Origin of the sequence: Paenibacillus wenxiniae, from assembly GCF_039822605.1 — a bacterium.
In the GTDB taxonomy this organism is placed as follows: Bacteria; Bacillota; Bacilli; order Paenibacillales; family Paenibacillaceae; genus Saccharibacillus; species Saccharibacillus wenxiniae.
In genome coordinates, this window is the sequence record NZ_JBCGUH010000001.1 from 631,881 (window position 1) to 686,523 (window position 54,643).

The 54,643-nt window shown below is 46.1% G+C and carries 43 protein-coding genes and 1 pseudogene (1 of these 44 running past the window's edge); 10 read left to right on the forward strand and 34 right to left on the reverse strand.

Annotated elements, in window-relative coordinates; all coding sequences use genetic code 11:
• From AAHF22_RS02640 to AAHF22_RS02665, 6 genes are all read right to left on the reverse strand, one after another.
• A protein-coding gene (locus AAHF22_RS02640) for a DRTGG domain-containing protein (RefSeq protein ID WP_347323409.1) crosses the window boundary here: on the reverse strand, nt 1-1,232 show its 5' portion. 109 nt of this gene lie to the left of the window's left edge; 1,232 of the gene's 1,341 nt are visible here — the first part of the coding sequence; it begins with the start codon at nt 1,230-1,232; its stop codon lies off the left edge, out of view.
• A 240-nt stretch (nt 1,233-1,472) separates the two neighbouring features.
• The gene (locus AAHF22_RS02645; protein WP_347323410.1) at nt 1,473-1,823 is read right to left on the reverse strand and encodes a YlbF/YmcA family competence regulator; all 351 of its coding nucleotides are present in this window, start codon (nt 1,821-1,823) and stop codon (nt 1,473-1,475) included.
• A gap of 155 nt (nt 1,824-1,978) precedes the next feature.
• Nucleotides 1,979-2,665 (reverse strand): HAD family hydrolase, encoded by a 687-nt coding sequence (locus AAHF22_RS02650; RefSeq protein ID WP_347323411.1) that lies wholly within the window; start codon nt 2,663-2,665, stop codon nt 1,979-1,981.
• A 315-nt stretch (nt 2,666-2,980) separates the two neighbouring features.
• Complete coding sequence (locus AAHF22_RS02655) at nt 2,981-4,342, reverse strand: hemolysin family protein (protein ID WP_347323412.1); 1,362 nt, start codon at nt 4,340-4,342, stop codon at nt 2,981-2,983.
• Nucleotides 4,343-4,437: 95 nt separating this feature from the next.
• Nucleotides 4,438-5,571 carry a radical SAM/CxCxxxxC motif protein YfkAB gene (gene yfkAB / locus AAHF22_RS02660; protein ID WP_347323413.1) on the reverse strand — a complete coding sequence of 378 codons (1,134 nt, stop codon included), beginning with the start codon at nt 5,569-5,571 and terminating at the stop codon, nt 4,438-4,440.
• A 100-nt stretch (nt 5,572-5,671) separates the two neighbouring features.
• On the reverse strand, nt 5,672-7,126 hold the full coding sequence (locus AAHF22_RS02665) for a bifunctional metallophosphatase/5'-nucleotidase (protein ID WP_347323414.1): 1,455 nt from the start codon (nt 7,124-7,126) through the stop codon (nt 5,672-5,674).
• 102 nt (nt 7,127-7,228) lie between these two features.
• Here AAHF22_RS02665 and AAHF22_RS02670 point away from each other — a divergent pair, with 102 nt between their 5' ends.
• Together AAHF22_RS02670 and AAHF22_RS02675 are read left to right on the forward strand one after the other, a co-directional pair.
• Nucleotides 7,229-7,972: a molybdenum cofactor biosynthesis protein gene (locus AAHF22_RS02670; RefSeq protein WP_347323415.1), complete on the forward strand. Its 744-nt coding sequence runs from the start codon at nt 7,229-7,231 to the stop codon at nt 7,970-7,972.
• Nucleotides 7,973-8,053: 81 nt separating this feature from the next.
• Entirely contained in the window at nt 8,054-9,091 is a 1,038-nt protein-coding gene (locus AAHF22_RS02675; RefSeq protein WP_347323416.1) for an HD-GYP domain-containing protein, read from the forward strand.
• A 327-nt stretch (nt 9,092-9,418) separates the two neighbouring features.
• On the opposite strand, the gene AAHF22_RS02680 is transcribed toward AAHF22_RS02675, so the two are convergent.
• The 11 genes from AAHF22_RS02680 to sufC all read right to left on the reverse strand — a co-directional run bounded on the left by AAHF22_RS02680 (nt 9,419) and on the right by sufC (nt 25,882).
• Entirely contained in the window at nt 9,419-10,996 is a 1,578-nt protein-coding gene (locus AAHF22_RS02680) for an FAD-dependent oxidoreductase (RefSeq protein WP_347323417.1), read from the reverse strand.
• A gap of 531 nt (nt 10,997-11,527) precedes the next feature.
• Nucleotides 11,528-15,103, reverse strand: coding sequence for an S-layer homology domain-containing protein (locus AAHF22_RS02685; RefSeq protein WP_347323418.1), 3,576 nt, complete (start codon nt 15,101-15,103; stop codon nt 11,528-11,530).
• A gap of 447 nt (nt 15,104-15,550) precedes the next feature.
• Nucleotides 15,551-16,066 (reverse strand): spermidine/spermine N(1)-acetyltransferase, encoded by a 516-nt coding sequence (gene paiA, locus AAHF22_RS02690; protein ID WP_347323419.1) that lies wholly within the window; start codon nt 16,064-16,066, stop codon nt 15,551-15,553.
• Between the two features lie 579 nt (nt 16,067-16,645).
• Complete coding sequence (locus AAHF22_RS02695; protein WP_347323420.1) at nt 16,646-17,098, reverse strand: MarR family winged helix-turn-helix transcriptional regulator; 453 nt, start codon at nt 17,096-17,098, stop codon at nt 16,646-16,648.
• 573 nt (nt 17,099-17,671) lie between these two features.
• Nucleotides 17,672-18,976 carry an MFS transporter gene (locus AAHF22_RS02700; protein WP_347323421.1) on the reverse strand — a complete coding sequence of 435 codons (1,305 nt, stop codon included), beginning with the start codon at nt 18,974-18,976 and terminating at the stop codon, nt 17,672-17,674.
• A 166-nt stretch (nt 18,977-19,142) separates the two neighbouring features.
• Nucleotides 19,143-20,552 carry an aminotransferase-like domain-containing protein gene (locus AAHF22_RS02705; RefSeq protein WP_347323422.1) on the reverse strand — a complete coding sequence of 470 codons (1,410 nt, stop codon included), beginning with the start codon at nt 20,550-20,552 and terminating at the stop codon, nt 19,143-19,145.
• A gap of 157 nt (nt 20,553-20,709) precedes the next feature.
• The gene (sufB, locus tag AAHF22_RS02710) at nt 20,710-22,107 is read right to left on the reverse strand and encodes a Fe-S cluster assembly protein SufB (protein WP_347323423.1); all 1,398 of its coding nucleotides are present in this window, start codon (nt 22,105-22,107) and stop codon (nt 20,710-20,712) included.
• Nucleotides 22,108-22,125: 18 nt separating this feature from the next.
• The gene (gene sufU / locus AAHF22_RS02715) at nt 22,126-22,557 is read right to left on the reverse strand and encodes a Fe-S cluster assembly sulfur transfer protein SufU (RefSeq protein ID WP_347323424.1); all 432 of its coding nucleotides are present in this window, start codon (nt 22,555-22,557) and stop codon (nt 22,126-22,128) included.
• A complete protein-coding gene (locus AAHF22_RS02720) occupies nt 22,544-23,767 on the reverse strand; it encodes a cysteine desulfurase (protein ID WP_347323425.1) in 1,224 nt (407 codons plus the stop codon). The genes sufU and AAHF22_RS02720 overlap by 14 nt, the downstream gene beginning before the upstream one ends.
• A complete protein-coding gene (sufD, locus tag AAHF22_RS02725; protein ID WP_347323426.1) occupies nt 23,764-25,065 on the reverse strand; it encodes a Fe-S cluster assembly protein SufD in 1,302 nt (433 codons plus the stop codon). Before sufD ends, AAHF22_RS02720 begins: the two co-directional genes overlap by 4 nt.
• Before the next feature lie 28 nt (nt 25,066-25,093).
• A complete protein-coding gene (sufC, locus tag AAHF22_RS02730; protein ID WP_347323427.1) occupies nt 25,094-25,882 on the reverse strand; it encodes a Fe-S cluster assembly ATPase SufC in 789 nt (262 codons plus the stop codon).
• 470 nt (nt 25,883-26,352) lie between these two features.
• On the opposite strand from sufC, the gene AAHF22_RS02735 reads away from it, so the two are divergent.
• Entirely contained in the window at nt 26,353-26,859 is a 507-nt protein-coding gene (locus AAHF22_RS02735; protein ID WP_347323428.1) for a hypothetical protein, read from the forward strand.
• A 123-nt stretch (nt 26,860-26,982) separates the two neighbouring features.
• On the opposite strand, the gene AAHF22_RS02740 is transcribed toward AAHF22_RS02735, so the two are convergent.
• The 4 genes from AAHF22_RS02740 to AAHF22_RS02755 all read right to left on the reverse strand — a co-directional run bounded on the left by AAHF22_RS02740 (nt 26,983) and on the right by AAHF22_RS02755 (nt 29,107).
• A complete protein-coding gene (locus AAHF22_RS02740; protein WP_347323429.1) occupies nt 26,983-27,588 on the reverse strand; it encodes a DUF1802 family protein in 606 nt (201 codons plus the stop codon).
• Nucleotides 27,585-27,911, reverse strand: coding sequence for a hypothetical protein (locus AAHF22_RS02745; RefSeq protein ID WP_347323430.1), 327 nt, complete (start codon nt 27,909-27,911; stop codon nt 27,585-27,587). The genes AAHF22_RS02740 and AAHF22_RS02745 overlap by 4 nt, the downstream gene beginning before the upstream one ends.
• A gap of 85 nt (nt 27,912-27,996) precedes the next feature.
• A complete protein-coding gene (locus AAHF22_RS02750; RefSeq protein ID WP_347323431.1) occupies nt 27,997-28,308 on the reverse strand; it encodes a hypothetical protein in 312 nt (103 codons plus the stop codon).
• Nucleotides 28,309-28,639: 331 nt separating this feature from the next.
• The gene (locus tag AAHF22_RS02755; protein WP_250342696.1) at nt 28,640-29,107 is read right to left on the reverse strand and encodes a Dps family protein; all 468 of its coding nucleotides are present in this window, start codon (nt 29,105-29,107) and stop codon (nt 28,640-28,642) included.
• A gap of 361 nt (nt 29,108-29,468) precedes the next feature.
• On the opposite strand from AAHF22_RS02755, the gene AAHF22_RS02760 reads away from it, so the two are divergent.
• The 3 genes from AAHF22_RS02760 to AAHF22_RS02770 all read left to right on the forward strand — a co-directional run bounded on the left by AAHF22_RS02760 (nt 29,469) and on the right by AAHF22_RS02770 (nt 33,025).
• A complete protein-coding gene (locus tag AAHF22_RS02760; RefSeq protein WP_347323432.1) occupies nt 29,469-30,299 on the forward strand; it encodes a hypothetical protein in 831 nt (276 codons plus the stop codon).
• 672 nt (nt 30,300-30,971) lie between these two features.
• Complete coding sequence (gene mtnA, locus AAHF22_RS02765) at nt 30,972-32,063, forward strand: S-methyl-5-thioribose-1-phosphate isomerase (RefSeq protein ID WP_347323433.1); 1,092 nt, start codon at nt 30,972-30,974, stop codon at nt 32,061-32,063.
• 431 nt (nt 32,064-32,494) lie between these two features.
• On the forward strand, nt 32,495-33,025 hold the full coding sequence (locus AAHF22_RS02770; protein ID WP_347323434.1) for a hypothetical protein: 531 nt from the start codon (nt 32,495-32,497) through the stop codon (nt 33,023-33,025).
• Nucleotides 33,026-33,192: 167 nt separating this feature from the next.
• Here the strand turns inward: AAHF22_RS02770 and AAHF22_RS02775 are convergent, their stop codons facing one another.
• Nucleotides 33,193-33,573 (reverse strand): DUF423 domain-containing protein, encoded by a 381-nt coding sequence (locus AAHF22_RS02775; RefSeq protein ID WP_347323435.1) that lies wholly within the window; start codon nt 33,571-33,573, stop codon nt 33,193-33,195.
• Nucleotides 33,574-33,777: 204 nt separating this feature from the next.
• Here AAHF22_RS02775 and AAHF22_RS02780 point away from each other — a divergent pair, with 204 nt between their 5' ends.
• The gene (locus tag AAHF22_RS02780; RefSeq protein ID WP_347323436.1) at nt 33,778-34,629 is read left to right on the forward strand and encodes a DegV family protein; all 852 of its coding nucleotides are present in this window, start codon (nt 33,778-33,780) and stop codon (nt 34,627-34,629) included.
• A 381-nt stretch (nt 34,630-35,010) separates the two neighbouring features.
• Here AAHF22_RS02780 and AAHF22_RS02785 read toward each other — a convergent pair whose 3' ends face one another.
• Nucleotides 35,011-37,680, reverse strand: coding sequence for a PAS domain-containing protein (locus tag AAHF22_RS02785; protein WP_347323437.1), 2,670 nt, complete (start codon nt 37,678-37,680; stop codon nt 35,011-35,013).
• Between the two features lie 151 nt (nt 37,681-37,831).
• Nucleotides 37,832-38,692, reverse strand: a complete 861-nt coding sequence (locus AAHF22_RS02790; RefSeq protein WP_347323438.1) for an alpha/beta hydrolase fold domain-containing protein — start codon at nt 38,690-38,692, stop codon at nt 37,832-37,834.
• 412 nt (nt 38,693-39,104) lie between these two features.
• On the opposite strand from AAHF22_RS02790, the gene AAHF22_RS02795 reads away from it, so the two are divergent.
• Nucleotides 39,105-39,833 carry a 4'-phosphopantetheinyl transferase family protein gene (locus tag AAHF22_RS02795; RefSeq protein ID WP_347323439.1) on the forward strand — a complete coding sequence of 243 codons (729 nt, stop codon included), beginning with the start codon at nt 39,105-39,107 and terminating at the stop codon, nt 39,831-39,833.
• A gap of 417 nt (nt 39,834-40,250) precedes the next feature.
• Here AAHF22_RS02795 and AAHF22_RS02800 read toward each other — a convergent pair whose 3' ends face one another.
• The 8 genes from AAHF22_RS02800 to AAHF22_RS02835 all read right to left on the reverse strand — a co-directional run bounded on the left by AAHF22_RS02800 (nt 40,251) and on the right by AAHF22_RS02835 (nt 51,189).
• Nucleotides 40,251-41,360, reverse strand: coding sequence for a Gfo/Idh/MocA family protein (locus tag AAHF22_RS02800; RefSeq protein ID WP_347323440.1), 1,110 nt, complete (start codon nt 41,358-41,360; stop codon nt 40,251-40,253).
• Nucleotides 41,357-42,493: a UDP-glucuronosyltransferase gene (locus AAHF22_RS02805; RefSeq protein ID WP_347323441.1), complete on the reverse strand. Its 1,137-nt coding sequence runs from the start codon at nt 42,491-42,493 to the stop codon at nt 41,357-41,359. The genes AAHF22_RS02800 and AAHF22_RS02805 overlap by 4 nt, the downstream gene beginning before the upstream one ends.
• 141 nt (nt 42,494-42,634) lie before the next feature.
• A complete protein-coding gene (locus AAHF22_RS02810) occupies nt 42,635-44,062 on the reverse strand; it encodes an ATP-grasp domain-containing protein (protein ID WP_347323442.1) in 1,428 nt (475 codons plus the stop codon).
• Between the two features lie 134 nt (nt 44,063-44,196).
• Nucleotides 44,197-45,342, reverse strand: coding sequence for a BtrH N-terminal domain-containing protein (locus AAHF22_RS02815; protein WP_347323443.1), 1,146 nt, complete (start codon nt 45,340-45,342; stop codon nt 44,197-44,199).
• 20 nt (nt 45,343-45,362) lie between these two features.
• A complete protein-coding gene (locus AAHF22_RS02820; RefSeq protein ID WP_347323444.1) occupies nt 45,363-46,565 on the reverse strand; it encodes a radical SAM/SPASM domain-containing protein in 1,203 nt (400 codons plus the stop codon).
• Between the two features lie 283 nt (nt 46,566-46,848).
• Nucleotides 46,849-47,133, reverse strand: a complete 285-nt coding sequence (locus tag AAHF22_RS02825; protein WP_347323445.1) for an acyl carrier protein — start codon at nt 47,131-47,133, stop codon at nt 46,849-46,851.
• Between the two features lie 950 nt (nt 47,134-48,083).
• Nucleotides 48,084-49,517: an amidase family protein gene (locus AAHF22_RS02830; protein ID WP_347323446.1), complete on the reverse strand. Its 1,434-nt coding sequence runs from the start codon at nt 49,515-49,517 to the stop codon at nt 48,084-48,086.
• Between the two features lie 322 nt (nt 49,518-49,839).
• Nucleotides 49,840-51,189, reverse strand: a complete 1,350-nt coding sequence (locus tag AAHF22_RS02835) for an MFS transporter (protein WP_347323447.1) — start codon at nt 51,187-51,189, stop codon at nt 49,840-49,842.
• Nucleotides 51,190-51,507: 318 nt separating this feature from the next.
• On the opposite strand from AAHF22_RS02835, the pseudogene mntA reads away from it, so the two are divergent.
• Together mntA and hepT are read left to right on the forward strand one after the other, a co-directional pair.
• A pseudogene (gene mntA, locus AAHF22_RS02840) lies at nt 51,508-51,825 on the forward strand (type VII toxin-antitoxin system MntA family adenylyltransferase antitoxin); the annotation flags it as partial.
• Nucleotides 51,826-51,888: 63 nt separating this feature from the next.
• Nucleotides 51,889-52,296 (forward strand): type VII toxin-antitoxin system HepT family RNase toxin, encoded by a 408-nt coding sequence (hepT, locus tag AAHF22_RS02845; protein WP_347323550.1) that lies wholly within the window; start codon nt 51,889-51,891, stop codon nt 52,294-52,296.
• A 13-nt stretch (nt 52,297-52,309) separates the two neighbouring features.
• Here hepT and levB read toward each other — a convergent pair whose 3' ends face one another.
• On the reverse strand, nt 52,310-54,037 hold the full coding sequence (levB, locus tag AAHF22_RS02850; protein WP_347323448.1) for a 2,6-beta-fructan 6-levanbiohydrolase: 1,728 nt from the start codon (nt 54,035-54,037) through the stop codon (nt 52,310-52,312).
• 266 nt (nt 54,038-54,303) lie between these two features.
• Nucleotides 54,304-54,643 (reverse strand): glycoside hydrolase family 68 protein (locus AAHF22_RS02855; protein WP_347323449.1); only part of this gene is annotated, 340 nt, incomplete at its 5' end.

Consider the following 54,643-nt stretch of genomic DNA (forward strand, 5'->3'; position numbering starts at 1 on the left):
GTTGGGCGAACAGTAATCGCATCCTCAATTTGTACAGGACGCAGGAAGTACGTGGACATATTATCGAGCACATAATCATTGCCGGTGAGCAGACGTGCTGTACGCACTGCTGCCTGGATCATAACCGAAATGAGAATACCTTCGGAAATGTTACCGAGCTGAGTCGCCATCTGCGGCGTAATAAATCCGTGGAAAAAGATCGTTCCTTCCTCATCCCGCTCTTCCGCAAAACCGTTCCAGATCAAGTAATCAAACGTCTCCATCGTACCTGCACTTGGCTCCTGCTGTGCATCTCGCATCGCCTGCAATACTTCGCGCCTTGTAATGGTGCCGATCAGTTTACGATTACGATCAACAATCGGCAAAAAGTCGATTCCTTCCCACATCATCGTCTGTGCGGCAGAAGCGAGCGACGTTTGTAAGGTCGCCGTAATCGGACGCCGGACGAGTACCTTTTCAATCGGTTGACCCGGTGGAAGCTGCTCCATTTCCTTCCGCCCGATAATGCCGATGATCCGGTTCCATTCATCAACGACGGCAAGACGTTGATACCCGGTTCGCTCTGCCATATCGTAAAAGTCGTCTGCGGTACTGGATGCTTTGAGTACACCTGGCTTCGGCTTACCGGCGATAATGTCTTCCACGAGCATAATTTTCTTTTTAATCATCCGATCGAATAAGGCGCGGTTAATCATAGACGCAACCGTGAATGTATCATGCCTTGATAAAATGATCGGCAGTCCGCGTACATCGGCCTGCGCTTTCACCTCAGGACTGGTGCTAAATCCACCCGTGATGAGTACAGCCGCGCCATGTTCCAGTGCTAGTTGATGCGCATCTTCACGGTTACCGACAATAAGCAGACTGCCTGCTTCAACATAACGCATCATCGCATCCAACTTCATCGCACCGATCGCATATTTCACGAGTGTTTTATCCAGACCACTGCTACCACCAAGCACCTTACCATCGATAATATCGACCACATCGGCAAACGTAAGCTGATCTGAAGCGCCACGCGGTCGCTTTTCGATCCGAACGGTACCGATGCGTTCGCGAGTAACGACAATTCCCATATTTTCGGCTTCCTTCACGGCGCGATAGGCTGTACCTTCACTCACGCCCATCTGGCGTGCCAGTTTACGGACAGAAATTTTAGAACCAATTTTCAACTTCTCAATATGCTGCAAAAGCTGCTCATGCTTTGTAATGGATTCATCATGTTCCTGCAACTGTAGCACCACCTTTCCGTAGCTGTATTACTATTTTTTCATTATAGCATAAAAAAGGAACGCAATCTCACCTTATGCAAGGGTGAAATGCGTTCCTTTGATTGTAGTTACTATGGAATGGAGCGATTGATGAGCGAAGCAGAAAGGGCGATATCGATCCAATAAAGCCACTGTTCTCTTCCCTATAGCCGCTCGGCAAGCCACTGTTATACTTTCATGTACGTTCAGGAGTGCAACAGATTATTGCTCAGGACCACCATACAGATGGCTCAGGCTATCTGTGATAATTTTGTTAATATCTTCAATAATGGTGCTCAGGCGCTGCTCAGCATCAAACAGACGACGGATGTTGAGGTTCAGGTTCAGCACTTCAAACAGCTTCTCCATTTGCTCCATCTCTTCTGGATTAGGCATATCACCAGACATCATGCGTTGTTGCACTTCGATCTGACGCGCACGGAAATCATCCAGCATCCGCTTGCTTTCTGGATCTGCTTCGATCAGTTGCATCGCCGCCGTGATATCCGTAACCTCCTTGCTATTACGAATCGCGCTGGACAGCTCATTTGCTTTGTCATAAATGTTTGTCATTATAAGCCCCACTTTCCGATACAACCATATCATCACATGGATACAGATGTTCGTTATTTTATGCTTAAAGCCTGTCTTCATGCATCAGACAGCACAGGCTCAAACACATCCTATACAGGTTAACTGATTTACGTTTAGAAGTAAAACAGGTGCACCTACTTCGCTTTATTAAACACATCCAGCAACTGCTCAAACGATTGGATCACAACATCCGCTCCAGCCAGCTCGCCCGCATCACCGAAATCCGCGTAGCGGCACCCGATCACCGTTTGTCCGTTCCCTTTGCCTGCTTCGACATCGGAGGAACGATCGCCTACCATCCAGGCGCTTTGCAGCCCATGTTGCTGCATTAATAAACGGACAAGTTCGGTTTTCGTTTCCGTCTCATATTCACCTGCGCTGTACACGCCTTCGAGCAGTCGATCCAGATGATGTACACGAGTCACACCTTTAACATAACCTTCTAAACCATTACTTGCGATAAACAAGCGCACCCCTTGTGCGTGCAGCGATTCCAGCGTCTCTTCCACATGTGGGTACAAACGCGAAATGCCTTCCTCCATTAACTGGAGCTGAAGCTGGAGCAATAGCTCATTCGCCCGATCGATCGTTTGACGGCTCGCACCGGGCATGACGCGTGCCCAGATGTCCTCTAACAGCATACCGAGCGAGCTTAAAATGATTTCTTCTGGCGGTGTCTCCCCTTCATACAATCCTTCGCTGCGCAGCTGTTGAAATGTGCGGTGGTAGGCTGGCAGTAAGACCGTCTCCGTCTCAAATAACGTTCCGTCCATATCAAACATCATCGCTTGCGGCTTGTGCAGGAATGGTTGTTGTTGCATAGGATCGACTCCTTTTCGCTAGTAAAAGTTCAGTACATCGTTTATGGGTTTATGCGTTCGTGGGTTTAAGCGCCTAATCATTTATAGATTTGATCGCTTATATGTAGTGTAAAATCGATTCATACAGCTTGTCAGTGAAATAGGAATTTTGCACATAATTCAGCAATGTATCCAGATTATCTTCGATCTGCTCATTGGAAAATAAGACAGGTGCGGCAACAGCACCGCACCTGCATATCGTTTTATTCCAGCATGAACACATTTTCATGTTCAGAATCAATCACGTAGCTTTGTTATGAGCGACGCGTAGTTTATTTATGAAGGATTCGCTTCATCCTTCTCTTCGCCTTCTACCTCTTCTTTAGGTTCAGGCACTGGGTGAATATTGACACGCATAATGCGAAGTCGTTCCGACTCAGCGACCTCGAATATGACACCTTCCACCTCAACGGTTTTGCCGTTTTCCGGTACGCCTTCTAGCTCTTTAAACATCCAGCCACCGATCGAATCGACTTCATCATCGTCGATCTCAACGCCGGAAAGCTCATTCACATCCTCAATCAGCATCCGGCCGTCGACTGAGATCATATCCCCAATTCGCTCTACGTCTGGACGCTCATCTTCGAACTCATCATACAGCTCACCGACAATCTCCTCCAAAATTTCCTCCGCTGTCAGCAAACCGGCTGTACCGCCGTACTCATCGACAACGAGTGTCATCTGGGCATGATTTTTCTGCATCAGCTGTAACACATGACTGATCTCCATCGATTCCGGTACATTCAAAATCGGTCTTGCCAGTGCAGCCAGATCATATGGCTGATTCACCTGCGAGAGCAGCACATCGGTAATATGTATGAAGCCGATAATACGATCCTTATCCTCTACCGCAACCGGATAACGCGAATGTTTCGTTTCCTGAATGATCGCTAGATTTTCCTCTTTGGATAGATTCGTATACAGACAGTTCATATCTGTCCGTGGCAACATCACCTCACGGGCAAGCAGATCGGAAAATTCAAAAATATTGTTAACTAGCTCGATCTCGCCTTCATCCATAATGCCGCTCTTGGCACTCTGATTCATCAGAATGCGAATTTCTTCCTCAGAGTGCGCACCATCTGCTTCACTCGCTGGCTCAATACCAACGACACGCAGCACCGCATTGGCAGCCGCATTGAGTAACCAGATGAATGGGAAGAAGACACGGTAAAAGAATAATAGTGGCCCGGACAGCGCAAGCGATACGCCATCTGTCCGCTGGATCGCTAACGACTTCGGCGCCAGCTCACCAAGCACAATATGCAAAAACGTAATGACTGCAAATCCGATAATGACCGAGATGGTAGCAATTACCGTGCTGTCGGTAAAGCCCATCTTATACATCAACGGCTCGACCAGCAGTTCGGATATGGCTGGCTCACCGACCCAACCGAGTCCAAGCGAGGCCAGCGTAATGCCGAACTGGGTTGCCGATAAATACGCATCCAGCTTGCTGTTCACTTTAAGCGCATAACCAGCCAGTCGATTACCTTCACTTTGCAGTTCGGTGAGCCGGGAATGACGCACTTTCACCAGTGAAAACTCCGCCGCCACAAAAAATCCATTTAAAAATACAAGTATAAATACAAGAGCCAAATTGAGTATTAAATGACCTAGCTCAAACTCATGCTCCAACCAGAACGCCCCATTTCTCGGATATATGGTACAGCAGCCGCAAATCACCGCCGGAGCCATACATGGCGTACCGACGCCCGCTAGATGTGCGGCTTTTACAGTATCGCTCTGCGTGATTTGAAGTCGGTTCCTTTGTAGTACATATCCGCAACGAGCAAATTCGGACCGCAGCAAGCTGCTGCATCACAATGGCAGTTCACCTGCTGATTCAGCGGATGATTGTTGCTCCATTCCCCAAAAATATCGTCCAGCTTATGCTCATGAATGTTACCAAACGCAGGAATGGCGGCAAAGTCGGTTACAAATACATCGCCGGTAAACATGTTCACATTGACCCGATTACGACCGTCTGGATCATTCCGTACCGTTACATTCGGTTCATTCCGCAGACGTGCTACTAGATCGCGATCCGCTTTGTCCGGATTACAGCTAAAAAATGGCAATGTGCCAAACAGCATCCATAATTGCGGATCACGATGATCCAGCAAATCATGAATCGCTGCGCGGAAATCATCCAGACTCAATACAGGCAAACTTGCCGCAAAATCAGCTGCATACATCGGATGCACTTCATGACGCTGACAGCCCATTTCACGAATAAGACGATGAATCTCTGGCAATTTGCGATGGGTACGGTAGTTAATCATCGACTCTGCCGAAATGAACATGCCGGCATCGCTCAACTTGCGTGCGTTCTCCATCATGGTGTCGTACATCCGTACAGCTGCTTCGCGTGGGACAGGATGTCCACTATTCGCAAAGCCAACCTCATGGAAGTCATCAGGCGATGTATAGTTAAAAGAGATATGCATCACATCGAGATAGGGCAGCATCGGTTCATAACGACCTATATCCAGCGTTAGATTAGAATTAATCTGCGAACGTACCCCGCGCTCACGCGCATAACGAAGCAATGGAATAATCGTTTCTTCCACCGTCTTTTTACGAAAAGTCGGTTCACCACCGGTAATACTGATCGTCTTCAGATTTTCTACCTCATCCAAACGTTTCAGCATCAGCGGCAATGGGATCATATCCGGCTCACGCATCACGAGCGAATCGCCAACTGCACAATGCTCACAACGCATATTGCACAGATTAGTTACCGTCATCTCAACACTTGTGAGTGTATGCTTTCCATACTGGCGAAGGGATTGCAACGGGTCCCACGGATCATTAGTCGGGGAAAGCTCCTTGAGTGGCAACCCACTTCTGTGTATTACTGTCATTTGTTTTTCACCTTATTTCATGTATTAACCCCAAACCGGTCCGTTCATAACGAGTGTCAGGCACATCAATTATGCAATTGTTGGTACAAGGTCCTATTTATCATAACATAAACCAGCGAGGTTCGGCAGAGACATCGGTCGCACCCGGCGTTTGCAGCTCTGTCCGCAGCAAATCACGGATAAACTCGGACAGCATATACGAGACGCTGGTGCTTTCACTAAGCGACTCATAGCCGATACGAAACGTAAACATATCAAGCGTTCCTACATTGTATTCACGCTCATCCTCCAGCGGCTCGCCAGCACTCGTCGTTATCGATACAATACGTTCATACGGTGGACGATTCGGATCATACTGGATCGTTAAACCGTCCACACACAGACAACCAAGCACCTTACCACGAAAGCCAAAGCCCATAATGGCGCGGCTGGTAAATTCAGGTAGCAGCGACTGCTCTAACGCCAGACGAATGCTGCGTCCCTTCAGTAACGTCTGACTTGGATTGATCGGCGATGGACAGAGGCGATGAAGTAGCGCTTCACTAATCTCTCCTTTGGGTAGCGGTCCAAGCCATTGTCCAGCATTGACGATCGATAGTTCGGTTCCAGTATAACGACGAACTGCCTGCGCAAGCAGATTACCCAGTGGTGATTCATGCTCATAATCAATCGTCAGCGGTTGTTTCAGAATTGCAACGGTGCGACTCATTCGCTCAGCAGCGCGTTCACGATGGAGAGCAATGGCAGACTCGATCACTGCATCACGCGGCATGTTCTCATCACCTGTCGGAATCAACCCTGCATCCAGTAGCTTCGGTCGCCCGCCATCCGCTGATTTTTGCCAGCACATCTGTCCCATATAATGTCCGAATTTGCCAGCTGCTCCGATGACCGTTTCACCGATCCATAATGGACGTTCCAGCACATGATGGCTATGTCCGCCTAAGATTACATCCAGCTCTGGCAACTCTTCTGCGAGCCGCTGATCGGTAGCCAATCCTAGATGCGAGAGCAGCACTAATAGATCGACCTGACCGCGTAGCTCTTGCACGAGCGGTGCCAGACAGCGTCCAGGCTCGTCCACATCCCAGCCAAGCAATTCGTAAAAATCACCATAAGGCGCTGTTGCACCGACAAGACCAATCCGCCAGCCGCCTTTTTCAATGATTTGATGAGTTTGCATCCATACCGGAGGCTGACCGGTCGCATGTTCCGTCACATTAGAGCATACGATCGGACACAAAATACTAGCATACGTTTGATTCAAAATAGCAGACGTATACGTAAGTCCTTCATTATTACCGATAGTAATCGCATCATATTCGTTCAAGTTTAAAATATCGACATTGGCTGCTCCTTCTGAGCCTTCAGTTTCCGGTGCCATACGATCCATATGATCGCCAATATCAAGCAGAACGACATGTTCACGTCCATAGCGTTTCCGGTAATCCCCTGCAATCGCCGCCAGGATGCCCATATTTTCAAAATGGCTATGAATATCATTCGTATGAAGTAGGGTAATAGTATCATTAGATGTTGTTTGATCTGTGCTCATCGGGCTACTCCTTCCGGTTATTGTATTTCTTTTCACATCACTAACGCGGGAATGTGATAATATAACATGTGATAAATCTATCGTTTGGAGGTCGTTACTTTTATGCAGTATACCATTAAATTGTTCGCCGGGCTTGCCGAACGGATCGGGCAACCGGAGGTCACGCTGAGCATCACTGCTGCTACAGATGGAGACGACGGACAGTGCACAGTGGCGGATCTCAAAGCTACGCTCGCAGCGCAATACCCGGATGCAGCTCAGGCGATTGCACAATCGTTCGCCGCTGTTAATCAACAATATGCTTCTGTCGATATTAATATTAACCCAGAAGATGAGATTGCTCTTATTCCTCCGGTATCCGGTGGCTCTGGAGCAGATGAAACAGGTACGCAGACCGAGGACGGACTCTTTGTCATTACTACGTCACCGCTATCTGCCGAAGAAGTTATTGCTAAAGTTAGCGATAACAATCATGGGGCAACGATCGCCTTTATCGGTACAACCCGAGAAATGACCGGAGATATGCAAACGACCTATCTGGAATATGAAGCGTATGTGCCGATGGCATTGTCAGAGCTGCAAAAGATCGGGCAACGCATAGCTGAACAATGGCCAGGAAGTCGCTGCGCCATCAGCCATCGTATCGGTGCTGTTGGCATTGCCGAAACGAGCGTCATCATTGCCGTCTCCTCTGCTCATCGCAATGATGCGTATGAAGCGAGTCGTTTTGCCATTGAGCGGTTAAAAGAAACTGTTCCGATCTGGAAAAAAGAAATGTGGGCGGACGGATCAGAGTGGAAAGGTGTACAGACCGGTCCCTGGAATCCGGTAGCACCCAAGTCTTAATAGGATGACTATCTTTTGATTGTGATCGATTTTTTTTCTTGATATGATAAACGTATTATTCATTTACGGAGGTGCCCCGCATTGAGAGTACATGTGACCGATTTAAAGCCGGGAGATACATTATCAAGCGACACATTTAACTCATTCGGCATTCACATTATGCAAAAGGGCCATACTCTCCATTCCAGTGACATCAGTAAATTGCTTCAGCTTGGTGTGGACTATGTGACCATCGAAAATGCACCTGTAGTTGCTACTGTCACTGTCACTCCTCATACGCTTGAGCAGGCTAAGGTTCAATTTGATACTGCTCTGGAGGGGTTTGAGACTCTTTTTCTGAGTGCAGCAGCACGCGGAGAATTTGATGGAAGCCAGGTTGATGATATGCTGGAGCCGCTCATGGAAGAGCTTCATACCCAAAAAGATGTTGTTTCCGTGCTATTCGTGCTTAACGATACGAACAATTATACGTATACCCATTCCCTACAGGTTGGTATGCTATCTTACTATCTAGCAGTATGGCTAGGCTATACAGAACAGGAAGCGTATTTGGCTGGACGAGCAGGCTATCTGCATGATGTGGGCAAAGCACAGGTGCCATCCGATATTTTGAATAAGCCTGGCAAACTGACAGCCGATGAATTTGAATGGATGAAAAAACATACGATTTTCGGACATGATCTGATTATGAAATCGACCGGAGACGAATTAAGCGCACTCGTTGCTTTACAGCATCATGAACGTGCTGATGGTAAAGGGTACCCCAATCAACTCAAACTGGATGATATTCATCCGTACTCACGTATTGTGGCTGTTGCGGATATTTATAGCGCCATGACGACTAATCGTGTGTATCAATCGAAGCAAGAACTACTTAAAGTATTAAAGGAACTACACCGTATGAGTTTTGGACAACTGCATCCTGAATCAACACAGACGTTCATCCGCCATATGTTACCGAATATGATTGGCAAACATGTAAAACTGAACTCCGGGGAAACCGGGAAAATTATTATGACCAATCCGTCCGATTATTTCCGTCCGTTGATCGAGACCAACCAGGGCTTTAAAGACCTAGCCATAGAGACGGAATTGGAGATTGAAGATATTTTCCTGTAAGCTCGCTAAGCGATCAGAACACTTCCACTTTATCGGTTGTATGTGCATCGATCAACGATGCTGCATACGTGCCAATAAACGATGCTGAATGACATCATTATAGGAGAACAGAAGTAGCCATATGCTGAAGGGTCTAATTGTATAAAGGATACACATTAGCTTGTACCAACAACAGAACACCCGCTCTCCTTTTATAGGACAGCGGGTGTTTTCATTTTACAGCCTCATAAGTCAAAAAATCATGTATAAGCATGATCGAGCAAAGGCTCACACAGATAGGTACAACTCTTCTTTATACGAGCGCATCAATTGTATCGTACAATCGTGCTACTTCAAGGAGATGCGATACTCCTGACGTAAATAATTATGAATATGCACAAAATCCTCTTTTGTCAAATCGCGCAGCTTTTTCTCTTTGCCCTCTCGCCCGAGAATAATCCCGATCGTCTGTGCTGCCAGCGCCGTTGTTGGTGTAATGCGTGCGCTACCATAAGCCTTAATCGAAGCACCGATATTTTTACCAGCGACAAGCACATTATCATAGTCTTTCAACTCAAAGGAACGCAGTGGAATGCCGTATGCGTCAGGCTTACCATAGCCTTTGCCAGTCGGTACTTCACGTGTACCCTGCACATCCAGTGGATAACCACCGATGCTCACATTGTCCCAGAACATTTTGCTGCTCATCAAGTCGTCTGCTTGCAGTACATAATCTGTTTCATAACGATTGTAATCGCGAATGTATAAATAATCAGGGAAGCCATTCAGCTCCGCATGCTTGTAGCCAGGAATATGTTCACGCAAAAATTCCAGCACATGCGGTGCTTCCGCCTTCCCTTTAGCAATCGCCTTACGAACCGATTCAGGATTGGATGGGTCTACATCATAGATTAGAAGCGCATTGATGATAACCTCACCATCCTTTTGATACGTTGAATTGATGCCGCGTAGCTTGAGCTGCGGATCGGCAATATGAAAGTTATCCGTAATTTTATTAAAACCGGTGCCAAAGTCATAATCAACATACGTATTGGTGCCGTACTTGGCTTCGAGACGGGTTAAGGGATAATCGAGCAATGTCGCACTGTGTAAAGCGAGCCAGTCCACATGCTTAAAGCGAAGCATGTACGTAGCCGCCATGTATTCAGGCTTGCTGGCGTTGCCGCTAAAGATCGATTCGACGCCGGGAATTCTTTGGGCATCGAGCTTTGATGTTAAAGCTGCATAATCGGTATTTTCTACAAAATAACGTGCTGCTACCGTATGCGTTGTTCCATCTTGCTCAGTGTAGGTTATGCTATCGATCTTGTGCATACTGCCCTGCTCATCCTGCTGGATATGCGTAAGCTTGATGCCACTTTTCAATGGAATGCCTTCCACCAGTCCGTTATAGTATCGAACGAAATCTTGTTCCTTGCGGATTTCGCCGCCATTGTAGGCGTTATATAACTTTTTCATTTCACCCTGAACGAGGCTAATCTTCTTGTTATTATTCGGCTCGTCCAGCACCAGCATCTGCCCCTGAAGCAGTTGACCGCCTGGCTTCTCACGTGGATCAATGATGAGTACCTTCTGTCCTTCATCATGTGCAGCTTTTGCCATCAATACGCCTTCAATCTCACTGCCGATCAGAACGAGATCATAATGTTCATCAATGACCGGAGCAGGCTTCGTTGCAGCCGTTTCATCGGCTATAGCACTGCCTTTGTTGCTGGCTGTACCAGCCGCTTGTTCGTTCACTGCACGGGACGGAGCAGCGGTTATGCTCATATAGCCGATATAACTGCCTGCCAGTACAACGACAAGCAACACTGCCCATAATGCAATTATGTATCGTCGCTTCTTTTTTGGACTTGAGTTCTGTTTTCGGTTACCTGATCTCAGTCGTTCACTTCTTGTTTTCAATGAATGCCGTACCACCTTGCTACAATAAATTTAGAATGGGGAGAATAAGCAACTTTGCATTTGAATGTATAGCTATATACATGGACGTAGGTGTAGGTATACCTGTATCTGTATCTGTATCTGTATCTGTATCTGTATCTAAACCAGTATACGTCGATCATCAACTGAAACGAGCGGATAATATGCCCTTTATACAGGTTAACGTTGATCGCTTCTACTCGTCAACCGTAAGTGACTTTTCTATTACCAACCGTAAATGACTTCTCCATTCCATCCATGATCGTTCTTTTTTTAAAAGTTGCAAGATAGTTTATAGTACACACTCCGTCTATACATGATCTTAACAAAAAGACTGCCCCTATGCGAGTGTCGAGAACACTTTTACATGGGGGCAGCCATACCAAGCAATGATGTACAACTTCTATTCATTCGCGCGAACGCTATCGTGCAGTCTCCTGTACGAGACAATGAATCATGATCCACCTACATCGCCATTCATGATTATCGCCATTGCTTATCGTGTAGCTAAGCTCAAATCAGACCGGATTGACGCAATAAACGTTCTACCAACGTTGCCACTTCAGCACGTGTGACTGACTTCTGCGGCGCCAGCTGCTTACCGTTTTGTCCATTAAACAATCCAGCATCAATCGTTGCCACGGCTGCACTACGTGCCCATACTGGCACTGTGCCTGCATCGGTAAATGATTGCAGGGTGGACGCTGAGCTGCTGCTATTTTGCTTTTGCAGTCCGGTTAGCTGCATAGCGCGTGACAGCATCACCATCGCTTCAGCACGTGTAATTTGCTGCTGTGGACGGAATGAACCATCCGCAAAGCCCGTAATCAATTGATACTGTGCTGCCGTTGATACCGCACCTTCATACCATGCCGATGAAGCGACATCACGGAATGACGAGCTAGCTTCAACCGGCTTCAATCCAAGACCTTTTGTCAAAATGGAAGCAAATTCAGCGCGTGTGATCGAACGCGACGGCTCAAATTGACCATTGCCTGTGCCTTCAATCACAAAGCGATCAGCCATATGTTGAATGGACGTTGCTGCCCAGTTGCCATTCAAGTCCTGTAACGATGTAGTATGCTTCACCAGCGCATACGTACTGTTCGTCAAACTGGAAATGACCGCATATGTTTGATTATTTGCGTCTGTCATACGAGTAGGAACTTGAATGAGTTCATTCTCGCTCCATACGACACCTGTAATAATTCCACTGCTATCCGTACCGGATTGCAAAGGAATCAGGCGCTCTACATACTGGCTAAAACGATTCACAGCTGTACGATTGCCATTAGTCACTTTGGCGACTTCAAAGCTGACTGGAGGTTGTAGCACGGTGAGATTGTTTTGTGCAGCTATAGTACGAATTGTGGCAATCTCTGCTGCCGTTGCCTTCACAATCGAAATCTCAAACTGTGTATTCGCAAGCTCTGTCGCTGACAAATTCGCTCCAGCTCCAGTTAACGGAAGCTGTGCTGCTGGCAATGTGTACATACCGAGCGGTGTATCGAGCACAAGCTTGGCTTCCTGCTCTTTCATCTCCTGGATCAGCTCACCACTCCATTGACTGAGCAGCATATCAGCATCGCCTATAGTCGTAAACGGAACCGTCACGGTCGCACCTTTACTAGCAGCAGCAAGCACGTTGCGAACGAGTTGCGGATTCACAACAATCGTCTGTACTTTACGCTCTCCTTGCCTGCTTTGCGTTAGCGTTCCTGCTTTTTGCACCTGTCCATTCACCAGTACATCCACACTGATCGGCGCTGTATCTGAACCGGGTGGCATCGGAGGTGTAGGCTGGATTGGCGTAGTCCCACTACTGTTACGATTGCCAGATGAGTTGTCTTTATCCTTATCTTTTACAGTGACAGCAACGGTATTCGAGCGAGGACTGGCTACATCGTTCACATATTGAACGATATAATAGTTGCCTTTGGACGAAATGCCGTTAAAGCGATATTGTCCATCACCGATGCTGGTTGGCTCCAGCGCTAATGGCTGTGTGTCCCCACTGCGGAACAACTTTAATGTCGCCCCAGGATACACATTGCCCACATTCAGCAATTCACGTCCACCTACAGCCGTTGGTGTACGCAAAATCGGATTAACGAAAACGGAGTTCACACTTTCCGTGCCGTACACCGACTGGGTAACATAATAAAATCCAGTACGCGGTACAACATTGTTAAAACGATACGTTCCATTGTCCAGCATCGTGTACGTGGCCGAAGTCACTGTGTTGCTGGCGGCATCGTACAGCTTTAACTGTGCCTGAGATGATACATTACTTACGTCAATGAATTCAACACCTGCCACTACAATCGGCGTGCGCAGAATAGAATTGACGAAGACGGAGTTTAAACTTTCATTACCATTGACCGTCTGAGTGATATAATAATACGCTTGATCTGGCAATACATTTTCCAATGTATAAACCGAACCTGTTACATTCGGAAAAGTCTGGATTACTTTGCCGTCCGAACGATACAGCGTCAACGTAGCTCCCGAAATGTATTGGCTAACCTGAATGGATTCACCCATACCTGCCACAATAGGCGCAGGCGGCACTTGCTTTTGTACCCGTGCGATATTGGAAGCCGGACTCAGCACCCCATTGATCGATAGCACGGCATAATAAGGTGTGCCTGTATCCAGATTATTAAAGCGATACAGTCCATTACCGAGCGATTCTGGCGTTGTAGAAATTGGAGTCCCTCCGTTATATAACGTGATGGTTGCCCCTGCATACGTATTGCTTACTTCTACATAACCGACACCGCCAGCCAGCACAGGCGTAGGCAGCATGCTGTTAATAAACGGCGTATTCAGGCTTTCTCGTCCTCCCAGTGATTGCGTCACATAGTAATAGCCACTGCGAGGCACCACATTGTCAAACCGATACGTGCCATTGCCACGATTCACCGCTGTGACAGCTAGAGGTTGACCGTTAGAAGCATCGTACAAATTCAACGTCGCTCCAGTTGTTACATTCGTCACATCAATATAACCAATGCCTGCGGTAGCTGTTGGAATATGCAAGGTAGGATTGGCAAAGTTAGAGTTAATGCTTTCTTTACTATTGACCGTCTGAGTTACATAATAGCCAATCGTATTGGGTAGTACATTTTCCATCGTGTAGGTCGTACTGGATACCGTCGGATACGTTTGCACCAGTGTACCTGTTGTTGTGTACAACTTGAGTGTAGCGCCTACCACAATCTGACTTACATTCAATGATTCGTTCGCAGCTACGATGATCGGAGCAACGGGCTGATCCAGCGTAACATTGATTGAATTGGAGCTTGCCTGTACACCATTTAACGTCTGCGTAACATAGTAGCCAGATCCAGCCGCAACGTTTAAAAAACGATACGTTCCGTTTCCTTGATTGGTAGAGGAATTGGAGGCGAGTGTACCATCGCTCTTGTACAATGCCAGTGTAGCACCAATATCAGTATCTACATGGGTCACATCGACATATTCTACTCCACCTGTCGCAGTCGGTATGTTCAGCTTTGAAGTTAAAAATGGCGTGTTAGTACTCGTCTGACCGTTATAACTCTGGACTACATAATACAAGCTGCTGTCAGGAACTACGTTCTCAAAACGATAGACGCCGCCACCTTGATTGGACACCGTCGTAGAAACTAGCGATCCATTGGAAACGCGATGTAACTCTAGTGTGGTATTGCCCGATATATTGGTAACATCAATAGAACGAATACCGGCAGTCGCGACCGGTGTGCGGAGGCTTGTATTGAAAAAAGGCGTATTCGTACTTTCTTCACCACCGACTGTTTGCGTCACATAGTACGAATTAGCGTATGGCAACAAACTGACCGTTTTCGTAGCCGTTGTCACATTTGCTTCCTGCCATACCGGACTACCTCCCTCTGCTTTATACACCTTCAATGTAGCTCCAGACACGTAGTTGCTAATCGTAATCGTTTCCGCACCTGTCGTTACAGTAGGTACAGCAGGTGGTGCTGCATACGTTGGATGTACCCATCCGAAAGTAAGCAGGATACAGAGCATGCTCAGACAACAGCGCTCAAACATTTTGTTTCTCTGCGAAAATGGTTTCATTATATTCCCCCAGCTTGACAATGTACCGGATCATGATGTTTGTAAGTATAGAAGACGGATCATTCTGAAACCAGTCCTATTCATCATACTACATATTTTGTATAAATAAGGTTATTATTTATAGGTGTCAGTTGTTATAGGCATTGAGGGGAGGAAGTATACGTCAGTTAACGATAGATGATGTATTTGATCATACGATGCGTTCTCTTCCATCTACGGATGTATAGGGTGATCACATGTCTGTTAAGCTCTCCATATATGCCTTCGTATACAAAAAAACCGATGCAGAACATCGGCTTCAGTTTATGGAGCAGCGATTAACAACGGGTAAAGTGATCGATGTGAATACGGCATTAAACACAGCCGATAGCTTTACTCCGCTATTAGCTATTCGGCATAAACGGCATGCACAGTTTCGTAGCACTTTGCATGGTTCATGCTACAGTGCTACAACGTTTTGCTCATTATCCAATCAAACTGTTCCTCATCGCCCATATAGAAAGAATGGACGGCAGTTTGCACAAAGCCCATTTTCTCATAAAAAGCGATCGCCTTGCGATTATGTTCCCATACACCGAGCCATATAGGATTACGTTGCTCTGTCGCGGCAAGATGCAATGCATGCTCTAGCAAATACGTGCCGATCTTCTGTCCTTGATAAGCATGTCGTACATAGATGCGTTCTACTTCCAATGCATCTGCGCCCATCTGCTCCGTCTGCGCAGCTCCAGTATTCACCTTTACATAGCCAGCAAGCTCGCCGTCCACATAAGCGAAAAAGAAGCGCGATTCTGGATGACTTAGCTCTGTGCTTAATTGCTCCAGCCGAAATGCCTTTTCCATATAAGCAGCCATATTTTCTGGCGTATTTTGATTACCAAATGTATGCTGGAATGTCTCGCGACTTATGTCCTGTAAAGCATGCACATGCTCTAATGTGCAGCTTATAAGCTCAATTTTCATCTCTGTGTTCACTCCCGTTACTATTCCTGTTTTATCAAATACAGTAGATTGAGGAACATGGCAAACCTGTACAGCGGTCTATACGACTCACCTCTATACAAGTGGGCATACACATACATACTCGGACTCCTTTAGCCAGTGCAATATATGCGTCACTACAATACATATGCCACTGCAATACATATGCCACCGCAATACACGTGTCACCGCAATACACGTGCCACTGCAATACACGTGCCACCGCCATACATATGCCACTGCAATACATGTGCCACCGCAATACACGTGTCACCGCAATACATGTGCCACCGGAATACACGTGCCACCGCAATACATGTGCCACTGCAATACATGTGCCACCGCAATACATGTGCCACCGCAATACATGTGCCACCGCAATACATGTGCCACTGCAATACACGTGCCACCGCAATACACGTGTCACCGCAATACATGTGCCACCGCAATACATGTGCCACCGCAATACATGTGCCACCGCAATACATGTGCCACCGCAATACATGTGCCACCGCCATACGTAAGCTCACGTAATACATAAGCTACTGGCTATTATGAGCATCAGTAATCACGCTGGTTGCCCTTCTTCACCCATTCCCAATCTTTCTCCACATTGCCACGTACACGCTGTAACAATTGCAGCAATTGTGCTGCTTCTGTATTCGATAGACCTTCCAGTGCTACATGGTTCGAATGATCATTCTCGCGCTTGATCACAGGATACGTAGCCTGCCCCTGTGCTGTCGCAAATAATCGCTTAATTTTCTTATTGTGGGGATCATCTCTTTTTTCAATAAATCCCTGTAACTCCAGCTTCTGAATCGCCCGCGCTGCCGTTGTACGATCTACTTTCAGCAGCTCGGCTACCTTTTCCTGAATGATACCCGGTTGTTCGCATATGCGTACAAGGTACAAATACTGGCCTTTGGTTAAATCGTATTCTTTGAACTCAATATTGCTGATCGAATCAAGCGCTCTGGCAATCGTACCGATTTCACGTAAAATTTCCGTCATATAGAAGATTCTCCTTTTTGTTGCATTTACACTAAAATGGAATATCACTATTGTATTTAAATTATGTTGTATTTGCAACAAAATTTTATTTCTAGCAAGCTGTATCGTTATTATTTTTATAAGAATATACGGATGAGCACGCATACACGGCACCGTTCGTAAACATACATAGTTACGTATGAGTACGTCATCCTATAATTAAGCATGATGACATAGTCATATCGTTAAGTATAAGTACGTACTTATATAATATGTACACGTCTGTGATGAGATCTCTTTATACATGATGTACAACCCCTGATAAAAGAGCGATTGCTCCGTAGTAAACTGTACCCTACAAGATGTCTTTTTTCAAAGTGTCTTTTACAAAGGGGACAGTTTATAGAACAATCGCTCTTTATTTTCCATTAAAAAGATACTACCTCATTATTTTATACTGTCACATATCATTTTGTACGGTTATACCTCGTTCAGCTACCGCCATACAGCGTTGTATTGTCTAACTAATGAGTATGTATTCATACTACATACATGGATACTACTCGCTTTAGCACAATACATATCGATATATTATCAAACAGACTGCCCTTTACGACGTGACCAGATCACGAACGGAATAAGCAGCAACGATACACCACCACCTGCCAGCGATAAAATCGGATAGCTTGCACCTGCCACTACCATGCCGGATAATGCGCCTCCAGCAGCACCGGACAGTGCAATTAGCACATCGACTGAGCCTTGAACTTTTGCCCGTGTCGATGCTTCCGTTGAATCGACGATCAATGCAGTACCGCTGATCAATCCCAGATTCCACCCTAACCCAAGCAAACAAAGTGCCACAATCAGCAGTATCATCGAATCCGCAGGTGCCAGCGCAGCGATCATTCCGGCAAGCAGCAATGTGATGCCAGATGCAATAGCCATTGCCGCTCTTCCCAATCGATCCACCAGCATTCCTGTCACTAGAGAAGGCAAATACATCGCTCCAATATGAAATCCAATCACCAGTCCAATCGCACCCAGATCATGACCGTGGTGGCGCATATGTACAGGCGTCATCGTCATAATCGCTACCATCACGACCTGTGTAAGTACCATAACTACTGCTCCTGCGATAATTCCTTTTTTATCACCAGACTGCTCAGATACAGATTGCGCCGAATCCACGTTTGTTACTGCTTGTTGAAGCATTCTCAATCGTTCTGCTACAACAAGTGGATCAGGACGCAGCAACACGAACAATACGATGCCTGCCATGAAATAAGCTACCGCTGCCAGCATAAATGGACCCGTCAGCGCCGGCATATGGAAGAAGAGCGCAACATTGCCCATAACATTAACCAGATTCGGCCCTGCGACTGCACCGAATGTTGTGAATACCATTGCCGTGCTAACCGCTGTAGCACGTTGCTTACTACTCGCTAGATCGGTTCCTGCATAACGAGCCTGCAAATTGGTTGCTGTTCCCGATCCATACAATAGCAGTGCGGCAAATAATAACCACACATTGCTCCATACAGCTGCCAGAATAACTCCAACTGCTCCCAACCCACCAAGCAAGAACCCTACTGTGAGTCCGATCCGGCGACCATATCGTTGCGAAAATCTACCTACTAATAATGCTGCTCCTGCTGATCCAAGTGTTAACAATGCCGAAGGAACACCGGCATAAGCATCTGTACCTAGCATTTGCTGCGCCAGCAATGCCCCAACTGTTACACCTGCCGCCAGACCCGCGCCGCCAAAAATCTGCGAAATGCTTACTATGGTCAATGTACGTTTATACAAAGCTTTTTGCTCGGCTGGTGAATGACGATAACGTTCCAGCCATGCAGAAGACACCTCTGATAAATCATTATGTTTTGTATGCTGCATACTTTCCTTAACCCACTTTCACGAAGAATCCAGTATCAAACTTTCATCCAGAATGGGATTATCATAGCATGGTTAGAAAAAGCCATACAATACGATAATTGTATGGCATACAATTTATTAAATAGACAATGATTCTGTTTCCTGTCTGTTTTTGATCCAATTGCTCCTATAAAACAGGTATCGTTCCATCCTTGATTTCATCTAACAATCGTTTTAAAATAACAAGCCCCTGCTCCAGTTGCTCCAACGTCTCAGGTGCACATACAGCGAGACGAACTGCTCGCTCCGGTGTGCTATTGCCTACTACGAACCGTTCTGCCGCATAGATCTGCACCCCTTGTGCGGCAGCAAAACGTTCAAAATCCGCTCCGGTAATTCCTTCCGGTAACAATAACCAGCGAAAAATGCCCGTGGGCGCTCCAGCACAATGATAATCAGCTAGATAACGGTCTACCACTTCATTACGCAATATCGTCTGTTGCCGATGTCCATCAATTAATGTCTCAAGCTGGTGCGAAACGACAATACGGGCAGCCAACTCTGCCAGCAGCGGCGATACGGTCACATTCAAGTTGTACAATGCTTTGGATAAAGCTTCGCGAAACCGTGTCGGCACCGACACATAAGCAAGTCGCAGTCCGGGAGCCAGTGCTTTGGACAGTCCAGCGATATGAATGACCTGCTCAGGAGCAAAAGAAGCGAGTGCAGGCAACGGATGTGTATCTAGCAAATGATACGACGCGTCCTCAATCACAAACAAATGATGTTGTATCGCGATATCAGCAATATGACGGCGAAGCGCAATCGGCATAAATGAAGCTGTCGGATTATGATAATCCGGAATGACATAAATGCCGTTAATATTTTCATTTTTGCATGCATATTCTAGTGCCTCCGGACTCATCACACCATCTTCTGACCGGATCGGCACTGTCTGTATACTTAGCAGTGAAGCAACAGTCTTCACGCCTGGATACGTATGCTGATCTACACCGATGCGATCACCTGGTTTGCATAATGCAGCTAATGTGGCGGCAATCGCATTTTGTGCACCATTGGCGAATACAATATGCTCTACCGTCGTTTCAAAGCCTCCACGCCGCATAAGCTGCACCGCCGCATCCTTTTGCCACAATGTCTCACCTGAACGACCGTATCCAAACCAGCGCGCATAATCGCTGTCATGTAGCATACTTTTCAATTGCTGCATAAGCGGTTCATAGGAAGCGTGATCTGGTAAAGTCGCACCCATTTCGATCACATGCCGTGGCTTTTGATCATCTAGTAAATAGGCATTCGATAACGCATCATATGATACAAATGTACCGCTCCCTACAGCCGCACTGAGCAGTCCTTTCAATTCACAGACTTTGAACGCTTTGGAAATCGTACTAAGATTCAAATCCAAATAATCAGCAAGCTCGCGCTGCGGCGGTAATTTAGTACCCGGCAACAGTTGGCCGTTCATAATGTCCTGTTCCAACTGTGTCGCCAGCGCTTTGTAGATCGGCTTGCTTGCTCGGTCGATCCTTGGTTTCCAGCTCATAGGGTAATTATCAAATGAATTAATAGGCATCGTATATATCCTTTTCATTAGTGATGATCAAGCTTAACTGTATTAGAATTACATACTTCATTCATATAAGCACAGTTACTTTATATAAAAAAGACTCCTGCTTTATATAAAAAAGACCAACCAGAATATCTGGTTGGTCTTGATCTCGATTCATCAATTAACCGATCGAACCTTCCATCTCAAATTTAATGAGACGGTTCATTTCTACCGCATATTCCATCGGCAGTTCTTTTGTAAATGGCTCGATAAAGCCCATAACGATCATTTGTGTGGCTTCGTCTTCGCTCAGACCACGGCTCATCAGGTAGAACAGTTGGTCTTCGGATACTTTCGATACCGTTGCTTCGTGCTCAAGTGTGATGTTATCGTTCTTGATCTCGTTGTACGGGATTGTATCAGAAGTAGACTCGTTATCCAGAATGAGCGTATCGCACTTAATGTTCGATTTCGCACCATCGGAATTGCGTCCGAAGGAAGCGAGACCACGATACGTTACTTTACCGCCGTGTTTACTGATCGATTTGGATACGATCGTAGACGTCGTGTCTGGTGCAAGGTGAATCATTTTCGCACCTGCATCTTGCAGCTGGCCTTTACCTGCTACAGCGATCGACAGTACCGAACCTTTCGCGCCGCGACCTTTCAGTACAACCGCTGGATATTTCATTGTAATTTTGGAACCGATGTTACCATCGACCCATTCCATATTGGCATTTTCTTCTGCAACCGCACGTTTAGTAACGAGGTTGTAGATGTTTGGTGCCCAGTTCTGGATCGTTGTGTAACGTACACGTGCATCCTTTTTACAAAGAATTTCAACAACCGCACTATGCAAGGAGTTCGTGCTGTAGATCGGCGCTGTACAGCCTTCTACATAGTGTACGAAACTACCTTCGTCCGCGATGATCAGTGTACGTTCAAACTGACCCATGTTCTCGGAGTTAATACGGAAGTATGCTTGCAGCGGAATTTCACACTGTACGCCTGGTGGTACATAGATAAAGCTACCGCCTGACCATACTGCACTGTTCAGTGCTGCGAATTTGTTATCTGCTGGTGGGATGATCGTAGAAAAATACTCTTTGAAAATCTCTGGATGTTCACGCAGTGCAGTATCGGTATCTGTGAAAATAACGCCTTGATCTTCCAGATCTTTCTGCATGTTGTGATAAACAACCTCGGATTCATACTGAGCCGATACACCAGCAAGGAACTTTTGCTCTGCTTCAGGAATACCGAGTTTGTCAAATGTTTCCTTGATTTCCGTTGGTACTTCTTCCCATGTTTTACCCTGTCCTTCGGACGGTTTTACATAGTACTGGATATCGTTGAAATCCAGTTCGCTCAGATCGCCGCCCCATTCAGGCATTGGCATTTTCTCAAACTGCTCCAGTGATTTCAAACGGAAATCGAGCATCCATTGTGGCTCTTCTTTCATTTTGGAGATGGCCATAACGATTTCTTTGTTCAGACCTTTACCGGACTGAAAAATCGACTTGTGCTCATCACGGAAACCATATTTATAATCTTCCATTTCAGGTGCTTTTTTAGCCATGGTTGTAGCCTCCCTATCTTAATTGGTCGAACTGTCTTCGCCGATGCCTTTGCGCAGTGCATTCCATGCCAGAGTCGCGCATTTGATGCGGGCTGGGAATTTGTTTACTCCGGATAGGGCTTCGATCTCTTCATATTCATCAAATTGCACATCCTCACCCTTCATCAGGGCGGAGAAACGAGTCGCAATATCAAGGGCTTCTTCGTAAGTTCTGCCTTTAACCGCTTCGGTCATCATAGACGCGGAGGACATGCTGATCGAGCAGCCTTCGCCAGTGTATTTAGCATCGATGATTTTGTCGTCTTCGATCAGAAGTTGCAGTGAAATCCGGTCTCCACAGGTAGGATTGTTCAGATTCACCGTGACAGCCTCATCACCAAATGTTCCGCGGTTACGCGGATTTTTGTAATGATCCATAATGACACGACGGTATAAATCATCCAATTGCATCGCCAAAATACTCCTTTGTCTGAACTAACGCTTCAATAAAGCGATCCACGTCTTGTTCATTATTATACAGGTAAAAGCTGGCGCGTGCAGTAGAACTTGCTTCCAGCCATCTCATAAGCGGCTGACAGCAATGGTGTCCGGCACGGATCGCAATACCGAACGTATCCAGCACCGTCGCCAGATCGTGCGGATGCACGCCGTCCAGATTGAATGTCACAATCCCTACTTTACGTTTTGCTGGTCCATAAATCTGAATACCTTCGATCTCGGACATGCGCTCCATTGCATAATTCGCAAGATGTGCTTCATGTTCCTCAATCTTGTCCATCCCAATCTCCGTCAGGAAATCAATCGCTGCGGCGAGTCCAACTGCACCGGAGATAATCGGCGTACCGCCTTCAAACCGCCACGGTGCATCTTTCCAGTCAGATTCGTACAAACCCACATCGTTGATCATCTCACCGCCGAATTCGATCGGTTCCATCTGTGCCAGTAACTGACGCTTGCCATACAGAGCACCAAAGCCGGTCGGGCCACACATTTTGTGACTGGACAGCGCATAGAAATCGCAATCCAAATCCTGCACATCCACCTTCATATGCGGTGTGCTCTGTGCGCCGTCCACGACCATGATCGCGCCGTGACGATGGGCAATCTCAGCGATTTGTTTCACTGGATTAACAACGCCAAGTACGTTAGATACGTACACGACCGAAACGATTTTCGTATTCGGGGTGATCGTTTTCTCCACATCCGCCAGATCGATATTACCGTCTGGCTGGAGCGGAATGTATTTCAGCGTAGCACCAGTGCGCAGAGCGAGCTGTTGCCACGGAATGAGATTACTATGATGTTCCATCGGCGTGATTACAATCTCATCACCTGCTTGCAGGCGTGGACCGCCATAAGCAGAAGCGACCAGATTGAGTGCCGTTGTTGTGCCACGGGTAAATACAATTTCTTCGCTACGCGCCGCATTAATGAAACGGGCTACCTTTTCACGTGCACCTTCATACGCATCCGTTGCACGTGTACCGAGCGTATGCACGCCACGGTGTACGTTAGAGTTATCCCATTCATAATAGTGGCTTAGCGCGTCCAGAACGGCACGCGGCTTTTGCGAAGTCGCTGCATTATCCAAATATACAAGCGGATGTCCGTTTACTTCCTGGTGTAAAATCGGAAACTGCTCGCGGATTTGCGCGTTCACTGTCCGACTTTCCTTTCAACCAGTTCCTGCAAACGAGTCTGGAGCTGTTCCAGCGGAATGTCAGAAACGACCGGAGCCAGGAAACCGTAAATGATCAGTCGCTCTGCCTGTGCACGGGTGATACCACGGGACATCAGGTAATGCACCTGTTCAGGATTGACCTGTCCAACCGAAGCGGCGTGACCTGCCATAACATCGTCTTCATCGATCAGCAGGATCGGGTTCGCATCGCCACGAGCTTTCGGGCTTAGCATCAGCACTTTCTCTGCTTGCTCACCGTTAGAACGAGTCGCGCCATGCTCGATTTTGGTAATACCGTTAATGATCGCATTCGCTTCTTCGCGCATAACCGCACGTGTTGTCATCTGGCTGGTGGAATCTTTACCAAAGTGAATCGCACGTGTGGTGTAGTTCAGACGCTGAGAACCGGAACCGACCGCGATAATTTTCGCATCGGAAGTCGAGCCATTGCCTTTCAGCACAGTCGATGTATCTGTTACCGTATTGCCATCGTTCATCTCACCGATGATCCATTCGATGGACGCATCATTTTCAGTCACAGCACGGCGATAGCTCATATCCGTCGTGTTCAGACCGAGTTGGTGAACGGTAGCATAGCGAACTTTAGCACCTGGTTTTGCAATAACTTCTACGATACCGTTATGCAGACGCTCTGCATCGCCTGTAGAAATGTAGTTATCCACATACGTTACCGAGCTGTTCACGTCCGCAATGACGAGTACACGTGGTGCAAACGTTGCGTCAGCGTTCTCTGTCAGGAATACCGCTTGTAAAGGTATAGCTACTTCTACATTTTTCGGAACGTACAGGAATGCGCCGCCTGTCCATAGTGCTGCATTTAATGCGCTGAGCTGGTGCTCATCGTTTTTGACTACACTGGACAAATGTGCTTGTACCAGATCACTATGCTCACGAGCTGCTGTTTCCAGATCCGTGAAAATAACGCCCTGTGCTTTCAGCTCGTCAGACAGGTTACTGTATACAACACCGGAATCTTTTTGCACGAGCAGATTCGCGGTCTCTTCTTCTTTCAGGAGCACACGAACAGCTTCCGGCAGTTCTTGTAGCGAAGTTACACGTGTCGCTGGCTGATACGTACCATAATCGGACAGATACCATTTATCAATTTTCGTTTTTTCCGGTTTAGGCAGTTCAAGGCGGGAAGCCAGTTCAAGTGCATTCAAACGGCTTTCAGCCAGCCATGCCGGTTCGTTTTTTTGTTGGGATAGTGATTTCAGTGCTTCCGCGCTGAGCGGAAGTATCGTCTGCAATGTCATTATGCTTTTGCTCCTTCCGTACCGTTATTTACGCTTCTTGTTCCTGGCCTACTGTCTCGTCTGTAATACCGAGTTCTTCTTTTACCCAGTCATAGCCTTCTGCTTCCAGACGGGCAGCCAGTTCCGGACCGCCGGATTTCACGATGCGGCCTTGCATCATAACGTGTACGTAGTCAGGCGTAATGTAGTTCAGAAGACGTTGATAGTGAGTGATGATCAGGAAACCGCGATCTTCGCTACGCATTTTGTTCACGCCATCTGCAACGATGCGCAGTGCATCAATATCCAGACCGGAGTCAATTTCATCAAGGATGACAATTTTCGGATCCAGCATGAGCATTTGCAGGATTTCGTTACGTTTCTTCTCACCACCGGAGAAGCCTTCGTTCAGGTAACGGTGTGCAAATTCAGGGTTCATGTCCAGTTCTTTCATGCTGCCTTCCATTTGGCGAATGAACTTGATCAGGGAAATTTCTTTACCTTCTTCACGACGTGCATTGATCGCACTACGCAGGAAGTCGGAGTTTGTTACGCCGCTAATTTCGCTCGGATATTGCATCGCCAGGAACAGGCCTGCGCGTGCGCGCTCATCTACTTCCATTTCCAGCACGTCTTCGCCGTCAAGTGTAACGACACCTTCACTTACTTCATATTTCGGGTGACCCATCAGTGCGGAAGCCAGTGTACTTTTACCCGTACCGTTTGGTCCCATGATTGCGTGGATTTCTCCACCTTTCATAGACAGGTTAACACCTTTGAGGATTTCCTTGTTGTCGATTGTTGCTTTCAGACCTTCGATGACGAAATTTGTTGCCATAATAGACGTCCCTCCAAAATAAGTAAGTAAGCTGCTAAATAGAACAATTTTGATCTATTGTTTATCTAGTAGCTTCAGAATTAATCGCATAATCATTTTGCTGCTTAAATCATACCAGTAAAGCAGGTACCTCTGCAAAAAAATAACTGCTTTTTTTCGCAGATATTTTCCAAACTTTTCCTAGTTGTGAAGTTGCATTAGGTACGATCGCCATTCCCGGTCTGATGATAAGTAGCTGCACAGACCGACTTTTCCCACGTAGTAGCTACTTTAAAACTACTGAATACATCCCATATGGAAAGAGAAAACTCTATTGTTCAGCGATTTAGATAAAGTCTAAGAATAAATCCTTCTTAGAACCATTCTAAACTGATTCTCAACGATTCTCAAGCTATTTTATAATAATTTGAAATATGCTGCAATGAAATGGAGGAAGGCTTCATATGATCTTAATCTGATGTGGGCTGGGGATGCGGTATGGTACACCACTCCGGGAAGGAATAAGGGAACGGACTCCGGTGGAGCCGCGGGAATCTTTCGGATTAGGAGTAGATGAAGATTCCCGCCCCTCTAAAGCTGTAAGATATTTTGCTCTGCAAAAATCATTTTTTATTGAACCCCGTGTTAGCAATGCACTAACACTAGAAGCTGTAACATATTTTGCTCTGCAAAAATCATTTTTTATTGAACCCCGTGTTAGCAATGCACTAACACTAGAAGCTGTAACATATTTTGCTCTGCAAAAATCATTTTTTATTGAACCCCGTGTTAGCAATGCACTAACACTAGAAGCTGTAACATATTTTGCTCTGCAAAAATCATTTTTTATTGAACCCCGTGTTAGCAATGCACTAACACTAGAAGCTGTAACATATTTTGCTCTGCAAAAATCACTTTTTATTGAACCCCGTGTTAGAAGATCACTAACACTGTACGTCGTCCTTTTCCCTTATTTCCTTCCCTGCGTTCCGTGCTGACGCATCTGTAACTGCATCTAACTAAGCGCAGTAAAAAAGTTAAGATCGTATGAGTAGCCTGGGAGGGAGAAGAGCCGGAATAACGAAGGTACAAAAAATAAAAGGCCAGACCGATGTGATCAGTCAAGCCTTATGGTTAGGTATGTTCTGTTCTTGCAGCGATAGCAATAGAGCAGATCTCATAACCTCAAACTCCGCAGCGTCCAGCACCGGCGTCATTTCGCTCGTCACCGAACCACTTGGTATGGATATCCACGATTTGCAGCCGATATACTGCTCCTCCACTGGGATATCCACCGGCCGTTCAATACTATATACCCGTAGGATGAGCACGTGAAGCGGGTTTTTCTTTTTCCAGCGTAGACGTTCTTCGGCAAACATGTCGGTCCAGATATGATGGTCACGCAAGCGATCTAGCTCTTCCTGACTGCTGATCTCCAGATCGTCGGTGACTTCGGCGTAGAGGCGGATGCTAGCCGTCTGTTGTGCAGGTGACCACTGCTGTAGTGATTCCTCTACGAAATGGCGATGCTCTGGCTTGAGAAGCTCGCTGCGCTGATGCTCGTAGGTTGGGTACAGATAAAAGGCTCGCTCCTTTAGCTCGAAGCTACGCGTCTCCTCTATAATGCCGCCTTTACGCATCAATAGGATTTGTTTGCCTTCTGCTAGCGCTTGAATAGCGGATGCCCATTCTTTAAGTGCAATCGTGCGTGGTTCGTGATCTGTCATTTCTTATCCTCCTCTATATAACCGATTGCATCATACAGACCGTTCAGAAACTCTCGTTTCCACTTTTCATTGCTGACACGAGCGCTTTCCTTCATTTCTTCATCTGCATCATCATCTGCATATTGGACTCTCATATCTGGCAATTGTATCCTCTGTATACTACCTGGAAACAGAACGATCTCTTGTGACCTCATCAAAGACAAAAATACGTCTTCAAAAGGAGGACATTCCATTTGAAACCACATATCCTTGCAATAACAACAGAAGAGCAACTCAAAGTCACTATACTCAACAACAAAAGTACCATCATCTTCCAGTCTCATTCTATCGCCTCCATAGATGAATTGATATAGTTTGGATAACAGGCTTCATTGTGATCATATGCTGTATACTTCTATTGTTTATTTATTAAGAAGACGTTTCCTCTACATAGCCGATCGCGTTATAGATTGCCTGCCGAATCTCTTGTTCCCACTGTTCATTTTGAGTGCGAATCTCCTGTCTGGTTTCTTCATCTGTGTCTTCATCTTCATCCTGTAGCAATAGGTCTTCGGGGAATTGAACTATATGTATGCTACCAGGGAAAAATACCATTTCCTGCAACTCCATCTCAAAGCGAAATCCGTCCTCAAATGGCACCCCATCCTTGGCAAAATAACAAAGGATTCCGGAAATATCCTCATCCTCTACAATAAAGATACCATCATCTTCTAGCCTCATCTCATCGCCTCCGTTTCCTTCGATCCGTTCAAGCAACTGAAATGTTTACAGCATTGCATATACCAGCAGGGAATAAATGAATGATCGGTAAAATTGTAATGATCCAACCGTTTGAAATGATACCTGCTCGTCTGCGAATCAGGCTTACTCTGCTTATGTACATTGATCTACTCTTGCTCCTACTCCATATATAGGTCTACTTTTTATGTATCTATTATAACCGATTTCAATGTAAAAAACCGCCATCTGCACAAGGCAGACAGCGGTTAATATCCTGATATCAACATTGTTCAGCGTATGAACATCTGTTGTCGCGTATAACTCTTCTGGCTTAGCCCAGGAACGAACGCAGCATCCACATATGTTTCTCCAGATCGGCTTTGAACGCGATCAGCATATCTGCTGTTGGTTGGTCACCAGACTCGTCAGCCAGCTCGATTGTTTCTTGGAATTGCTCAGTTACCGTTGCGAAGTCTTCGATGATTGTTTGTACCATTGTGCGTGCATCTTCGCTACCGTTAGCTTCCTGTACGGTTGCCAGTTCCAGATATTCTTTCAATGTTGCTGCTGGGGAACCTTTCAGTGTCAGCAGACGCTCAGCGATTTCGTCCATTTTCAATGTTACTTCGTTGTACAGCTCTTCGAATTTGATATGCAGTGTATAGAAGTTTTCACCTTTTACATACCAGTGAAAATTGTGGATTTTAACATACAATACGTTCAGATTCGCTACTTGCAGATTCAGCAGCTCTTCGATGCGTTTGGTTTGAGTTGAGTTTTGGTTGGTAACGTTAGACATAATGATAATCCCTCACTTTAATAGTTTTTGGTGAATGCCTTTGACATTGGATCAATGCCTTTAACAAGTGAAGCTGTTCTGTCTTTCATTTACCCGTAGCCCTGTCGCACGAAACAACCGACCTTCCTCTCTCCATCAAATGGAGTAGGATGCGAATGGAGTGTATTGAAACAAAACGACTGTTTTGATTGTTACATAAATAGACGATATATGGATCACCAAAATGGCGATATTTTCTAGCTCTACTCCTTGATTTGCTTGATTGCATAACTGGTAGTCATCTTACTGATATAACTAATATATCTATTGAAATATGTACGATGCGTCAATAATTAAGTAAGAAAATAAAGGAGGAACAACTATGTTAAAAGTTTCGTTATTTTCATTAATGACCATATTGCTGATGTTCATTTCTCCACTATCCATTCTTGCTGCTTCAGTGCCAGATGAAGTTAGAGCAGCAGTTGAACGTGATCTGCAAAATCAGCAGCAATCGATTTCCATATTATTGAATCAGGAGCAGTCCGGACAAACGATACATACGAACCGTAATACCAAAAATAGATTAGGCGATGGTTATGCTACATATAGCTTAAAAAATCTAGCCACCGTTCAACATGATGCCTATGCTGACGATGTATTGCAATTTAGCGGCTATGTATTCATCGTTGAAGACCAGACTGGGAGCCGAGCGCTTGCATATGCAGGTCAGGCTCCCGATTATAGTACGATTACGCAAGTAGCTTCCGATCCCAACTTCTCGGATCAAAGCTTCAAGATCCCGCTGGAAAAAGCCAAGCAATGGATCGGCTACACCTCGGAAAGTAAGCTTATTCATGATGAACCACACCATATTGTCGCATTGGTCACACCAAAAGATGGTTTGGAACAAGTAATATTCGTTGAGAACAGTATGCTGCTCAATATGCAGCAGTTCGATATTATTCCATTCAAACAATTTATAATTAAAATTCGACAGGCAGAAGCCGAGCAAGCCAAGTTTACTACTAGCAGTGATGAACCGCTATCTGGTGGCAGCGTATCTTATATTGAAGCATATACACAACAATCCTCTTCTTCAGCAAAGCAGAGTATGTTCCCCTACTTTCTTTTTGCGACGCTGAGCGTGATTGTGATTGTTGTAGCAGTTATTTGTTATCTCATTTATCACAAACGTAAGCAGCAACGATGAGCATCATCATTTAACAGCATAAGGCTGCACCATCACATAACCCAAATCACGATTAGCTTCTGGATTGTGGGCTAATGTCATTTCGATTACACGTATCGTTCGCGTTATCGATTCACCCGGTTTCACCACTTAATGTTGTTTTCGGTGCGTCCCCTACCCTTCTGCCGAATTTTCACCGCTGAGCGATATGTTCGCCGCATATACATCTTATTTTTTTGTGCTATGTACATCTTCTTTTCTTTGCGCAATAAGCCATAATATGATCGGTTATATGTACATCCTACATGGTTGTTTTTAAGATCGGCGGCGAGGATACTTTTAAAGGGTTTTGAGTGCATGTCGCATGGAACAAGCTAATCAGCTTACTTAACAGCGCAATAATAAATCTTGATCCAGATTCATACTCTTCTCTCCTTGCTATTTTATAATCCCCCCTTTACCAATTTTCAATTTTACATATGAAGTATTTATTATAATTCCATGCTGGAATTAACATTTTTTAGATTTAAAATACATATTGTTTACGGGTGAACTGTTCCGTATACTAATACTGAATATTTATAGGTTTGCATGTATGATTCCTTGCATAATTCTTTGTTCATTGTTTACGATTGTACTCATTAGGTTTGCTGTTCCATTACCCTATACGATATGCAAGGAGTGATTCACAGTATGGATAATCACACGATCACAGAAACGTCCAGCACGAACCCGTTTGAACCGCTACTGTCATTACGCTGGGAAAACGATCGACTATTGATGCTCGATCAGCGTTTGTTACCGGAGGAAATTGTAATGCTGGAGCTATTCACAGCAGAGCAAGTATTTGAAGGCATTCAGTCGATGAAAGTACGCGGAGCACCAGCGATTGGGATTTCTGCCGCTTACGGTGTTGTGCTCGGCTCCTGGGAGTATAAAGGTGAAGATGCTTCTGCGTGGATGAAGCATGTGCTCAAAGTATCCGCTTATTTGGCGCAATCGCGTCCCACGGCGGTCAATTTATTCTGGGCGCTTGATCGCATGAACCAAAAAGCGCATCAGCTGGCAGAGCAAGAGGGCAGCACAGATAGCCGCAATGAGGCATTACTTGCTGAAGCGATCGCCATTCACGCTGAAGATGAAGAAGTATGCCGCCAAATCGGTGAACATGCGCTACCACTATTTAAAGACGGTATGGGCGTGCTAACACACTGTAATGCAGGCGGACTTGCCACTGCCAAATACGGTACTGCCCTTGCACCGATGTATCTTGCTCACGAGCAGGGCATCCATCTCAAAGTGTATGCCGATGAGACACGTCCGGTGCTGCAAGGTGCACGCCTGACTGCATTTGAGCTGCAACAAGCAGGGATTGATGTGACGCTACTTTGCGACAATATGGCAGGGATGGTCATGTCGAAAGGCTGGATTCAGGCGGTAATCGTAGGAGCTGATCGCGTGGCGGCAAACGGTGATGTAGCGAATAAAATTGGTACGTACAGTGTCGCGGTACTGGCACGCGCGCATGGCATCCCTTTTTATGTTGCCTGCCCACTATCTACGATTGATCTGGCTACCGCTACCGGAGCAGACATTCCGATTGAGGAGCGTACCGCTGATGAAGTGACAGTCAGCTTTGGTAAACGCACAGCTCCACAGGATATTAAAGTATTCAATCCCGCCTTTGATGTGACACCAAACGAATACGTTACAGCGATCATTACGGAAAAAGGAATTGTATACCCATCTTACAGCGAAGAACTGCCAAAACTATTTGTAGACTGAGTGTTTTGTATAAGCATAGGACTATACGATGTGATATGGTTGGAGTTAGAAATTTTACCCATTTACACCGTATATCCCACTGAATAATTAACAAATTATAGCTATTACATCGCTTCACCTATAATTCATTTCCTAAGTCTTTTAAACTAGAAAAGCTACAGCCACAAAGGTTGTAGCTTTTCTGTTTAAATATGACGAATTTACGTTAAATTTCCTTGCATAAAGATTAATAAAATGGGAAAATGATCCGATAAATAATAAGAATCGTATAATGTGTAAATAGCTAGGTCGCTTGTCGACACGATATACCATTTTGCCATATTCTCCACCTATAGACCTATGAAAATATGCAGCTGGATGGTATAGTTTATAAAAATAGGTTATTTACACAGTATTACACTAATCCGAAAAGTAAGTGAGATGGGAAAATGATGAACAAGCAGCAGACTAATGATGACACCGAATTTTTATTTAACGTCGACCTCATGATTACCGGAAAAAACAATGCGGTTGCCCTTCAAAAGCTGCTGGATATTCTGAACAACCAGCAAGAACTGGCTGACTTTCGCGTTGTTAATGGAATCAAATTGGGAGTGCAGATTGAGCAGGCGATCCAAGCTGCGGGCAAGCAGCAGACTGCTGTACACATTCCAGCTTCGATAAAAAGTAAGCCAGCCCCAACGGTGCAAACGACATCTACAAGCACTACAGCAAGCGACACACCCGCTCCAAATGACTCCTCCTCAGCACAGGATAGTGATATGGGAAGCTGGTTATCGATGTATATTGAGAGTAGCCAGTTGATCCGTGTCACCATCAACCGCCGCGGTGAACGCATGTCGATTCCATGTCGTATTCTTAAATACGATAATGAAGATCAGACGATTAGCGTATACCATGTCGATGAGAAGCAAGTCTACACTTTCAAACTCAATGAAATTGATGACTTTCAGCAAACTTGATTGAATGCATAATGTAATCTGTTGACTGTGACTTTAAATTCACTGTTTAACCGTTACACCAGGGGTTGCACATCCATAATAAAACGCCAGCCGACTATTCCGACTGGCGTTTTTGTACGTTATTTGCAGTTAGTTGTACATTAATCATGAATATAGAAATCTATCCATCAGGCGCGCTTACCTGCACGCGCAGCGCTCCATGCTAGCAAAATCCAGCCGACGATTAAGCATACGCCACCGATCGGCGTGATCGCGCCCAGCACTTTGACACCTGTAATGCACAATACATATAAACTACCGGAGAAGAAAATAATACCAATGGTAAATAGCCGTGCAGCCCAGCGTAACATAGCACTTTCACCAAGTTGCCCTGCCAGGATTGCCGTCAGCAAAATGGCGAGCGCATGTACAAAGTGATACTCCACTCCCGTTTTGAACACTTCAATTCGCGTTCCAATAATCGGCTCCAAAATATGAGAACCAAATGCGCCGATGGCTACCCCTAGCATACCGAGGATTGAAGCCACCATAATATACGTGCGTTGCATAATCTGCCTCCTGTATCGTTCAAATTAACGGTTAAACATCAATCTGTTTTATTATAACGCATCTGTTGCTCTCTATTTGTGAGCAATTGATGAAGGGATTGGTTTCCGGTTTAGCTATGAGGTTTGGATACGACAAAAGTCGTGGTATAATAACGCCATCTGCGTTATCGCTTTATTTTATGAACTAGAAGACAGGAGAATATTATGAATTCCATTCGCATTTTTGCAGATAGTACATGTGATCTGCCTTCTTCCTGGTTACAGGAACATGAAGTGGGCATCGTTCCACTTTATGTCACTTTTGGTCAGGATGTATATTGTGACGGTGTGGATATTACACCACGCGCGCTATATGACCGTGTCAGTCGTGAAGGTCTATTACCTAAAACGTCTGCACCGTCGCCCGCAGACTTTCTGCATCTGTTCGCTCCAGCAGTTAAAGCAGGGCATGACATTATTTATATTAGTCTTTCGTCAGCATTATCTTCTACCTTTGCCAATGCGTGTATTGCAGCGAAAGAGTTGCCAGAAGGCGCTGTAACGGTAGTGGATTCGCTTAATCTGTCCAGCTCAATTGGCTTATTAGTCATGAAGGCTGTGCATGCGGTAAGCTCTGGTCATAGCGTCCAGGAGATTGTGTCCATGCTAGAGCAGGTACGAGGCCGAATTGAGACAGAGTTTGCAATTGATTCGCTCGATTATCTATATAAAGGTGGACGCTGCTCTGGTATGCAAAATCTGATCGGTAGCCTGCTCAAAATTCGTCCCGTTATTAAAGTCACACCGGAAGGCTCACTCACCCCTGCTTACAAAATACGCGGCAAGCGCGATAAAGCCGCAGAACAGCTACTTCGTAACTGTGTCGCTAACCGGGATCGGTTGGACGAGGATGTAATCTTTGTCGTGCATTCGTTTGCGGAAGAGGAAGCACGCATGATGCAAACGGTATTGCGTGAACAGACCAATGCCAGACAGGTGATGATTACAGAGGCCGGCTGCGTGATTTCGAGTCATTGTGGTCCGCAGACGATTGCGATTATGTATGCTACCGTTTAAGCGGCTAATACGTTCATTTTCACAAATTCAGCTTCTATCCGTATGACTTCCGTTAACAAGACAATGATGGAATAAATTACCTTATACATGAACTTGTATATGACCCTATGGTACGAAAACAAAACAAACGCTCTGACGTTCCTCTATCGAGGACGTACAGAGCGTTTTCACGTTAAAACCTACATAACGACTGCTAGACCAGATCACTGTCCGCCAGCTCTATATCTTGGCAAGCTATAGAGAATGCGGTCTAACGAATCTTATTTAGCGGTATTTTAGTGGCGGATACGATCCTTAACTCTTTATTCGATCTAATAAACCATGTAGGCGCATCTTTCCGTATTGTACTCATGCCCCTGTTCATAATCATCGTATCGCACTTTATCCCTCCGCCAATTGAAACGGTAGCGTAAAATAGAATGTAGAACCGCTATGTTCTCTACTTTCGACTCCAATCGTTCCCTTCATCAGCTCAATCAGGTTTTTGCTAATAAACAAGCCTAAGCCTGTTCCTCCATAATGTCGATTCATCACATGATGCACCTGAGAAAATGAATGAAATAACTCATTCAGCCGATCTGCTGGAATACCAATCCCTGTATCTACAATGCGGAAGTCGAGCACGATGCCATGCTCGCGTGACAGATGCGATAAACTCACCACAATTTCCACATGTCCGTGATCGGTAAACTTGATTGCATTGCCGATAATGTTCACGAGCACCTGACGCAGACGAAACATATCACCTTTCACCATAAGCGGCACTTCTTGCTGAATCTGTAGCGTTAGCTGAATCTGTTTGCTTTCCACTGGTGGCAAAAAGAGATGATACACCGAATCCATCAGCTCATACAGATCAAAATCATGCTCTTCCAGCTCGACATGACCATTTTCCAGACGGTTCACATCGGTAATATCATCCATGATGCGGACAAGTTCATGGCTATTTTGCACGATAATATCCATATACCAGCGTTGCTCATCATCCAGCGGAGAATCCTGAATTAGCTCGCTCATACCAACGATCGCATTCATCGGGGTACGCAGCTCATGGCTCATCATGGAAATAAACTGTGTTTTGGCATACGCAGCGCGCTCTGCCAGCTCTTTCGCTTCCAGAATCTGGCGTTCATTCGTGCGGTCACTAAACACAATGACCGCTCCAATCATACGTCCGCGATCAAATAACGCATTCGTGCGGTACGAAACAAAGAAGCTGGAACCATCGCGCCTGAAAAACACTTCCTCCAGTACCTGTCTCGATATTCCATCTGCCAGCGTTAGACGTACCGGGTTTTGTCCGGGTAAATACGCTTCACCGTCTGCTCGTGCATTGACCAATGCTTCTTGAAGCGGCATACCGATGAATTGCTCGCGTGGTAGCTGAAGCATACGTGCAGCTGCCTCATTGATAAATATCCCTCGCCCATTCGTATCAATACCGAAGATTCCTTCTGATACCGAGCTAAGAATCAGATTGTATTCTTCACTGAGCGCCTGAATCTGTTCCAGATAACGCTTGCTCTCCGTAATGTCAGTCGCAATGCCAAACACACCGGTAATTTGACCACCGACAATGATCGGAACATTCGTAATGTTAACGTCCATTCGATTACCACTCGATTGAATGAGCGTCGTCTCATAATTTTGCGGCAAGCCCATACGCGCACGGTCAAAATGATGCTGGGCATCCTGCTGGTGCTTTTCGTCAATCAGATCGATAAAATGAAGCTCCTCGATTTTTCCCATCACATACCCACTCTGAATTTCAGCAACCGGATTCAGATTGTACAGGCGCCCCTGCATATCAAATGAATACACGCCCGATGGATTATATTCGACTAGCGATTTGTAGCGTTGCTCGCTTTCCAGCAACTGCTGTTCTGCGAATTTACGATCCGATACATCGCGCGATACCGCTACAATCGTGCCAAATATGTCGCCCTTTCCATTGCTCGCATGTGTGGCGCTCGATTCCAGCCACACATAATGTCCGTCTTTATGTCGGAAACGGTAGCAGACAGTATGCTGCTCACGTGCATACAATACCGACTGGATATACACCTGAACGACGGCACGATCTTCGGGATGATAATAGTCCGCCGCACTTTGCCCCAGTATCTCATCCGGTTCATAACCAAGCAATCGGGTAAGCGAAGGCGACGCATATAGAAAGTGCAACTGATCATCTGCGGTATGCGTAGAAATCAGATCCATCGTATTTTCAGACAACATCCGATATTGCCGTTCACTTTCACGTATAAGATCTGCTAGCAATTGCTGCTCTGTAATATCCTGTATCGTGCCAATGATTCTCCGTTCTTCACGATCATCAGCAATAAGCATACGTCCGCGAATAGCGATCGTTTTGACTGGGTGTGCACTATCTAGCAACTGACAATCCAGATGGATACTGCCCTCGGTCAACATACGCCGGAACCCATCACTTACTCGTGTACGATCTTTGGGATGAATTCGGGACAGGAAACGTCGGTATAGCAGCGTAGGCGCTTTCTGTTTCATATGAACAATTTCAAAAAACTTGGGCGTGCAGATTAGCTCATCGGTATCCATATTCCAATCCCAGCAACCAAACCCGCCAATATCCTGTGCAAGCGTTAGACGCTCCTCACTTTTTTGAAGTTGTTCATCTGCTTGCTGACGTGCAGTAATATCTTTGGCAGCACCAAAAATACCAACGATCTGCTGCTCTTTTTCAACCGGCGTATACGTCACATCCAGGTAGATCGTATGCCCCAGTTTATGATAGATAGTCGTTTCAAATTGAACCGATTCTCCACGCATCACCTGATTAAAATAAGGGGATCGGAAATACAAACGATCTTTCCCGAAAATCTGGCTTTTATCAATCGTTAATAATTCCTCCGGTGTATAGCCTGTCATGCGCAATACAGCCGGATTCGTATAAATATAGTTCCCCTCGGTATCCATTACATAGATCGCATCCGGATGATGTTCAAAAAGCGGACGATATACACCGCTGCTCGCAATGAGATTATGGAGAATATTATAGTCGTCGTGCTTGTCCAAATGTTTGTCCCCCTCATCACAACGTTTAGCGTCTTACGCGGGGCAATTGCAATGATTATTCCGTTCCTGTCGGTCGATTCACCGATGAATTTAGCGTTAGCTACATCGTAGCCTAAGAAGCTCTATCGTGAAGCGTATGTTTACTTTATGATCACGAGCCTTTTAAATGAACAGCGAAGAAGTCCGTGACCGCCTCCATCACATCGATTCGGGTCATTAGACCGGACACGCTGTGCTCTACACCTTCCAGTACATAAAAGGTCACTTCCGAGCCTGCTTCATGCAGAGCATTGTAAAGGAACTGACTTTGACGCAATGGGACCACCTCATCGGCATCCCCATGCACGATTAAAAATGGTGGTAATATGCCCTGTTTGGCAGCATTCGCACGAATATGCGTCACCGGATTAGCTAGTGCTGCATTGTCCAATTTATCTCGCTGTGGTCCGCCCAGTAGCAATGAAATGACAGGCTGCACGTAGTCCGATTGAAAGTCAGCAACCACATCGGTCGGTCCGCAAAAATCAACGACAGCGCTAACGCGGCTGGAATAGCCTGACCATGCTCCTTGTTCATCCCATTCGGATTGATCGCCAGTCACACCTGCCAGTGCAGCCAGATGACCACCTGCCGAATGGCCCCATACCCCAATATGCTCTGCATCAATGCCATATTCATCGGCATGTGCTCGTAAAAAACGAATCGCGGTTTTTACATCTTGTAGTGGTGCCGGGAAAGGAGCGCGGTTGACTGTACGATATTGAATACATGCTACTACATAGCCCTGACTCGCGATCGAGGATATCATCGGTACATGTTTATGATAGTCCGCTTCCAGCCATGCCCCCCCAACTACCCATACAATAAGCGGTAATGGAAGATGAGACTGTGGACGCAAAATGTTCATATGAAGAGTAGCTCCATTTGGAAAACGAGCGAATTGAATGTCTGGTATCATCTGTACATAGTAGTGATCTTCCGTTTGAAATGGCAAATGCTTAATTTCTGACAACGTATTCCCTCCTGCTCCAATGTTCAAAACGATATAACATAAATGCTGTCTTTATTATATCAGCTTGCGCTTACAATGTATGTCCAACTTCATAACAGTACGATATTTTGCTTTGCAAAAATCCTTTTTCATTGTACCTCGTGTTAGGAAATCACTAACACTGGAGCAGTACGATATTTTGCTTTGCAAAAATCCTTTTTCATTTCACCCCGTGTTAGGAGATCGCTAACACTGGAATAAAAATCGTTAATATAAGATATTTTAATTTTAGCTATCTGATCGTATTGACGGCGTTTTTAATATTCGTCAATATATGAAGTAGAAGCTCTGGTGGAATGACGATGGCATGATCGAATCATCGTTATTTATATATGATTACCGGAGCCAGTTATTGAAAGTGAGGATCTTTGCATTGATTAATATAACTGGTGTATATGTGCCTGAACTGCTGTCAGACGAAACGATGGAACAGCTTCGTGCAGCGGTCTCTGGAGAACGCCGCGAACAATCGTTGCGTTTTCAGCGGCAGCAGGATGCTCAGCGCAGCTTGCTCGGCGAATTGTTGGTCAAATATGTGTTGAAGGAGCGTTATGCACTTCCTTCGGATACACTGACATTCAGCAAAACTAGCTATGGCAAGCCCTATCTGAGTGAGCACACCGATATCCATTTTAATCTATCCCACGCAGGTGATTGGATCATCTGTGCCGATGGAAAGGTTCCCGTTGGCGTTGATATCGAAAAGATTCGTCCGATCGACTTTGCGATTGCCGAACGGTTTTTTACCGCTTCGGAATACAGGCTACTTATGAACGCAGCCGCAGAAGAGCGACTCCAATTATTTTACACGCTCTGGACATTAAAGGAAAGTTATATCAAGTTTGTAGGCAAAGGACTTTCGATTCCGCTCGATTCGTTTGCTGTCGAATTGACCGAGCCTGATATCGCCAGACTAGCGGAACCTGATCCGGAAGAAGATTCGTCCGGCGGTTGGGATGATCATTGCCAGCAGACGTGCTTTTTCCGCAACATTCATGTGGATCGCAACTATAAGCTTGCCGTATGTAGTGCAGCACCGTTTGGTCCACGCCCTCTCATTATGCTGGACTGGCGCGAGCTATTGTCTACAGATGAGGTATAATGCTCGTTCGCTCGTTCGCTCGTTCGCTTGCTGTATGTCATGCTCGTTTGCTGCCATGCCATGATGTGTTGCTCCTCTGTTTGGATCAAGTCAAGGCAAACGATTGAATTAGTCAATAGCGGATAAGATCATGTAACTAAAAGCCCGCTTGCTGTCTTTCAGATGGGAGTAGTTCCCATGAAGGACAGAGCGGGCTTTTTATACGAATCGATAGGAAGATAAAATACGATTGAAGGGAATCTTCGTAATAGAAGTTTTCCTATTCCGCGGCGTTAAAGCATGCGTACTCTCTTTTAAACAATTCGTAGTTTTCTTCATTCACACCGTTCTATATCGTCCGCTATAGCTCGTTATGCTATATAGGGACTTTAGGTTGGTTATCAATGCAATAACATCGAATCGGTACATGTTCAAACCTTAATGCTGCAACAAGCCTGATCGTGCATCACGATACACATTCTCCAGCACTCGAATACGTTCCATCGCCTGCTCAAGCCCGTGATCGATCACAGGATGCTCGTGATTTGGACGATGCTGTTGCCGTACTTGCTCTGTAAATGCACGTAGCTGATTCACATAATAGTTCATCGGTTCAAATATATGCTGCTTTGCCTCCCCGATCTCTGCGCCATCTTTGAGCAGGGTGATCTTCAGCTTCATTTTGTAAAAGCCCAGATTGCAGCGAAACACATCCGGTATCGTTACAATCGCCTGTTCAAAATGCAGCACATGACGACATGCATACGGCTGCTGAAATGAAAGCATCGCAGAAGCAACACATCCATCGTCAGCGACAGCTTCGGCTTCAAATGTCCAATCACATCCGTTTGGTCCATCAAATGCCGATGATCCTTTGATCGCAAACGGTGATAAGCTCTGCTCGCCACTAATCTGCTGGAGGAATTGCAGCCAGTAGCAGCCCAGATCCCACCAGCAGCCGCCACCTTCGTCGGCGCGACTGCGATAATTATCCAGATGATCATTGCGTGCAGGGATCGTAATCCGTGTTGAAGTACGCAGTAACTTACCATACTCGCCGCTGGTCACCAGACGTCGAATCGCTTCCTGCCACGGATGATGTGCGACCATCATCGCTTCGGATAGCAGCAATCCACGCTTTTGGGCAGCCTGTTCCAGCTCTGCAAGCCGCTCAGCTTCCAGACATAGTGGCTTCTCCACCAGCACATGCTTACCTGCTTCCAGCGAACGCATAATCCAATCCGCATGCAGCATATTACCAAGCCCAATATAGACAGCATCCAGCAGCGGGTCAGCAAGCAATTCTTCCAGCGTATTATAAATGACCGGAATGCCATATTGCTCGCCCATCCTTTGTGCCTTCGCATATGTGCGGTTGGCCACTGCGTGAATATCCAATCCGTCAACGTGCACGGCAGGCTCCAGCACGGCTCGTGGAACGATACCTGAGCAGCCGACAATTCCCATGCGCACCGGACGCATTTCCAGTGAATATTCCTGTGCGACCCGATCGGCTGGAAAAGGGATGATCCTCGCTGAGGAATTCATAACCCTGCCTCCCCTGCCATCTGCTTCAGCGACTGTGTATAATGTGCGGCATATTGCTCTGGATAGGGAGACAGCTGTTGGCGCGCTGCCAGCAGACGATGATGCAGCTGTTCCAAAATATCGGTTCCCCCACCATATTCACTCATCCAGCGATGGTACGTAATCCCATAGCCGTACTGTTCCCACAGCTCAGCATTCCGCTGCTCATGCTCACCAAACGGATCTAAAAAGATCACCGGCGTACTGGAAGCAAATGAATCCGCCAGCGTGCCGCCGCCCGGCTTACTCACAATCGCCTTCACCCGCCGTTCAATCTCGCATAACATATGGTAGTCGGGATGAAGCTCATATCGTTCTGGCTCGCCCGGAATGACATGGGCAAATGGCGGAAATGTATGTCGTCCTGCACGGTTATGCTGCCATGTACGCCACTCCGGGTCCATCCGGTAATATCGCTGTCCCTGCTCGGTCGCGCCGGGCGCATCACCTTCATAAAGCACGATATCCAGCGCATATCCAGCATTGTGCAAATGATCCAGATGCTCGCGGTATGTGCCCATTCCCCAGCCACCGCCATGCACAAGCAGTCGTTGTTCCCGATGTTCATACGGCTGTACCGGATCGGAGCCAGCAATATCAATGTACGTGGTCATCGGCTGATCATCGTGACCGAACAGCCATACTTCACGATACCGTTCTTCTAGCTTATCGATGCGACGTTTTACATTTTTCCAGGAAGGAGAATCGATCGCATCCAGATAAAGCAGATCCACTTCCAATGACTCGCCAATTTGCTCACGATACAGTTCCAGCACATAGATCCAATGCCCGGATAAACAAATAAAATGACGTCGTCCCTCTGCTTGCCAGTTACTCAGCAATTGACTCACCTGTTCAGGGTCCATACTTTTACGAATATCCTGCGGAATACGCTGCGACATGAGCGCAACGGAAAAGTCGTCATGATACGCGCGGCGGCTATGATCGACTCGCCCCCGCTGTGCATCGCCCATCACATTTTCAAACACAAGCACTTCGGTTGCAATACCATGACGCTGTAGCCCTGCTTCGACAAGCAGTCCGGGTGTATAAAAGCCCAGTCCAAAGCCTGAGCACAAAATCGTTACCGTCATCTGTTCTTCCTCCTTGGAATATCAAGATGAGTACGGGAATCGTTACCTGTAAATGATTAGGCTTTACCACATTCGCTTTTTCATGGAATGCCATAGTAGACATTCACGAACACGATAAGCTGTATATGGAATTAATTTTAATCAATTTAATATGCTCACACCGCGCCCTTCCAATACCTGTTCCAGCTGATTCAACAGCTCGCGTTTACCCTGTTCATCAGCCGCTACAGCGGATAAGTAAAGTCTGCCTTTATGTTTGCTACCGATTGGCGCATCGCGGTGATTGACAGACCAGGCTGCGGAGGTGAGTGGCAGGATGCCGCCGCCGCGTTCAGGCAGAAATAACAAGCCGCGATGCTGAAGTTCGATCAGTAATTGTTCGTAGGTAAAGCTACCATCATGGGAAACGGTGTAATTGGTCATGTTACCGACAAGTCCATACTGGCGTAGATAGCGGTCGATGCTATGTTTGATCAGACTCATTGATTTGCGGGCGTTGATCTCGACCATCGGTTCAATGCTACCGTCTATTAGCGTCATCGAGTCGATGCACACATGTCCAAAATAGCCGTCCTGATAAAGTAAACGTCCAATATCGAGCATCGTATCAAAGTAGGCGCTATTCTCCAGCCGATCCATAAATTGAATATCCGGGGATAACGATTCACGGTAAGCAAACTGGGAATTGGCAAGCCATTGTACCGATAAAATATCGATATCACCCTGCTCGGTAATATGAAACTGACAGGAGAAATCACGTTCCTTATGGGAATAGCGTTCCAGTACAAATTGCACATTGCGCCCTTTTTGCTCCTGCTTGCGAATGCTATTCACTATACGCTGAAGTAAAGCGGGAGAATCGATATGCAAATTACCTTTACCGGACACACCATAATTGTCTTTGATCATAAAGCTGCCATCCTGTAACAGACTTGTGCCAACCTGCTCTAATTCGGCTGCGCTTCGGACGAGCACACCCGGATTCGCAAGCTGCAAACGCTCTTTCATTTGAGCGGAATAATGCTTCGTATTGACCATGCGCACCGTTTCCAGCTGTGGTTGTCTTGCCTGAATGCCGAAGCGTTGACTGCTTTCGCTAATGTAAGGAACCCATGCAAATGGAGATAAGATCGTGCCTGCGAGCGGCAATTGATCGGCAATCGCCTGACCATGCTCATAAAGTAAACGAAACACAGACATCGGCTGCTGCTCTGTAGTGCGACTCTGTTGCAATAGTTGACCACCGCCAGTATGCAGCGACGATGAACCTGAACGCTGATCCGCTCGTACCGGCTGCTCCAGATCCATACGCGAAGTGGCAAAATCAAATCCTAGTGCAGCGGTGTAATCGCGCTGACACGGTTCCATCGCATATCGTGTTAACAGCAGATCTCCGGGCTTACAAAAAGCAAATAACAGCTCATCCATAGCTGTTACGATTCGTTCGGCTTCTTTATCAGGTAATGCAGGTAGTGTAGCAAGATTATGTTCGCGCCAGTGCAGCTCGGCTTCAAACGTTCCCATATGTAGCACGGCTGGCTCACCAGCTTCGGACATGGATTCACGCATTATGATCCCTACCCTTCGGAATAGGATGACTGCCCGCATAGCTGCGGACAGTCGACCGTTGGTTTATACAATAATAAGTTGTGTCTTTATTTAGCAGTACATCCATATTGGAAAATAGTATCATGTTCATCCGATCAGGACGGCGATAACATGCTGACCCGACCTGCGGCATATTGCAATTTTTCCAATTGCATTTCATACTCATCCAGCATACGATCATTACCAGCTAAATAGCGATCCAGTGATGCACGATCACGGCGAATGCCCATTTTGTACAGCATCATCAGTTGACGGCGTGCTGTGTCATGTACCTGCTCCATTCCGCTACGCAGACCTGGTCCATCTTCGCCTAACAGCTCTTCATGATCGGTTACAAATTGCGTCGTATAGCGCAGCATGTGCATCAGACTCTCAATCCGCAGATGATAATAGATCAGTGCGCAGGTGGCTTCAAATTCCTTATCACTTAACTCCTGCATCGATGCCAGTTGAGCGTTCAAACGACGATATGCCGCCATGCCTAACGCTTCACCGTTCATATTCACGCCACCTGCAAGAAATTCGGCAGCATGTTCGGAACAGGCACGCATTAATTGCTCCGGCTTCACCACCTGCTCTACATCGTTGGACATGTACGCATATTCCACTACACCGTCTAGCAGCTCAGACAGCGGAATTGTACCATTGTAGCCTAGCACCTGACCTGCTTTATCGAGCAAATAAAAGTCCGCAATATGCGCTACATTTTCCTCGGCATGCAGACCGTATAGCTGGATCACATGACCTTTACCCGGACTTTCCACATAGAGCTGGTTGTAAACTAGATTCGACGTTTCCATATGCAGCAGCAATGTCTGTCCGCTATTGAGCACTTCATACCAATCTCGCAAAATCGCTGCCCGATCACGTGCATCTTGATCGACAATGTGGTAGTGCACACCGATATCGGTATGCTGCTCCAACTCTTTTAGCATATGCACCATCGGGCATTGTCCAAACGTATCGTATTGCCCGTTGTAAGCCATATACGTACCGTTACATAGCATATAAATATCGGATTCTTCCAGCGTCATGCCTTTCTGATTCAACATGCCGCTGACGACACCGTAAAAGCAATGGTTGATCACAACCCGATCTTCCATAATTTGCAGTAGATCGGCAACGACAATCTCTCCATCTTCAGGAACCTGTACAGAATCGATAATATGCTGTACTTCTTCAGGCGGCAGACCGAGTACATTAATATCGAGCGATATTAGCTTTTTATCGCTTTGACTCATCTTCGCTTCGCCCCTTTTCATCAGATATAGTTCAGCGATTGTAAGCCGCTCGCCCCGTGCAAATACAGTACGCTACACTTTGAACAAGCTGGTGTCAGCCCGCCTTCATTGATCGTCTGCCGAATCTGATCGTACTCTTCCGAATCCCAAATATCGCGCAGACTTTTATTTTTCAAATTGCCGACCGTAAATTCAGAGAAAAACTTACATGGCAGCACACTGCCATCTGGAATAATATCGGTACGCGAAGTGAGTGCCAGACAGTTATTGGAGCAACGGCTTGTCATTTCTTCACCGTGAATGAACTTATCAATCTCATCGTAATCCAGACCGGGTTGGTAACGAATCCGAATTTTCCATACGCGTTCGTTAATCGCGTCCAGATCACTCATGAGCGCTTCCATATTGTCCGGATTGATTTTATATTTAAACGCATGCCAGCTACTAATATGACGCTCATCCAATTGACGTAACCAGCTGAATTTTTCAGTAAAATAATGATCCATCTTCACTGACGTTTCGCGGGAAATATACCACGGGAAGCAGAGCATCACGAGATCAAGCTTTTTCGATTCGAAAAACTCCAGCAATTCAGTCATACGACCGATCATATTATCATTGATAACGGCATGTACGGAAATACGACCTTTGTACAGCCCTTGCTCACGCAGTTCCACCAGGCGGTCGATTTCAGCCATCGTTTTCTTAAACGTACCTTTGCCGCGAATTAGATCATGTTCTTTTTCAAAACCTTCAACAGCAATAAGCAGTTCCAGATTTTCGGACAGATCCAAAATTTGATCCAGATGCTTGTTAATGAGCAGTCCATTCGTACAGATCGTCATCTCGCGGCGATCATTTTGGATATGTCCCAAAATTTCGCTGAATTGACGGTGGAACATCGGCTCGCCGCCCCACAGATACAAGCGCGATTTAACCGCTTTCGTATCATCGAGCAGCTGCTTGAAAATCGCCGGGTCCAGATCCATATTTTGCTCGGCTTTATCCATCTGATGATGGTAACCGTCCTCATTCCACTGAAAACAGTGTGTACAACGTAAATTACAGCGGTTCGTAAGTTTAATTCCTAGCGATTGTGGTAATTCTGTTTTATAGGTTGGATCTTTCATTTTGTTGCGGTAGGATACAGCGGCATTGCGAATCGTGCGTTTAATCAGCTTGAATGCTTCACGGTCAATGGTGACTTCACTTCTTGGCTGCATGCATAACACCTCTTTCGTTAATTTGAAAGGCTGGTAATTCCTGCATTCCCTATTCAGTTCCGACACATGCTTATTCCGTTGAAAACTATACATTGTGCGATTCAGTACCGTTGTGCATATACGCAAACGTTACCGACATTTCCGTAACATGACCATAATGATGAAAAGCAGCCTACGACATGTAATGCTGCATGGCGCCTGCTGCCTCCGAGTATGTGCTCTAAACTAGTTACTATATAATTTAAAAACTTACCCCATCACGAACTTACATTGTATGTAAGTTCTAAGCTTCCATTGTCTGAATTTTATCACCTGTCTGTGCTTGATTCACAAATGCACAAAAGCCAGAAATTGATCCCAGATGATCCATATCAAATTCTTCAAAATCGATTTCTACATCGTACTCATCTTCAATACGCAGGATAAAATGAATCAACTGGAGGGAGTCCAGACCGGCATCGTGGATAATATCCGATTCTGGGCCAAGTTTGGTCAAACAAGCGGGGTCTTCCTTCACGTCACTAATCATTTGAATTATTTGCTCTACCGAAACACCGGACTGCTGCATTCTAATTCCTCCTTCAAAATAGTTTCTACATACGAGAGAATCAGTTCAAGCAAGCATGGCAACATCGCAAATCAACATTCATACGCTACTCTGCTCCATATTCTTTTTATTGGTATAAAAATACATAAACTGGAATATGAAAGAGCATACGTCTATCATGTTTCATCACTGTTCATTAGTCAATGCTCCAAATCGGAAACCCTGCCAAAGACCCAGAAGCCAATAAAAACATACAATTTTACCTTATTTGGTTAATATTTCATCTGTCTTTCACACATGAAAAAGGTTCATTATCACACCCTATACCGCCATAAAACGTTAGATTTCCACAATTGGAATGTATACTCCCACTTTTTGCTGTCGAATCGTTGTACGATCCCCAGTCCATGCCTATACAATGAATGAAATAACGATTGTACAAACATCCATTTGGCGTTTATTCCAACATATATGTAGGCAACATAATATGTACGGTTATACGTGTCTATTCAAAGGCTGTGGGATTTCCAGTTTATTCGACAACAAATACTGCCATCTTTTTCGTTTATTTGGTTGAACCTGCAACCTCTGTTACTACAGGTTCAAGAATAGGTAACAGGTTTATCGTCGGCGTGTGCGTAAACTTTTTTGTTAGAATAACCACCATTTCGAGACAAAACACGAGGACGGTATACGGGGATGGACTGCGGTTTCGCACCGAAGTCTACAGAGTAAGCATATAGGGTCGATTTCCGTGCTTATGCTTAAAAGCTCGGAACATGTATTGAAGTGCCATTGTAGCCTGCTGCCTTCTACAGCGTTATCGCCAACATCCACAAAAGCCCTGCTCGCTGCAATCGATAGGCAGCAGACAGGGCTTGAATCCGTTCATTCGTCGAAGTGTAAGGGAGGAGATGTAGCTCACTATATTACGCTCCTGCTTATGCATCCGTGTTAACAATATATAGCATTTACAACAATGGACTGCGTCGTGCCGGAACGATCTGCTCGAATGCGTAAGCGATACGTAGCAATGTCGGCTCGCTGTACGCTGTGCCCATAAAGCTAATGCCAAATGGCATCCCATTCCGACAGTAGCCTGCCGGCATCATAATAGCAGGATAGCCAACCGTTGCCGGTGTATCGGTAAATCTAGGGCTGAATATCGCATCCAGACGATGTGTCTGTAATACACGGTCGATTCCGTCTGTCCGCGCCTGTCTTCCAAAACGCAGGCGAGCTTCAATATAGTTCGACTCTGTTAATGTACCCGATGTTTCATATTCAGCCTTTAACAATATGTCCTGACCGTAACGAAGTGCATCCCGATGATGCAAATGGTTAAAATCGATCATGTCTTTGAGTGTGCGCACTTTGGCATGCGGACCGAGTGTAGACAAATATCGATTCAACGCAGACTTGAATTCGTATAACAAGACGTCAAAATTTTCGCCAGCCGTATGTGGCACATTCGCATCTTCCACAATGATTGCACCCGCATGGCGCATCGCTTCAATCGAAGCTTCCATAATCGCCAGATCTTCGTCATTATATTCATCTAGCAGCGCGCGATTAATGCCAATCCGAGCGCCACGCAATCCATCTGGAGATAGACAGGCCGTATAATCTGGCAATGGTATCGGCTGCGACAATGTAGCTGCATCGCGCTCATCACTGCCTGCCAGTACACCGAGTAGCACCGCCGCATCCTGTACGGTACGAGCCATCGGTCCTGCCGTATCCTGTGTGTATGTAATCGGAATGATACCGGTACGACTGATCAGTCCAAGCGTCGGCTTGATGCCAACCAGACTGTTGTTGGAGGCTGGATTGAGAATGGAGCCGGATGTTTCTGTACCTACCGCAACCGCGCATAAATTCGCTGCTACTGCGGCACCAGAGCCTGAGCTAGAACCACCCACATCCAGTTGACCTGGGCCATACGGATTAAGCGTCTGTCCTCCGCGCGCACTGTAGCCGTTTTTCATATGTAAAGCCATGAAGTTAGCCATTTCCGTCAGATTCGTTTTGCCCAAAATGACAGCGCCAGCCTGCCGTAAACGCTGTACAAGATGGGCATCTTCAGGTGCAAACGAATCGGCCAGTGCAAGTGAACCAGCGCTTGTATGCATATGATCTGCGGTGTTGATATTGTCCTTGATCAATACCGGAATACCGTGCAGAGGACCGCGTAATTGTCCGGCTGCGCGCTCTACATCAAGCTTTTCAGCGATATAGATCGCATCAGGATTCAGCTCGATTACCGCTCGCAAGCATGGGCCAGATTGATCCACATCGGCGATCCGCTGCATATATTGGATCGTCAGCGATACCGCTGATTCCTTGCCTTCCTCCATCCATTGTTGAAGCTGCTCGATCGTTGCTTCCTGTAACGCAAATGTCATGTCATCACTACCCCTTTCACCCGTCAGTCAGCCTGATTGTATCTGCTTCGAGCAAAGACAGCAGATACAGCTTCCTTTATCATAAGCGAAAAGAGGATCGTGTACCAACCCCTGCTGCACTTTTATACGCTAATAGTGTACGCAACCATTGGATGGATAGGATGCGGATACTTAGATAAGAAGCGATCGCATAGGTTGACACATAAATAGTATAGATGGATTGAAGTTAAAGTAGATACAGAGATAGGCTGCATTTAACATCAATGTATTTTATTTAAGGTGTATTGCATTTAAGATGTGTTACGTTTAAGATGTGTTGTATTCAAATAGAAGCTTCTCGTTCATCCCCATCCATTGTCGACTGCATCGCCTGTCGACGCCCGGTCTCCACATTTACGGTGCATAGCATTACGATACCGACGATAAAAAACAGCACCAGCGATAAAATCCCCAGACGTACCGAGCCTGTCAGTTGCCCTACCACACCGAACACAAATGGCCCAAAGATCGAAGCGAATTTCCCGGTCACATTAATTAAGCCGAAGTATTCACCTGTTCGTGCAGCAGGAATCAGATCACTGAATAACGCGCGTGCTAAAGACTGACTGCCTCCCTGTACAAGACCAACCATTGATGCGAGCACATAAAATTGCCATGCAGACGTCATAAAATAACCAAGCGCGACGATAAGCAAATATACCGCTAGCGACATCAACAGCGGACGCTTGGCTCCGTAGATCGTACCCAGCTTGCCAAATACTAATGTACTTGGAAAACCGATAAACTGCGTAATGAGCAGCGCCACCAGCAGATCGGTCATTCCAATGCCAATCGCTGTCCCATATACTGTCGCCATCAAAATAATCGTATTAATTCCATCATTAAAAAACCAGAATGAAATGAGCAAGCGTGCCAGTTGCGGATAGCGTGGTAATGTACGAAAGCCATTGATTACGTTGCGCATCCCCGGACGGATCAGCTCACGTATACGCTTCCCTGCTAACGTAGATGGAGCACCATGTCCAGAACGATACGGTACAGGCTTGCCAAACGCTCCACTCATTCGAAACAGCGGGATCGCGAACACAAGCCACCAGATGCCTACTGTAATAAAAGCAAGCCGTGTACCAGCCAGTGTACTGTACAGTCCGAACCAGTGCGGCTGCTGGATCATCGCCAAATTCAATGCCAGCATGACTCCGCCACCTACATAACCGTAAGCATAGCCTTGCGCAGATACCCGTTCTCGCTGCCCTGGCGGCACCATATCCGGCAATAATGCATCATAAAAAGCATTGCTGCCTGCGAACCCAATCGTCGATAAGACGAGTAATGCTGACGCGAGCAGCCAATCTCCGCGGCCGATCGTACTAAATAACATCGTCGCCACAATGCCAAGCAGTGAAAAGCCAAATAGAAATCTGCCCTTATTTCCAGCCAGATCAGATACCGCTCCCAGCAGTGGCGATAACAAGGCTACACAGAGCATGCCAGCCGCATGCGTATAACCGAGATACGAAGCCGCTGTCTCAGGATGTAGCGTAACGGCAGCAACCGAGCTATAAAAGATCGGCAGCACCGCAGCCAGTACGGTCGTTGCATACGCTGAATTGGACCAGTCATACAGTAACCAGGCACGTATATGCTTTCTATTCGTTGTCGATTGCTCCAATGTCGTTCCTCCATTCTGGTGTAACGCCTTTTACCAGACTAGCATGGAAGTGTGATATAGTTGTTAAAATTGCTATTTTTGTTAAGGCTGGCTGGTTTTGTTGCTAAGATCTCGTTTGGAATTAATCATGATATGATGATCATGACCAAAACATCGATCTGGTAAGCTTAGATAAGTAGCCAAATGCAGAGAAAGACATACATAGTCTGGATCGATAACATCCAAATAATCGAGTACATTCAAAAATGGATTACATTCAAAGACCAAGTACATTCAAGGAGAAACGTCATGCAGCTTACTGCTCAGCAGCGACAATCGATGATCGAACATATTCGCCAGCATTGCGCAGCCGAAGTCATTATTTTGCTTGGTTCGGCTGCACGTGGAGAGCTGCGTTTGGACAGTGATGTGGATATTGCTTATATGGCTAAGCCGCACGCTCCGAATCTGACAGGCTACCGCCGCTTTCGCATTGCCCAGGAGCTAGCAGAGCTGGTGAAGCGAGATGTTGACCTGATTGATTTCGAGAAATCCAGTACGGTTTTTCAATTGCAAATTGTGACAACCGGACAGATTGTTTATGAGCGCGATCATTTGCCAGCACAGCTTGCCTGGCTGCACGCTTACCGTGACTATGCGCTGCTTGGCGATTGGCGCGAACCGTTCATTACCGCATGGCAAAAAGGAGGAACACCCGCAATGAATCGCGATATCGTATTAAACAAAGCCGCTACGATTCGGCACTGTGTGAGCCGCATCAAGGAAGAATATGCGGACGATACAGACAATCTGTACAATCTCACCCGACAAGACTCGATCATTCTCAATCTACAACGTGCCTGCGAAGGCTGTCTCGATCTCGCTATGCATCTCATCTCCGAGCAAAAGCTAGGCATCCCGCAAAGCACACGCGACGCGTTCGATCTGCTGCAACGCGCCGGTATCATTGAGCGCGATCTGAACGCCAGTCTAAAAGCGATGATCGGCTTCCGCAATATCGCCATGCACGATTATCAGGCCGTACAGGTGGAAATTTTGGAGGAAATGATTGAGGAGCAATTACCTGATTTTGAACGATTCATTCTTAGTGTAGAACAGAGCGGCTGAGCAATCAGCCGCTTTATTTGCCTAAATATTTGATCGTCACGTTATCGAACACCGCTTTGCCACCTTCGCTGTATAAGGCGATGCCCTGATCTCCCGGCTTCGGAAAGACTAGATTAGAGAGCGTCACCTGTCCACCATCGACAAACATTTCTACACTCGTTTTATCCACGAGTATTTTCAGATGTACTTTTTTATTTGCTGGATTAAACGGCGCACGGCTTTCCAGTAAATTGTTGCTCGTATCGGGATGACCGGTATAAGCGCGATTAACATACGTGTAGCCGCCTTCTACAAACACACCTGCATCCACATGCCGCGATCCATCTGGCGAGCGGCGCAGCTGGAAACCTGCATTTTTCAAGTCTGACCACGTTATATCCGCATCCACCTGATAAGAGGAAGCTTTCACATCCAGATTGTACCGTCCGTCCACTTCGACACGCGGAATATGCCGGGTCGCCGTAACGAATGTTGACAATCCACGAATCGGCTGCGACAGCAAGGTGTACCCTGTGCTACCGGACAACTTTTTCAATTGAATTTGACGTACCATCGAGTCCGTTCCATTGTAGCCATCCTGCAATGTTGGCGTATTGTTGGCATAATCCCAGTTGTTCATCCATGCGAGGGCATACCGATGATCATATGGCTGTTTAGTCGTGCCGTCTTCAAAAGTGACCGCCGCATACCAATCAAATCCGTAATCGAGCCACTGCGGTTTCTCATCGTCCGCTTTAAATCCGAGTCCGTTAAAAGTGCCGATCCAGTAGGCATACGTATTCGGTTGACCGGATGCACGTCCATTTGCACTGACGCCAAGCACCCATTTATACGTGCCGTTCGATGCTCGCATCCGATACAGATCAGGACATTCCAGTGTACCGATATCGTCGGCTACAAAGTCGCTAACATAGCGCCAGCTTTTCAAATTAGAAGATGTATAAAAACCGATGCGGTTGCCTTCCGCCATCAGCATAATCCAGCGACGGGATTGTTGATCCCAGACCAGCTTCGGATCGCGGAAATCGGCATTACCCGGGTTCGATAAAATGGGCTTTTTACCAAACGCTTTGAATGTATGACCGCCGTCGGTGCTGAACCACAAGTATTGCTCCTGTGCTCCACCGTTGGCAGAAGGCTGGGTCACGATAGCAATCATCGCATTTTTGCCGAGACCAGCGGTATTGTTCGTATCGACGACGACCGATCCAGACCACGGATCACCGTTGGCGCTCGTATATTTAGGAATAGCCACGCCTTGATCTTGCCAGTGCACCAGATCGGTCGATGTCGCATGACGCCATTCGGTGCCGTTACCTTTTGGATAGTCTTTGTTATACAAATAGTAATAATGATATTTACCATTGGCGTAGACCGGGCGTTGTGGATCGTTTTTCCATTTGTCCGGTACGGTGAAATGATAGTTTGATCGATAGCCGTTCGCCTGCTGTCCGGTAGAAAATAGTTCATTATGCAGGGCAGACGTATCCTGCTGGCTTTGCCCATTTAGCCCATTCGATGGATTCGATAAACTGTTTCCATTGTTTCCATTAGACAAGTGGGTTAGGCTTGATTGACCGCTTGCCTCAGCTTGAGTTGTAGATGATTCGGACATTGTATCCGATTGAAGCTCATAACATGCTGTCGTTCCAACGGCGATGACGCCGGTCAAGCCCAGCGGCCACACCCAGCGGCGCCAGCCTGTCGTTCTGGAGGTATTACGATCATTTCGATTATTCATAGATGTTGTCTCCTCTCTATTGATGTCGCTTGTGTATGAAGGGCATAAAATGGAATAAGGGAACAGAAAGCAGTGATCCTCCCACTGCTTTCTCCCCCTTTATTCCTTGCCTGTTTACGATTGGATGTACGATCGACCATATTCGTTATACATGGATGTGCATTCTGATCGGTATAATTAACGTATTCGTTCCAAATACCCCATCAGAATAAACAGTATGCCCCCAATATGTTCCCCTGTCGATCATTCATCTATTATATTTTTCCTCAGTCCGTTGTTACCTGTCCTTGATTTAAGTTACTGTTTGGTACAACCGATGTGCGGTCGCCGTGAATCGCGACTTTGAAGCTTGGCGCAAAAGTCGACTGCTGATTGGCAAAATAGCCACGGTTCGTCATATAACTCGTAATGACCACTTCATTGCCTTTCACCTGTGGAATCGCAAAGTGTGCATATGTCCAGGTGATGTCACGCGGATTCAGATCCTGATGCAATACCAGTCCACTACCATTCAGCGGTTTGTATGGGCCGTCAATGGAATCCGACACATAGCCAAGCATGTAAATGTCTTCGGCATCTACACCATCCACGAACATTTTGGCACCA

What these genes read in the sequence shown, in the direction of transcription:
- AAHF22_RS02645 (WP_347323410.1), bottom strand. Translation starts at nt 1,823, where the DNA reads ATGACAAACATTTATGACAAAGCAAATGAGCTGTCCAGCGCGATTCGT.
- AAHF22_RS02650 (WP_347323411.1), bottom strand. Translation starts at nt 2,665, where the DNA reads ATGCAACAACAACCATTCCTGCACAAGCCGCAAGCGATGATGTTTGAT.
- yfkAB (WP_347323413.1), bottom strand. Translation starts at nt 5,571, where the DNA reads ATGACAGTAATACACAGAAGTGGGTTGCCACTCAAGGAGCTTTCCCCG.
- AAHF22_RS02665 (WP_347323414.1), bottom strand. Translation starts at nt 7,126, where the DNA reads ATGAGCACAGATCAAACAACATCTAATGATACTATTACCCTACTTCAT.
- AAHF22_RS02670 (WP_347323415.1), top strand. Translation starts at nt 7,229, where the DNA reads ATGCAGTATACCATTAAATTGTTCGCCGGGCTTGCCGAACGGATCGGG.
- AAHF22_RS02685 (WP_347323418.1), bottom strand. Translation starts at nt 15,103, where the DNA reads ATGAAACCATTTTCGCAGAGAAACAAAATGTTTGAGCGCTGTTGTCTG.
- paiA (WP_347323419.1), bottom strand. Translation starts at nt 16,066, where the DNA reads ATGAAAATTGAGCTTATAAGCTGCACATTAGAGCATGTGCATGCTTTA.
- AAHF22_RS02695 (WP_347323420.1), bottom strand. Translation starts at nt 17,098, where the DNA reads ATGACGGAAATTTTACGTGAAATCGGTACGATTGCCAGAGCGCTTGAT.
- AAHF22_RS02700 (WP_347323421.1), bottom strand. Translation starts at nt 18,976, where the DNA reads ATGCAGCATACAAAACATAATGATTTATCAGAGGTGTCTTCTGCATGG.
- AAHF22_RS02705 (WP_347323422.1), bottom strand. Translation starts at nt 20,552, where the DNA reads ATGCCTATTAATTCATTTGATAATTACCCTATGAGCTGGAAACCAAGG.
- sufB (WP_347323423.1), bottom strand. Translation starts at nt 22,107, where the DNA reads ATGGCTAAAAAAGCACCTGAAATGGAAGATTATAAATATGGTTTCCGT.
- sufU (WP_347323424.1), bottom strand. Translation starts at nt 22,557, where the DNA reads ATGCAATTGGATGATTTATACCGTCGTGTCATTATGGATCATTACAAA.
- sufD (WP_347323426.1), bottom strand. Translation starts at nt 25,065, where the DNA reads ATGACATTGCAGACGATACTTCCGCTCAGCGCGGAAGCACTGAAATCA.
- sufC (WP_347323427.1), bottom strand. Translation starts at nt 25,882, where the DNA reads ATGGCAACAAATTTCGTCATCGAAGGTCTGAAAGCAACAATCGACAAC.
- AAHF22_RS02735 (WP_347323428.1), top strand. Translation starts at nt 26,353, where the DNA reads ATGCGGTATGGTACACCACTCCGGGAAGGAATAAGGGAACGGACTCCG.
- AAHF22_RS02740 (WP_347323429.1), bottom strand. Translation starts at nt 27,588, where the DNA reads ATGACAGATCACGAACCACGCACGATTGCACTTAAAGAATGGGCATCC.
- AAHF22_RS02745 (WP_347323430.1), bottom strand. Translation starts at nt 27,911, where the DNA reads ATGAGACTGGAAGATGATGGTACTTTTGTTGTTGAGTATAGTGACTTT.
- AAHF22_RS02750 (WP_347323431.1), bottom strand. Translation starts at nt 28,308, where the DNA reads ATGAGGCTAGAAGATGATGGTATCTTTATTGTAGAGGATGAGGATATT.
- AAHF22_RS02755 (WP_250342696.1), bottom strand. Translation starts at nt 29,107, where the DNA reads ATGTCTAACGTTACCAACCAAAACTCAACTCAAACCAAACGCATCGAA.
- AAHF22_RS02760 (WP_347323432.1), top strand. Translation starts at nt 29,469, where the DNA reads ATGTTAAAAGTTTCGTTATTTTCATTAATGACCATATTGCTGATGTTC.
- mtnA (WP_347323433.1), top strand. Translation starts at nt 30,972, where the DNA reads ATGGATAATCACACGATCACAGAAACGTCCAGCACGAACCCGTTTGAA.
- AAHF22_RS02770 (WP_347323434.1), top strand. Translation starts at nt 32,495, where the DNA reads ATGAACAAGCAGCAGACTAATGATGACACCGAATTTTTATTTAACGTC.
- AAHF22_RS02775 (WP_347323435.1), bottom strand. Translation starts at nt 33,573, where the DNA reads ATGCAACGCACGTATATTATGGTGGCTTCAATCCTCGGTATGCTAGGG.
- AAHF22_RS02780 (WP_347323436.1), top strand. Translation starts at nt 33,778, where the DNA reads ATGAATTCCATTCGCATTTTTGCAGATAGTACATGTGATCTGCCTTCT.
- AAHF22_RS02800 (WP_347323440.1), bottom strand. Translation starts at nt 41,360, where the DNA reads ATGAATTCCTCAGCGAGGATCATCCCTTTTCCAGCCGATCGGGTCGCA.
- AAHF22_RS02805 (WP_347323441.1), bottom strand. Translation starts at nt 42,493, where the DNA reads ATGACGGTAACGATTTTGTGCTCAGGCTTTGGACTGGGCTTTTATACA.
- AAHF22_RS02810 (WP_347323442.1), bottom strand. Translation starts at nt 44,062, where the DNA reads ATGCGTGAATCCATGTCCGAAGCTGGTGAGCCAGCCGTGCTACATATG.
- AAHF22_RS02815 (WP_347323443.1), bottom strand. Translation starts at nt 45,342, where the DNA reads ATGAGTCAAAGCGATAAAAAGCTAATATCGCTCGATATTAATGTACTC.
- AAHF22_RS02820 (WP_347323444.1), bottom strand. Translation starts at nt 46,565, where the DNA reads ATGCAGCCAAGAAGTGAAGTCACCATTGACCGTGAAGCATTCAAGCTG.
- AAHF22_RS02825 (WP_347323445.1), bottom strand. Translation starts at nt 47,133, where the DNA reads ATGCAGCAGTCCGGTGTTTCGGTAGAGCAAATAATTCAAATGATTAGT.
- AAHF22_RS02830 (WP_347323446.1), bottom strand. Translation starts at nt 49,517, where the DNA reads ATGACATTTGCGTTACAGGAAGCAACGATCGAGCAGCTTCAACAATGG.
- hepT (WP_347323550.1), top strand. Translation starts at nt 51,889, where the DNA reads ATGAATCGCGATATCGTATTAAACAAAGCCGCTACGATTCGGCACTGT.
- levB (WP_347323448.1), bottom strand. Translation starts at nt 54,037, where the DNA reads ATGAATAATCGAAATGATCGTAATACCTCCAGAACGACAGGCTGGCGC.